We start from the raw sequence: 55061 nt of genomic DNA, 5'->3' as shown, positions 1-55061 counted from the left end.
ACTCCGCCGACCTCGAACGCGCGCAGCCCCGCGCCGATCTCGGTGACGACGGCGCGCGCGTTTCCGCGGGTGATCTCGAACTGCTGACCGGTCGGGTTGCCCATGCGACGACCTTACCGAGACTCGAACTCACTAGACCGGTCGTCATAGTTTGAGCTACAGTCGGCGCCATGGTCCGTCGCACCGACACGCGGCAGCGGATGCTCGACACCGCCGCCGACCTGTTCCACTCGCAGGGCTACCACGCCACCGGCCTCACCCAGCTGACCACGGCCGGGGGCGCGCCGAAGGGGTCGCTCTACTTCCACTTCCCCGGCGGCAAGGAGCAGCTCGCCGCCGAAGCCGTCCGGCTTTCGAGCGAGCGCACGGGTGCGCTCCTCGAAGCGATCCTGCGGGACGCGCCGGACGCCGTCACCGCGATCGACCGCGCCGTCGACGCGCTCGCGAGCTTCCTGACCGAATCGGACTTCCAGCGCGGGTGTCCACTCGCGACGGTCGCGCTCGACGCGGCCGCGGACAGCGAGCCGATCCGCGAAGCCTGCGCCGACGGCTATGCGTCGTGGCACGACATCATCAAAAACCACCTTGCGGGACAACGGCTTTCCGCCGAACGCGCCGACGAGCTGGCCACCGTCGTGCTCGCCGCGATCGAAGGCGGGCTGCTGCTGGCCCGCACCCGGCGCGACATCGCCCCGCTGCGCGCCGTCGCCACCCACCTGCACGCCACCCTCGACCGGGAGTTCTCCTGATGCGCGTCCACCACCTGAACTGCGGCACCCTGCGACCACTCGGCGGCGGGCTGGTCGACGGCCGGCCGGGCCTGTTCCGGCGCGCCACCATGGTCTGCCACTGCCTGCTCCTCGAGACGGACACCGGACTCGTGCTCGTCGAGACCGGCATGGGCACGCCGGCCGCCGTCGACCGGACCGCCTGGCTGGGCGCGGGTTTCGTCCGCCAGTCCAACCCGATCGAGGATCCCGCGCAGACCGCGGTCGCCCAGATCCGCGCGCTCGGCTTCGACCCGGCGGACGTCCGCGACATCGTGCTGACCCACCTGGACCTCGACCACGCCGGCGGGCTCATCGACTTCCCGTGGGCACGCGTGCACGTCTACGCCGAAGAGCTGCGGGCGTTCCAGGAGCCGCGCGACGCCGCCGAACGCGGCCGCTACCGCCGGATCCAGTTCGCTCACGGTCCACAATGGACGTCCTATGCGGACAGCGGCGAACCGTGGTTCGGCTTCGACGCGGTGCGGCAGCTCGACGGCCTGCCGCCGGAGATCCTGCTGGTCCCGCTCTCCGGGCACACGCGCGGCCACGCCGGGGTCGCCGTCGACACGGGCGACGGCTGGCTGCTCAACGCCGGTGACTCGTACTTCTTCCACGGCCAGGTCGACGCCACCCCGCGCTGCCCGCCCGGCCTCAAGTGGTTCGAGGGCCGCATGGAGACGGTGAAGGGCGCCCGGCTGGACAATCACCGCCGCCTGCGCCAGCTTGTTCAGGAGCACGGCGACGAGGTGACCGTCTTCGCCGCGCACGACGAGACCGAGTTCCGCCGGCTGAGCTCCGGTGACAACCGGGGCTTCGCCCCGGGCCGGGGGCTTCGCCACCCGGACCCCCGAAAAACGAGCAGGAGCAGGGTATGAAGGTGCACCACCTGAACTGCGGATCGATGCGCCCGCCGGGCGGCAAGCTGCTCGACGGCGAGCCCGGCCTGCTGCGGCGGGCGGAGCTGGTCGCGCACTGCCTGCTGATCGAGACCGGCGACAGCCTGGTGCTGGTCGACACCGGGTTCGGCAGCCAGGCGGTGGCCCGCCCCGGCGAGTGGCTGGGCCGGCCGTTCATGGCGATGGTCGGCGCCCGGCTCGAAGCCGCCGAGACGGCCGTCGCGCAGATCAAGGCGTTGGACCTCGACCCGGCCGACGTCCGGCACATCGTCGCGACGCACCTCGACGTCGACCACGCGGGCGGGCTGGCCGACTTCCCGAACGCCGTCGTGCACGTCCGGGCGGAGGAGCACCGAGCCGCGACGTCGCCGTCGAACGCGGCCGAGAAGAACCGCTATCGGGCCGTGCAATTTGCGCACCGCCCGCTGTGGAGCACGTACGACGAGCCGGGCGAGCCGTGGTTCGGCTTCGAGGCGGTCCGGTCGCTCAAGGGGCTGCCGGAGGAGATCCTGCTGGTCCCGCTCACGGGCCACACGCGCGGCCACACGGGTGTCGCGGTCGACACGGGCGACGGCTGGCTCCTGCACGCGGGCGACGCGTACTTCTTCCACGGCCAGCTGGACCCGGTCGCGCAGCACTGCCCGCCGGGCCTCACGGCGTTCCAGAACATCGTCCAGACACTGCGCAAGCCGAGGCTGGAGAACCTGGCTCGGCTACACGAACTGGCGCGTGCGCACCAGGACGACGTCAAGGTGTTCTCGGCGCACAGCCCGGTCGAGCTGGCGGCCCTGCGCCGCTAGCGGTCAGCTCGCGTCGAGGGCGGCTTTGACCAGCGGGGCCATCTGCTCGGCGGTCATCTTCGCCGGCCCGGTGTAGTTGACCAGCACCGGCGTGCCCGACACCAGCTCGGCCGACGCGAGCGTGGCCGTCTTCTGCTCGTCGACGTAGAACACCGCGCCGTCCGGGAAGCCGGCGACGTCCTGCGCGCCCACCTTCGCCTTCTTGATCGACGCCACCATGTCGGCCGGCTTCGCCTGGCGGCCTTCGTAGCGCGTCACCGCGAGCGCGCCCGCGGCCTTGCCGTTCAGCTGGTACTCGCAGCTGCGGGCCTTGCCGCCGTTGGCCGCGTTGTCCTGGACCGGGCCCGCCACCGCCTGGAGGTTGTCCAGGAACAGCGCCTTCGACACGGCGGCCGCGGGCAGCAGCTTGCACGGGTCCAGCGACGCCGCCGCGGCGTTCGAACTCGGCTTCGGGGCGGACGAAGGCTTCGACGACTCGGGTGTCTTCGACGGCTGGTCGCCCGACGAGCAGGCAGTCAATGCGGCAAAAGCGACCAAAACGACGGCGAGGGTACGCATATCCGGCACCGTACTCCGAACGGACTAGGACGTGGGCGCGCGGTACCGCCAGAACGCCGGGAGCAGGAACATCGACGCGCACACCGACACGATCACGAGCAGGCCGCCGACGGTCGCCGCGGCCGCCGTGCCGAACGCGGCCGCGCCCCAGCCGTGGACGAGGTCGGCGATCCGCGGGCCGCCGGCGACCACCACCGTGAACACGCCTTGGAGCCGGCCGCGCATCTCGTCGGTGGTCGCGGTCTGCAGGATCGCCATCCGGTAGACGGCGCTGACCATGTCCGCCGCGCCGGCCGCCGCCATGAAGAGGACAGCGAGCCACAGCGAGTGCGCGAGCCCGAACGCCGCCACCGCCGCGCCCCACGCGCAGATCGAAATGACGACCGCGACGCCCTGGCGCTCGATGCGCGTCAGCCAGCCGGAGAAGAGGCCGATCAGCATCGCGCCCAAGGGCAGCGCGGCGTAGAGCCAGCCGAGCGCGGGGCCGCCGCCGGGTGGATCGCCGAACGTTCGTTCGGCCATTTCCGGGATCAAGGCCCGTGGCATGCCGAAGACCATCGCGATGATGTCGGCGACGAACGAGGCCAGCAGCACCTTCTTCGTCGCGAGGTACCGGAAGCCTTCGATGACGTCGCTGACGCCCGCGCGCCGCGACGGGCCGTTGAGCGGCGGGAGCGCCGGCAGCCGCCAGACCGCGAGCAGCGTGATCGTGAGGGCGACGACGTCGATCAGGTAGAGCGTCGAAAGGCCGAGGACCGGGATGAGCGCGCCGGCGAGCAGCGGGCCGAAGACGGCGCCGAACGTGGACATCGTCGAGCTCAGGGCGTTCGCCGAGGGCAGCAGCTCGCCGGGCACGAGCCGCGCGACGACGGCGCCGCGCGTGGGCATGTTGATCGCGAAGAGGGCCTGGTTGACGGCCAGCAGGGCGAGGACGAGCCACACCGAGCCGAAGTTCAGGAACGCCTGCAGCCACAGCAGCGCGGAGGTGATCGCGACGAGGACGTTGGTGACGACGAGCAGCTTCCGCCGGTCGACGGCATCGGCGACGGCGCCGCCCCAGAGCCCGAAGACCAGCAGCGGAACGAGGGCGACGAGCCCGGTGAGGCCGACGTAGGCGGAGGACCCGGTGAGGTCGAAGACCTGCTTGGGCACGGCGACGGCGGTCAGCTGGGTGCCGACGGCGGTGACCACAGTGGACAGCCAGAGCCGTCGGAAGGCCGGGATCTTCAGCGGCCGGGTGTCGACGATGATGCGGCCGAGGAGCTTGCGAATGCCCCCTGGACGGGGCGGCAAGGTCTCGGGCTCGGAAGTCACAACCGACGAGTTTAGCTGGGCTAACTATCTCGGGTCGCGTGATTTCCGTCGCCCGGCGAGCGCCCCAATGTGGCCTTGGTTGCGTTCAACGCACCCAAGGCGGCCTTCGGTGCGTCAGACGCAACCAAGGCCGCCTTGGGGCGCTCGGAACTCAGGGGGCGACGCGCTCGATGTTCCAGCCGTCGTCGTTGCGGACGAACCGCAGCCGGTCGTGCATGCGGTCCTCGCGGCCCTGCCAGAACTCGACCAAGTCCGGCCGGATCCGCCAGCCGCCCCAGTGGGGCGGGGCCGGGATGCGCTCGACATCGGCGAAGCGGCGCTCGATGCCGTTCAGTGCGTTGTCCAGCGCGCGGCGGCCGTCGACCACCCGGGACTGCGGGGACGCCCACGCCCCGAGCTGCGAGCCGCGCGGGCGCTGGGCCCAGTACTCCGCCGTCTCCTTGACGCCGACCTTCTCGACCTCGCCGCGGACGTGGACCTGGCGGTGCAGCGCGTACCAGGGGAACGTCACCGACGCGTAGCGCGTCGCGGTCAGGTCGTGGCTCTTCTCCGACGTGTAGTTCGTGTAGAACACGACGCCGCGGTCGTCGAGGCCCTTGCACAGCACCGTGCGGGAGGACGGCCGGCCTTCGTTGTCCGCCGTCGCCAGCACCATCGCGTTCGGTTCGGCGATCCCGGCGGCGACGGCCTGGTTCAGCCAGCCCTGCAGCTGATCGGTCCAGGTGGCCGCCAGTGCGGATTCGTCGAACGCGGCGCCGTCGTAGGCCACGCGCATTCCGGGCAGGCGAACCACGGCGTCTTCCACCTGATCCTTGATCTCCGGCATCATCGCCAACCCTCCACGCCCGGTCGGGGCATCAGTCGACTTCGGCCTAAGGCACGTTAGGGCCTTCCGAGCTGCGGCGGAACCCACTGAACGGTGACACCCGCCACGACGTCGGCGCCAGCAGCCCGTAACCGCTGGACAACAAGCCGTAACCCCTGCGTTACCCGCCGGACCAGGATCGATACAGGACAGCCCTACCTTCGGCCCGTTCCCCACCACCCCGGAGGCAGGCATGACCGAGACCCTGTCGGACACCGAAGAAAGCGCTCTGCCGAAACGCCGTTACGCCCCGCTCGCGGCCAACGAAAACCGCGAGGACTACTCACTGCGCTTCGCCGCTCATTCGTTCCGGAAATGGTCACCGTTCGTGGTCGCGACGACGGCGCTGGGCGGCATCGCCTACCTCGCCGACTTCGCGATCGGGGCCAGCATCGTCCTCTCCTACGGCTTCACGTCCGGGATCCTCGCGATCCTCGCCGCGGCCGTCGTCATCTTCACGACCGGCGTGCCCATCGCGGCCGCCTGCGCGAAGTCCGGAGTGGACATGGATCTCCTGACCCGCGGAGCCGGCTTCGGCTACTTCGGGTCGACGCTGACGTCGCTCGTGTACGCGAGCTTCACCGTCATCTTCTTCTCGCTCGAAGGCTCGATCATGGGCCAGGCGTTCGAGCTGGCCCTCGGCATCCCGCTGCCGATCGGCTACCTGCTGGCGACGCTGATCGTGCTGCCCTTCGCGCTCTACGGCATGGGCGCGGTCGCGAAGATGCAGACCTGGACGCAGCCGCTGTGGATCGCCGGCCTGGTGCTGCCGTTCGTCGTCGTCCTGGTCCGCGAGCCGGGCAAGTTCGCCGAGTTCGCGCACTTCGGCGGTACGGAAGGCGCCGGGTCCGGGTTCTCGGCGATCGGGTTCGGCCTCGGCATGGGCGTCGCGCTGTCGCTGATCGGGCAGATCGGCGAGCAGGCCGACTACCTGCGGTTCATGCCCGAGAAGACGGCGGAGAACAAGCGGTCGTGGTGGGCCGCGGTGCTCGCGGCCGGCCCCGGTTGGGTCATCCTCGGGGCCGCGAAGCAGATCGGCGGCGCGCTGCTGGCGTTCCTCGCGCTCGGCGTCGTCGGCAAGACGGCCGCGCTCGAGCCGATCGCGCCGTACCTCGAAGCGGTCAGGCCGGCCCTCGGGCCGGTCGCGCTGACGTTCGCCGCGCTGTTCGTGGTCGTCTCGCAGATCAAGATCAACACGACGAACGCGTACTCGGGCTCGCTGTCGTTCGCGAACTTCTTCTCCCGCGTGCTGCACAAGCACCCGGGCCGCGTCTGGTACGTGCTCGTGAACTGCGGGATCGCGCTGGCGCTGATGGAGTTCGGCGCGTTCGGCTTCCTCAACAAGATCCTGGGCTTCTACTCGAACGTCGCGATCGCCTGGATCGGCGCGGTGTGCGCGGACCTGGTGATCGCGAAGCCGCTGGGGCTCTCGCCGAAGTACATCGAGTTCAAGCGGGCCTACCTGCACAAGATCAACCCGGTCGGCTTCGGCTCGATGCTCGTCGCCTCGGCGGTGTCGATCGCGGCGTACTTCGGGGCCTTCGGACAGTTCCTGGCCGCGTTCAGCCCGCTGCTGGCGCTGGTCATCGCGATCGTGCTGGTGCCGACGCTCGCGGTCGCGACCCGCGGGAAGTACTACCTGGCCCGGCCGAACACGGTGGCCGGGCTCGATCAGGACGTCGATTTGAGGGCGACGTACCCCTGCTCGGTCTGCGGTGATCCGTACGAACTGCCGGACGTCGCCGACTGCGCCAAGCAGAGCGGGCCGATCTGCTCGCTGTGCTGCACGCTCGACAACAGCTGTCACGACCTGTGCCAGGAGACGGGCCCGGTTTCGCTGGGGATGCCCGCACCGCGCCAGGCGTAAAGTCCGAGAAGGCCCGCTCACCCGCGTCCGCGGCAGGTGAGCGGGCCTTCACGTTGGCCGGTGTCCCCCCGGATCCCCCTCCCGGCTCGACTCTTCCACGCGGGCGGAGGCGCCGCGGTTGCCCTCGATGTCCAAGATCTTTTCCGGCCGCATGATGGCCGACAGCATCATCGCGCGGAACTCCGCGCCGATCTCTTCGACCGGCAGCGGCGGGTCGTGCGCCTGCCATTCGCGCAGCAGCCCGGTTCCCGCCCCGACCAGCGCGATCGCCGTCAGCCGGTAGTCCCGCACGGGCGCGACGCCGTGTTCCGCGGCGCGACTCGCCTCGGCGGCGATGAAGTTCGCCCAGCGGTCGACCCACACCTGGTGCTGCGCCTCCAGCTCGGGGCTGACGCCGACCGCTTCGACGTAGTTGAGGCGCGGCATCCGGGGATCCACGGTGACCGTCGCGATGAAGACGTCCAGCAGGGTCGAGATGCGGGTCAGCGCGTCGGCGTCGGCGACCTTGTCGAGCTCCGCGGTGACGTGTGCGAGCGCCAGGCTGTTGATCTGGTCGTGGAGGGTGCGAAGCACGTCCTCCTTGCTCGTGAACTCCTCGTAGAAGTTCCGCGTCGACACGCCGGCCCGCGCGCACACCTCGGTGATCTTGGTGTGCCGGAACCCGGTGGAGGTGAACAGCTCCAAGCCGGCCACGAGCAGCCGCTGACGGCGGTCGGCGCGGCGTTGCTCGGGTGCGACGCCGCCGTACGTGCGAGCCACCGGTTGTCTCCTCCTTTTGAGGGATTGCCAGATCCTACCCGTCTGACTATTTTGTGAAAATCGTGATTACCAGTGACCCGGAGGCCTCACTTTCGCAGCCGACAGGGACCGGCGGACCTTAACGTGGTGTTCCGCTGCGGCGACGGAGGCGCACCGGCCGGCCCGGCCGCCCCGGAACCGCCCGGGAGCGGGGGCGCGGGATCGCGGGACCGGTGGCGCGGTGACGTGGCTGGGCACGAAGTTCTGCCGCCCGAAACTGTCGGTGGCCCCCGGTAGCGTGGAAAACGGGGGCTGCTCACAACGCCGTTCGTCGGAGAAGCCGCAGGGGGTCTTCTCCGACGAACGGTGATCTTCACGGACTTGCGAAGGGGCGCAGCGCGGTGACCGCGTCCGGCGCCAGGGACGTCGTCAACGTGCCACCCGCAGCGAGCGGGCTTCGGGACCACCACTCGCCCGAAGCCGCCGGGAGCTCCGGGCCGCCCACCACCACGTCCGTCGCCAAGACCCGGCGGCCGGCCAGTACCGCCAAGCTCTCGTCCAAAGTGGAATCACCGATCGACAACGTCTGACGCAGCACCGGCACCGAACCCCGCGTGATGTGCGACGAAGTGGTCAGCGAACCCGGGCACTCCCCGGCCCGCCCCAGCACCAGAACCTCTCGCGTGTGCAGGTAAGCGTCGGAAGCCAAAGAAGCACGTAACACCGCCGTGTGCCGAGCCCGTGCCGTGATCACCGTCGGCTCCGGCAAGTACTCCAGCGAGCCACCCTCCTCGACGACCATCGAAACCGTCGACAACGAACCCTCGCCGTGAAGACCGGGCAGGGCAAGGGTCGCCGCCACGCCGGAAAGACGCAGCGAAGCTCCCGGGCCGACATGAACGGACAACAGCAAGTCGTCGCCACCCAAGGGGGTGGTCGCCGAATTGACCAGGTGCACCACCGCCGTCGGACCGCTGCCCCGGCGGGGGAACAACGTCAACGGCGCCATCGAACGCAGCTCGCGCAGCACCGTGCGCGTTCCGTCGAAGCACGCCGTCAGCCGGGCGTGAGCCTTCACAGCAGCGAACGGACCCAGGCAGCCACCGCCGGCGCGTCCGGGGTGTCCACAAGGGACTGGGTGATGACCGGCAGCTCGCCCCGCATCCGGTGCGCGTCCGACGTCATCACCGCCATGTCCGCGCCCACCAGGTGCGCGAGGTCGATCTTGTTGATCACCAGCAGGTCCGCCGTCGTGACGCCGGGGCCGCCCTTGCGCGGCACCTTGTCGCCGCCCGCCACGTCCACCACGAAGATCTGGCTGTCGGCCAGCCCGCGGCTGAACACCGCCGTCAGGTTGTCGCCGCCGCTCTCGATGATCACCAGGTCCAGCCCCGGGAACTTCTCCTCCAGCCGCTCGACCGCGTCCAGGTTCGCGGTGATGTCGTCGCGGATCGCGGTGTGCGGGCACGCGCCCGTCTGCACCGCCTCGATCCGCGCCGGGTCCAGAACTCCGGCCCGCCGCAGGAAGTCCGCGTCCTCGGTCGTGTAGATGTCGTTCGTCACGACGGCGAGGTCGACCTCGTCGCCCAACGCGCGGCACAGGGCCGCGGTCAGCGCCGTCTTGCCCGACCCGACCGGGCCGCCGATGCCGATCCGGTACGCGCGCCCGGCCGTCGGCGCCGCGTCGTAGTGGTCGGGCTCGGCGGCCGTCGGGTCGAAGCTGACCTCGTGGACGTGTCCATGACCCTTAGCTGGCAAAGAGACGCACCTCTTCCTGGTGGTGCCGGGCGTGCGCCTCGGCGAACAGATCCAACGCGGGCGACCCCGGCGACGGCAGCGACGCCGGGTCGTCCCCCGCCACGGCCGCCGCTTCCGAACAAACAGAACCGAGATCCAGCCGGGCCACGACGGCGTTGACCGCGAAGGGATCCAGCCCCAGCAGCCGCACCACCGCGCTCGCCGGCCCGCTCACCGAAAGGTAGGCGACCGCCATCGCGGCGTCGTACGGCGAACCGCCCGCGACGCCGACCAGCGCGCCCAGCACCACGGGGTGGTGCGGTCGCGGCGTCTCGGCCAGCAACGCCTCCAGAACGGGAGACGGCCAAGCGATCCGCCCGGCCCGGGCGCTCCCCCGCCCCTGCGCCCGTGACGCCTCTCGTTGCGCGAGCGACGGCGTCCGAGCGTCCAATTCGGAGTCGAGTACCGCCCAGTGTCCACTAGCGACAGACCGCGCCGCCGCATGTGCCGAAGCGGCGGCGAAGACCGCGGCCAGGAAACCCGCCGTCCGCAACCGTCCGGAAAGGAATCCCGGCAGATCGCGCACCGAAGTCACCAACCGCCGGGAGACGACCTCCTCCAGCCCGCCACTGTGGACGTGCCCGCCACCGGGGAAGCGGGAGTCCGCGAGGATCAGCGCCGAGAGGTCCATCAGAACAGGAAGTATCGCTGGGCCATCGGCAGCTCGGCCACCGGCTGGGGTTCGATCAGCTCACCGTCGACGTGCACCGCGAAGCTGTCCGGCTCGACGCGGACGTCCGGCGTGGCGTCGTTGAGCACCATGTCCGCCTTGGCCCGCGCGCGCGTGTTCGCCACGGCGACGAGTGGACGCGTGATCCCGAACTTCTCGCGCAGACCACCGTCCAAAGCGGACGGCGCGACGAAGTGCAGGCTCAGCGCCGCACCGATCGACGCACCGAACATCGGCCGGGCCATGACCGGCTGCGGTGTCGGGATGGACGCGTTCGCGTCCCCCATCGCCGCCCACGCCGGGAAGCCGCCCTTGAGGACCACGTGCGGCCGGACGCCGAAGAACTTCGGCTCCCACAGCACCAGGTCGGCGAGCTTGCCGACCTCGACCGAGCCGATCTCGGTCTCCATGCCGTGCGCGATGGCCGGGTTGATCGTGTACTTGGCGACATAGCGACGCGCGCGCAGGTTGTCGGCCACGCCGTCGCCGGGCAGCGCGCCGCGGCGGCGCTTCATCACGTGCGCGGTCTGCCAGGTCCGGATGATCACCTCGCCGATCCGGCCCATCGCCTGCGAGTCCGAGCTCATCATCGAAATGGCGCCCAGGTCGTGCAGCACGTCCTCGGCGGCGATCGTCGACGGCCGGATCCGGCTCTCGGCGAAGGCGAGGTCCTCGGGCACCGACGGGTTGAGGTGGTGGCACACCACCAGCATGTCGAGGTGCTCGTCGAGCGTGTTGACCGTGTGCGGCCGGGTCGGGTTGGTCGACGACGGCAGGATGTTCGGCAGCGAGACGACCTCGATGATGTCCGGCGCGTGCCCGCCACCGGCACCTTCGGTGTGGTACGCGTTGATCGAGCGGCCACCGATGGCGTCCACAGTGGACTCCAGGAACCCGGCCTCGTTCAGCGTGTCCGTGTGGATCGCGACCTGGACGCCGGACTCGTCGGCCACGGTCAGGCACGCGTCGATGGCGGCCGGGGTCGTGCCCCAGTCCTCGTGCAGCTTGAACCCGCCCGCGCCCGCCGCCAGCTGCTCGCGCAGAGCTTCGTGCCGGACGGTGTTCCCCTTGCCCAGCAACAGGACGTTCACCGGGTAACCGTCCATCGCGGACAGCATCCGCCCGAGGTTCCACGCGCCGGGAGTGACGGTCGTGGCCTTCGTGCCCTCGTTGGGCCCGGTGCCGCCACCGACCAGGGTGGTCAGCCCGGCGGCCAGCGCCGTGTCGACGAGCTGCGGGCAGATGAAGTGGACGTGGCAGTCGATGCCGCCGGCGGTGAGGATCTTGCCGTTGCCGGCCAGGACCTCCGTCGACGGCCCGATGACCAGGGCCGGGTCGACGCCGTCCATCGTGTCCGGGTTGCCCGCCTTGCCGATGCCCACGATCCGGCCGTCACGCACGCCGACGTCGGCCTTGACGACACCCCAGTGGTCGAGGATGACGGCGCCGGTGATGATCAGGTCGGGCGCGCCCTCGGCCCGGGTCGCCATGCCCTGGCCCATCGACTCGCGGATGACCTTGCCGCCGCCGAAGAGCACTTCGTCACCGCTGCCGCCGGGCCCCATCGAACGGTCCTCGGTGACTTCGATGAGGAGGTCCGTGTCGGCGAGCTGGATCCGGTCGCCGGTGGTCGGCCCGAACAGCTCGGCGTAACGCTCGCGATCGATCTGCGGCATTTCAGAACTCTCCAGAGAATTCGGACCGCAGGCCGGGAACACGACGAGCCCCGGCGAGCGGAACAAGATCGACTTCCCGTTCGACCCCGGGTTCGAACCGCACCGACGTGCCGGCCGGGACGTCGAGCCGGTGGCCGCGGGCGGCGTCGCGGTCGAATTCGAGGCCGGGGTTCACCGCGGCGAAGTGGTAGTGCGAGCCGACCTGGACCGGCCGGTCCGCGAGGTTGCGCACGAGCAGCCGGACGCGGACGCGGCCCGGGTTCAGCTCCACCGGCTCGTCGCCGGGAATGATCTCGCCTGGCCGCATCGAGGTCCTCTCAGACGATCGGGTCGTGCACGGTGACGAGCTTCGTGCCGTCCGGGAAAGTGGCCTCGACCTGCACGGAGTCCACCATTTCAGTGACACCGTCGAGCACCTGCGCCCGCGCGAGCACGGTCCGGCCGCTCGCGACGAGCTCGCTGACCGTGCGCCCGTCGCGGGCCCCTTCGAGGACGTGGTCGGTGATCAGCGCGACCGCTTCCGGGTAGTTCAGCCGGACGCCGCGGTCCAGCCGCTTCCGCGCGACGTCCGCCGCCACGTGGATCAGCAGCTTGTCGCGCTCCTGCGGGCTGAGGTGCATCGCTCAGGTTTATCACCCGGGCCGGGGCGCCGCCTGGTTCGGAAACATACCTTTAACCTGGACTTCGTCACACTGCGTGGTGAAAATTCTCCTGTCGGACGGCCTCGGTGACTGAATCGTTCTCGTAATCGTGACCGAAACCACCGCATCTTTCGATTGCCCCTCGGCGATCGAGGGAGCAAGGTCTATCCATCCGTGCGATGGTGCGCGCTTTCCGTGCGCTATTCCGTCCGCGCGTGCACCACCACCAAGACGGGGAAAAAAGCGCACCGAAAGGTCCCGCGAAACAGTGACTACCTCCACGATCACCAAGCCACAGCCGTCCGGCGAACCCGACGACGGCTTCCGACCGGGTCTGGAGGGCGTCGTCGCCTTCCACACCGAGATCGCCGAACCCGACCGGGACGGCGGTGCGCTGCGCTACCGCGGCGTCGACATCGAGGACCTCGCCGGCAAGGTGACCTTCGGCGACGTATGGGGCCTCCTCGTGGACGGCCGGTTCGGCCACGGCCTCCCGCCCGCCGAGCCGTTCCCGCTGCCGGTGCACACCGGCGACGTCCGGGTCGACGTCCAGGCCGCGCTGGCCATGCTCGCACCGATCTGGGGCTACCAGCCGCTGCTCGACATCACCGACGAAGAGGCCCGTGCACAGCTGGCCCGCGCCTCGGTGATGGCGCTGTCCTACGTCGCGCAGTCGGCGCGCGGCATCGGCCAGCCCGCCGTGCCGCAGACCCGCGTCGACGAGGCCCACTCGATCACCGAGCGGTTCCTCATCCGCTGGCGCGGCGAGCCCGACCCGGCCCACGTCCGGGCGCTGGACGCCTACTGGGTGTCGGCCGCCGAGCACGGCCTGAACGCGTCGACCTTCACCGCCCGCGTCATCGCGTCCACCGGCGCCGACGTCGCGGCGGCCATGTCCGGCGCCATCGGCGCGATGTCGGGCCCGCTGCACGGCGGCGCCCCGGCGCGCGTGCTGCCGATGATCGAAGAGGTCGAGCGCACCGGTGACCCGGCGGGCCTGGTCAAGGGCATCCTCGACCGCAAGGAACGCCTGATGGGCTTCGGCCACCGCGTCTACCGGGCCGAGGACCCGCGGGCGCGCGTGCTGCGCCGCACCTGCCAGGAACTCGGCTCGGCCCGCTACGAGGCAGCCGCCGCGCTGGAGCAGGCGGCGCTGAAGGAGCTGCGCGAGCGCCGTCCGGACCACCCGATCGAGACGAACGTCGAGTTCTGGGCCGCGGTCATCCTGGACTTCGCGCAGGTCCCGCCGCACATGATGCCGTCGATGTTCAGCTCGGCGCGCACCGCCGGCTGGGCCGCGCACATCCTGGAGCAGAAGCGCACCGGACGCCTGGTGCGGCCGTCGGCGAAGTACGTCGGCCCGGCGCCGCGTACGCCGGAGGACGTCGAGGGCTGGGAGCTCGTCACCAAGCACTGACGCTGTTGTGCCGTGAAGGGCACCTTCAGGGCTTATATGTCCCTGAAGGTGCCCTTCACGGCTTTGCGGCGGTCTCGTGGGCGGCGGTGGCGCCGAGCATGGCCGTGAGCTGGTCGACCAGCCAGGTGTCCAGCAGGTCGCGTGGCAGCGTGCGTTCCTGCAGCCAGCTGAGCAGGGCGCCTTCGACGACCGCCGTCCAGCAGCGCAGGGTCAGCGACAGCAGCGGTGACGGATCTTCGACGCCGAGGGCGTCCAGGATCAGGGCCACCGCGCGGTTGCGGACCTCGTCGATCGCCGCGTCCGTTTCGGACGTCGCGATCACCGACCCGCTGCGCAGCAGGGCGATGTAGCCCGCGCGGTAGTGGTCGGCGACGTCGACCAGGCCGCGGACAGCGGCGCGCAGGCGGGTTTCGGGTGGTCCCTCCTCGAGGCCGGCCAGGCCGTCGATGAGCCCGTCGGTGACCGTGCGCAGCGCCTCCACCTGCAGCTCGCGCAGGCTGGAGAAGTACCGGTAGAACAGCGGCCGCGACACCTCGGCGCGCGCGACGATGTCGTCCACGGTGACCAGCTCCGGCGCCCGCGATCCGAACAGGTCGAGCGCGGCGCGAATCAGGTCGTCGCGGCGGGCCTGCGGCGACATCCGCCGCGGCCGGCTCACGGCGTCAGGTCCAGTTTCGCCGCCTGACGCAGCAGCCCCGGCGTCAGTCGCGAAAGGACCAGCGCGACCTTGGCTTCCGGAGTGGACGGTGCGATCGCGGTGTCCTTCTCCACCGCTCGCAGGATGTCCTTGGCGACGCCTTCCGGACCGAAACCCCGTCGCGCGTACAGCTTCGAGCTCTGCTGCTGACGCCGTCGCTGCTCCTCATCGGACACTCCGACGAAACGCGTTGTGTTCGTGATGTTCGTCTTCACGATGCCCGGGCACACCGCCGTGACGCCGATGTGGTGCTCGGCCAGCTCGGCCCGCAGGCAGACGCTCAACGTCAGCACCGCGGACTTCGTCGTGGCGTAGGCGGTGAGGATCTTCGACGGCAGGTAGGCGGCGGCCGAAGCGAGGTTGACGATCTGGCCGCCTTCGGCGCGTTCGGCGAGCATCGGCGCGAAGGCGCGGCAGCCGTGGATCACGCCCCAGAGGTTGACGTCGATGACGCGTTCCCAGTCTTCGACGGACGTGTCGAGGAACGGGCCGGACATCCCGATCCCGGCGTTGTTGACCACGATGTCCGGGACGCCGTGGTGCTCGCGGACGTCTTCGGCGAAGCGGTGCACGGCGGCACCGTCGCTGGAGTCCACTGTGTACTCAGCGACCCCGTGGTCCTCCAGGAGCTTCAGGGTTTCCGCGGCAGCCGCCGGGTCGATGTCGGTGATGACGACGTCCGCGCCTTCGGCGGCGAAGGCGAGCGCGGTGGCCCGGCCGATCCCGCTGCCGGCGCCGGTGACGACGACCAGCTGGTGCTCGAACCGTCCGGTTCCCACCCGCGACTTCTTCAGCGCTCGGCTCTCGGCGCCGGTCTCGACGTACTCGATCAGCTCGGCGGCGGCGCCCGCGACCACCTTCGGCCTGGCGCGGGTCACCCAGTGCGTCCCGACGACCGGGCGGACCCGCAGGTCCGGCACCCAGCGCGCGACCTCGGTCTGCAGCGGCGTGGTGACGTAGGCGTCGCCGGTCGGGGCCAGGACCTGCACCGGGACGTCGGCGGCGCGCGGTGTCGGCCGGGACAGGCGGGTGAACATGTTGGCGCGGTAAAGCTCGAGGCCGTGGATACCGTCGCTCTTGTCCGGTTTCGCGGCGTCGGGCTCCATGCGCTGGATCTGCGCACCCAGCAGGCCGGTGCGCCAGAGCAGCTGCGGGACGAGCGGGATCTGGAACGCGAGGATGTACCACGAGTGCAGGAACTGGCTCAGGGCGTTCTTGAGCCGCTTCGGCGTCGGGCGGGTGAGCTGCGCGCGGAACCAGGCGCCGGCGTGGTCGAGGCTCGGGCCGGAGATCGACGTGTAGGAGGCGATCCGGCCGCGCAGGCCGTCACCGGTCACGGCGTACCAGGCCTGGATCGAGCCCCAGTCGTGGGCGACGAGGTGGACCTTGCCGTGTGGCTTCACCTCGTCGACGACCGCCCGGAGGTCGTCGGCCAGCTGGTCCAGCCGGTAGGACGCGCGTCCCGCCGGCTTGTCCGACTGTCCGGCCCCGCGGACGTCGTAGGTGACGACGCGGTGGCGCGGCTTCAGCTCGGCGGCCACCCCGCCCCACATCGAGCTGTTGTCGGGGTAGCCGTGCACGAGCACGACCGTCGGCCCGTCTTCGCGGCCTTCGATGGTGACCGAGAGGCGGACACCGTCACTGGCGGTCACCCACTTGTGAGACATTCTGTCATGTTAGACAACTTGTCAACAGTGCGGTTCACCCGCGCGGCGGCTGGCGGCCCGAAGTTGTTCATGCATCGGGCGGGTTTTTGCTTGTATGACAGCGTTTTTGTGGTTCCACGGGAAACCGAGCGCGGCGGCGGCTGACGACTCTGTCCACCGAACGATGGACAGCCGGATTCAGCTGAGCGTCGCTCCCGTTCGCCGTCTCGAGCGAGCAAGCTTCTCCCATGACCACAGCAGTGAGCGTGCGCGGCCTGCGCAAGCAGTACCCCGGTCACCTCGCGGTGGCCGGGCTCGACCTGGACATCGCCCGGGGCGAGGTCTTCTCCCTGCTCGGCCCGAACGGCGCCGGGAAGACGACGACCGTCGAGATCCTCGAAGGCCACCGGCAGCGGACCGCCGGCGAGGTCACCGTCCTCGGCGAGGACCCCGGCAAGGCCGGGCGCGCCTGGCGCTCGCGCATCGGCATCGTCCTGCAGACCGCCAACGACGCCGCCGAGCTGAGCGTCGCCGAAACCGTGCGGCACTTCGCCAAGTACTACCCGGACCCACGCGATCCGGACGAGGTGATCGAGAAGGTCGGGCTCGCCGAGAAGGCCAAGGCGCGGGTCAAGTCGCTCTCCGGCGGGCAGCGGCGGCGCGTCGACGTGGCGCTGGGGATCATCGGCCGGCCCGAGCTGCTCTTCCTCGACGAGCCGACCACCGGCTTCGACCCCGAAGCGCGGCGGCACTTCTGGACGCTGATCAGCGAGCTCGCCGCCGAGGGCACGACCATCCTGCTCACCACCCACTACCTCGACGAGGCCGAAGCGCTCGCCGACCGCGTCGCGGTGATCGCGCGCGGTGAGATCGTCGCGCAGGACACCCCGCAGAACCTGGGTGGCCGCGCCGCCGCCGAGGCCACCGTGCGGTGGACCGACGAGCGTGGTGCGCACGTCGAGCGCACCGCGTACCCGACCAAGCTCGTCACCGAGCTCTCCGCTGGGGGTAGAGAGCTCGCCGGACTGACCGTGACCCGGCCGAGCCTGGAGGACATCTACCTGGACCTGATCGGAGACAAGGCATGACCACGCTCGCCCTCCCCGGCCCGCTGACGCTGGGGCTCGCCCGCGGCGGCACCGAGCTGCGGCAGTTCTTCCGGCACCGGGAACAGGTGGTCTTCACCTTCTCCCTGCCCGCCGTCCTGATGATCCTGCTCGGGTCCATCCTGGACGGTCCGACGGCGCTGGCGGGCGTCACGTCCGGGCAGCTGCTGGCGGCCGGGATGATCGGCTCCGGCATCGTGTCGACGTCGTTCAACAGCATCGCGACCGGTGTCTCGGCCGACCGGGAAACCGGGGCGCTCAAACGCCTTCGCGGCACGCCGATGCCGTCGTCGTCCTACTTCATCGGCAAGATGGTGCTGGTCGCGGTGTCCAGCCTGGCCCAGACCGTGCTGATGGCCGCGGTCGCCGTGCTGCTGTTCGGGCTGAAGCTGCCCACCGCGCCGGAGAAGTGGCTGACGCTGCTGTGGGTGTTCGCGCTCGGCATCGTCTCGTGCACGCTGCTCGGCATCGCGCTCAGCTCGCTCGCGAAGTCGACCACCGGCGCGGTCGCCGTGGTGCAGATGTTGTACCTGGTGCTGCAGTTCATCTCCGGCGTGTTCGTCACGCCGATCACGAACCTGCCGAAGATCATGGTGGACATCGCGTCGTTCTTCCCGCTCAAATGGATCTGCCAGGGTTTCCGGTCGGTGTTCCTGCCGGACGGCGCGGTCGGAATGGAGATGGCTGGTTCATGGGAACTCCCGCGGGTGGCGCTGGTGCTGGGGATCTGGTGCGTGGTGGGCGCGGTGCTGGCGCGGCTGAGCTTCCGGTGGACCGACACGAAGTGAAGGACGCCTGGGACCGGTTCAACTGGCTCTGGGAGATCCTCTTCGCGGTGGCGTACGTGGCCACGATGACGCTGGTGCTGCTGGACGAAACGGATCCGGTTCGCAGCGTCGTCGCGGTCGGGGCACTGACGGCCCTCTCGCTGACCTACCTGCTATGGGGACGGCGGGTGGTGCGCGACGACGGGCACCTGAAGCAGCGGTGGACGCTCGCCCTGGTGGTCGTCGCACTGGTCGCGGTCGCGATGTTCGCCAACACGACGGCCAGCTTCATCCTGTTCATGGTGTGCCCGCTGCTGTTCTCGACGCTCGAGTTCCGCCCGGCCGCGGTGCTCACCACGCTGGCGATCCTGCTGAGCCCGCTGTCCGCGATCGCCGTGGACGGGCTGCGGGGCCCGGCGCTGCACATCCTGCTGCCGATGACCGCGATCCTCGTGGTGTTCGGGATCCTGTCCGGCAAGTTCATCCTGCACGTAATCGAGGAGAGCCGGGCGCGGGCGGACCTCATCGACCGGCTCGAGGCGAGCCAGGCCGAGGTCGCCCGCCTCTCCCGGGAGGCGGGCACGGCGACCGAGCGCGAGCGGCTCGCCCGGGAGATCCACGACACGCTGGCCCAGGGGTTCACCAGCATCGTCACGCTCGCCGAAGCCATCAAGTCCGAATTGGACACCGACCCGGCGGCGGCGCGCCGGCACGTCGAGCTGGCCGCCCGCACGGCGCGGGAGAACCTCGCCGAGGCCCGGACGATGGTCGCCGCGCTGGCCCCGGACGACCTCTCGGCCGGGTCCCTCGTGGACGCCGTCCGCCGCCAGGCCGGCCGGCTCGCCGACGAGACAGGCGTGTCGGTCAAGTACGAAGTGGACGATGCGCTCCCGGCGATCGGCATGGCGGGCGAAGTGGTTCTGCTGCGCGGTGCGCAAGAAGCGTTGAACAACGTCCGGCGGCACGCGGCGGCGTCGTCGGTGTCGGTGCGGCTGTCCGTTGTGGACGATGCGGTGCGGCTGTCCGTCCGGGACGACGGCGCCGGCTTCGACCCGGACGGCGTCAGCGGCTTCGGCCTGCGCGGCATGCGGTCCCGCGCCGAGCAGGTGGGTGGCACACTGAGCGTCCGGAGTGGCCCGAGCGGCACCGAACTCACCCTGGAGGTGCCGGCTTGATCCGCATCATGCTCGTCGACGACCACCCGGTCGTCCGCGAAGGCCTCCGGGGCATGCTCGAAGCCGAACCCGACCTGACGGTGGTCGGCGAAGCGGGCTCGGGCGACGAAGCCGTCGCGCTCGACCGCGTCGCGCTGCCGGACGTCGTGCTGATGGACCTGCGGATGCCCGGGCTGGACGGCGTCGGCGCGACCAAGCGGATCCTGCGCGAGCAGCCGGGGCGGCGGATCGTGGTGCTGACGACGTACGAGACGGACGCCGACATCCTGCGCGCGGTCGAGGCGGGGGCGTCGGGCTACCTGCTGAAGGACGCGTCGCGCACGGAGCTGGCGAACGCGATCCGCGCGGCGTCGCGCGGGGAGACGGTGCTGGCGCCGTCGGTGGCCGGGAAGCTGGTCAACCGGGTGCGCAACCCGGAGCCGCAGCCGCTGTCGGCCCGGGAGGTGGAGGTGCTGCGCCTGGTCGCGACGGGCGGGACGAACGCCGACATCGGCCGGGCCCTGCACATCAGCGAGGCCACGGTGAAGACGCACCTGCTGCGGGTGTTCGGCAAGCTCGGCGTGTCGGACCGCACGGCCGCGGTGACGACGGCGATGTCGAGAAACCTGCTCGGCTGACCCGGGTTCTCCGTGTCCGGGAGGTCGACTCGCGTGATCAGGAAGCCGACACGCGTGATCGAGGAGTCGACACGGCGGCGGACCGGCCCAGCGCCGTGTCGACCCTTCAATCACGCGAGTCGACCCTTCAATCACGCGTGTCGACCCTTTGCGCACGCCGGGCGAGTGTGAGGTCTGGCGAAGAGTCCTGCTCCGCCGGCCGAAGCGCGGCAGAATGCCCCCATGCTTGAGTCGACCGAACACGCCCTGCTCCGCCGGATCGCCCACGAGCAGGCCGCCTGCCGCGCGCCCTCGCTCGTCGCCGCCGTCGTGCGGGACGGCGAGATCGTCTGGTCCGGGAGCCGCGGGCGCGTCGGGGACCGGCCGCCCGGCACCGACACCCAGTACCGGCTGGGCTCGATCACCAAGACGCTCGTCGCCACCGCCGTCATGCGGCTGCGCGACGAAGGCCTGCTCGACCTCAACGACCCGCTCGAGCAGCACGTCCCGGGCACGCCCTTCGGCACCGCCACCGTCGCGCAGCTGCTGTCGCACACCTCCGGCCTGACCTCCGAGTCGCCCGGCCTCTGGTGGGAACGCACCCCCGGCGCCGACTGGGACGCGCTCGCCGGGAGCCTCGCCGAGGGCGCGACCAAGCACCGGCCGGGCGCGAAGTTCCACTACTCGAACGTCGGCTACGGCGTGCTCGGCGAGCTCGTCTCGCGCCACCGCGGCAAGGGCTGGCTCTCCGTGCTCGACGAGGAGATCCTCGGCCCGCTCGGGATGACCCGCACGACCCCGCACCCGGTCGGCGCGCACGCCGACGGCTTCGCCGTGCACCCCTTCGCCGACGTCCTCCTGCCGGAGCCGAGCCCGGACGCCGGCGCGATGGCCCCCGCCGGGCAGCTGTGGTCCACCGCCACCGACCTCGCCCGCTGGACGGCGTTCCTCGGCGGCCACGGCGGCGGCGTGCTCGCGCCGGAGACCATCGAGCTGATGCGGACGATGGTCACCGTCGACGACACCGACGTCTGGACGACCGGGTTCGGCCTCGGCCTGATGCTCGTGCGCTACCAGGGCCGGCGCCTCGCCGGGCACACCGGCTCGATGCCCGGCTTCCTCGCCGTCACGCTGGTCGACCCGGTCGCGCAGACCGGCGCGCTCGTGCTCACCAACTCGACGTCCGGGGTCGGCATCACCCAGCTCTGCCTGGACCTGATCACGATGACCGACGAGCTGGAGCCGCGCCTGCCCGCCGAGTGGCAGCCGTCGGCCGCCGACCCCGCGCTGCTCGCCCTCACCGGGCTCTGGCACTGGGGTCCGACGCCGTACCACCTGCGTGTCCAGGGTGACGGGCTGCTCCTGCTGGCCCCGGCCGAAGGTGCCGGGCGCAGCTCGCGGTTCCGCCCCACCGGCCGGGACACCTACCTCGGCCTCGACGGCTACTACGCCGGCGAGACGCTCGAAGTGGGCCGGGACGCCGACGGCGTCGCCACGCACCTCGACCTCGCGACGTTCATCTTCACCCGCACGCCGTACGACCCGGCCGCGCCGGTCCCGGGCGGTGTCGAGGGCTGGCGCTGATCCGCCGGGCCCCGCTCACACCCCCAGGGTGGTGGTGAGCGGGGCCCTAAGCCAGCGCGGCGGTACCGGCCGAGAAGGCGACGGCGGACGCGAACCGGGTGGCGATGCGCTTGCCCTCGCCCCAGTCGAAGACTCCGAACTTGAGGTTCGTCATGATCGTGAGCGTCGAGCCTCCGGAGGCCGGCGCCACGGTGGCGGTGATCTCCTGGCCCCAGCTCAGCAGGCTCATCCCGGTCCGGAACGACACGAACCCGCGTTGCGAGTCGTAGAACGGGCCCTGCCCGCCGATCGCCGCGACCCCGGCGGGGAGCGCGTTCCACAACGCCTCGGCCGGCGCCGGGAAACTCTGCTGCACAGTCTTCATGACCGGCAGCAAACCAGCGGCCGGCACCGGCCGGGAACCGTGTTTTTACCCCCACGGCCCGCCACGAGAAGCCGCCGGTCGGACCAGCCGCCTAGAGTCGAGCGGGGGCGTCCCGGTGCCCGGAACAGCCGTCGTTCCACATACCGGACGTTCCAGAACCACCTTCACCAGCCGCATCCCGACCTGAGAGACTGGCCCACATGACCGACGCTGAGTTGACCATCCCCGCAGACCTCAAGCCGGCCGACGGCCGCTTCGGCTGCGGACCGTCGAAGGTCCGCGCCGAGCAGCTGAGCGCCCTGGCGGAGTCCGGCTCCACCTACCTCGGCACGTCGCACCGGCAGAAGCCGGTCAAGTCCCTCGTCGGGCGCGTGCGGGCAGGCCTGTCCGAGCTGTTCTCCCTGCCCGAGGGCTACGAGGTGATCCTCGGCAACGGCGGCACCACGGCGTTCTGGGACGCGGCCGCGTTCGGCCTGGTCCGCGAGCGCTCGCAGCACTTCACCTACGGCGAGTTCTCCTCGAAGTTCGCCTCCGTCACGAAGGGCGCGCCGTTCCTGGCCGACCCGATCGTCGTCAAGGCCGACGCGGGCAGCGCGCCCGACATCGCCTACGAAGCCGGCGCGGACCTGGTCGGCTGGGCGCACAACGAGACGTCCACCGGCGTGGCCGTGCCGGTCCGCCGCCCCGAAGGATCCGAGGGCGCGCTCGTCGCGATCGACGCCACCTCGGGCGCCGGTGGTCTCCCGGTCAAGGCCGAGGACTTCGACGTCTACTACTTCGCGCCGCAGAAGTCGTTCGCCGCGGACGGCGGCCTGTGGATCGCGCTGGCGTCGCCGGCCGCGGTCGAGCGCATCGGCGAGATCGGCGGCGGCGACCGCTGGATCCCGGAGTTCCTGTCGCTGACCACCGCGCTGGACAACTCCCGCAAGGACCAGACGTACAACACCCCGGCCGTGGCCACGCTGTTCCTGCTCGCCGAGCAGATCGAGTGGATGAACGGCCAGGGCGGCCTCGAGTGGACGACCGCGCGCACGAAGGACTCGTCGTCGCGGCTGTACGAGTGGGCCGAGAAGACGAGCTACACCACGCCGTTCGTGAAGGACCCGGAGCTGCGCTCGCAGGTCGTCGGCACGGTGGACTTCGCCGACGAGGTCGACGCCGCCGCGGTGGCGAAGGTGCTGCGCGCCAACGGGATCGTCGACACCGAGCCGTACCGCAAGCTGGGCCGCAACCAGCTGCGCGTCGGCCTGTTCCCGGCCATCGACCCGGACGACATCACGAAGCTCACGCAGAGCATCGAGTACGTCGTCGAGCGCCTGGGCTGAGTCGGACGTCAGACGTCCGTGAAGGCCTCCTTACCGGCTCTTATGGCCGGTAAGGAGGCCTTCACGGCTTTCAGGCGGGGTGCGGCGAAGGCGGCCAGGACCAGCAGCGCGAGGCCGAAGAGCTCGTAGGACTCGGTGGCGAGCCACCAGCCCGCGGACGGCGCCGGGCGCGGGGCGAACCACATCGGCCCCCAGATGAAGAGCGTCAGGCCCGCGGCGACGACCGCGCCGGACCACCACGTCACGACGCGGTCGGTCCGCCAGGCGAGGACGCCGTAGTAGCCGGCCAGGACCAGGATCGGCACGCACCACGTCCAGTGGTGGGTCCACGAGATCGGCGACACGAGCAGGCCGCCGAGCGCGCACGCGGTCAGCGCGAGCACCGGTTCGCCCGCCCGCACGATGATGACCGCGACCAGGGCCATCACGGCGAGCGCGGCCAGCAGCCACACGATGTTCCCGGCGGTCTCCGGCAGGCCGATCCGCGTCACCAGCCCGCGCAGCGACTGGTTGCCGACGTAGTCGACGCCGCCGATCCGGCCCGCGTCGAAGACGAGCTTCGTCCAGTACGTGAAGGACGCCGACGGGCGGATCAGCCACAGCAGCGCCCCGGCCGCCACGAACCCGCCCACCACGCGCGCGGCCGACTTGAAGTCGCGGCGGAACAGGAAGTAGACGACGAAGACGGCCGGCGTCAGCTTGATCGCCGCGGCGACGCCGATGAGCAGGCCCTTCGTCCGCCGGCGGTCGCCGGGGAGCAGGACGTCGAGCACGACCAGCACCATGAGCAGGGCGTTGATCTGGCCGAAGCCGAGCGTCGAGCGCACCGGTTCGAGCAGAGCCCCGGCGAGCTGCGCGCCGATCGCGACCAGGGCGGCGGCGGCCCGGCCGTGGACCTTGGCCGGGTCGGTCAGCGAGCCGTTCAGCGTCGCGACGTAGAGGTAGGCGACGACGCCGGTCGCGACGATCGAGGCGATGCTGACCAGCTTCATCGTCACGGCGAACGGCAGCAGCGTGCCGGGCCAGAACGCGGCCGCGGCGAACGGTGTGTAGGTGAACGGCAGCAGGATCTGGTGGGTGGTCGGCACCCAGGCGTCGTACGGCGTGCCCTGTTCGGCGAGCGCCTTGGCGCCGCCGAGGTAGACCTCCAGGTCGAGGCCGTCGAACCGCTTCAGCAGGAGGACGAGCACGACGGCGGCGACCTCGAGCACCGCGAGCGACCACGCGAGTTTCCGCCCCGACCACCCAGCGACCGACACGTCTATCCCCCTCGGCAAGGCCAGGACCACCCTGGCCGGCCGAGATTACCGGGCGCGCAGCGGCAGCCGCGCACCGGCAACCGCCTTGACCTGGCGTTCACCGCCGCCCGGCCGGTGATGTTGCCCGGCCCGCCGCGCGAATGCCGGCGAGCGCAGCATCAGGTCGGCGATGCGAGGGGGAATGCCGGGTGAGGCCGACACCCGGCATTCCCCTGTCACCTCAGGCCAGCGCCTGTGTGGGCGCCAGCCGCGCCGCCCGGACCGCGGGGTATGCCCCCGCGATCGCCCCCACCAGGGCCGCCACGCCGACGCCGCCGGCCAGCGTCGCCCACGGCAGCACCGCCGGCCAGCCCTGGCTCAGCGCGTAGCCCGCGGTCACGAGCACCCCGGCCAGCACCCCCGCCAGCCCGCCGAGTCCGGACAGCAGCACCGACTCCGCCAGGAACTGCCCGCGGATCTGCCTCTTCGTCGCCCCGAGCGCGCGACGCAGGCCGATCTCGCGCCGCCGTTCCAGCACCGAGATGACCATCGTGTTGGCCACCCCGACCCCGCCCACCAGCAGCGCGACGCCGCCGAGGCCCAGGAACAGCGCGCTGTACGTCGTGTCCGTCAGCTTCTGCGCGGCCAGCGCGTCCGACGGGCGGCGCACCTCGACCTCGTTCGGCGCCTGCGGGTTCAGCGTCGCGCCCAGCACCGACCGCACACTGTCCACTTGGGACTCTTCCGCGCGCACGTACACAGTGGACGGATGGCCGTCGAACCCGAGGAGCCGCTTCGCGACGTCCCAGCCGACCAGCGCCGACCGCTCGACCTCCGGGGCCAGCGGCATCGGCGCGAGGATCCCGATCACGGTGAACCACTGCGCCCCGATCAGCACCTGCGGCGGCCGGGCCGGGTCGACGTGGTCGATCCCGAGCCGGGCCGCGGCCTGCGCGCCGAGCACCGTCACCGGGTAGTCCTGGTTCCCCGCGGCGAGAAAGGCACCGACGCGCACCTTGCCGCCGAGTACCCCCAACAGGTCCGGCTTGGCGGCGAACACCGCGAGCCCGGACGTGTCGTCCGCCGCGATCTTGTCGCTGCGCCGCACGCTCGCCGACGTGTTGCCGGTGCCGCTGGCCGCCTGCACCGGCCCGATCCGCTTGGCCATCGGGACCGCGTCGTCGGGCAGCGTCGCGTCGTCCCCGAACAGCGTCTGCCCCGGCCCGGCGGTGAGCAGGTTCGTGCCGAGCGCGGCCAGCCGGTCGTGCAGGGCCTGCGCGCCCGACGCCGGGATCGCCAGCACCGCGACCATCGCCGCGACGCCGATCGCGATGCCCAGCGCGGAAAGCACCGCGCGCACCGGCCGCGTGCGCATGCCGTGGGCGCCGAGCGCGACGACGTCCGGCGGCTTGAGCCGGGCCGGCTCCGGCAACGTCACCAAGGTCATCGCGCACCCACCAGGCCGGTGTCCAGCCGCAGGCGGCCGTCGAGCAGCTCGATCCGGCGCGGCATGCCCGCGGCGATCTCCCGGTCGTGGGTGATCACGACGATCGTGGTGCCGTCCGCGGACAGTTCGCCGAGCAGCGCGAGCACGGACGCGCCGGTGCCGGTGTCGAGGTTGCCGGTCGGCTCGTCGGCCAGCAGGATCGACGGCTCGTTGACCACCGCCCGCGCGATCGCGACGCGCTGGCGTTCCCCGCCGGACAGCTCACCGGGCCGGTGCCACGCCCGGTGCCCCAGCTTGACGCGGTCGAGCGCGGCCAGGGCCCGCTCGCGCCGCCGTCGGCGCGGCACCCCCGCGTAGAGCAGCCCGGTGCACACGTTGTCCACCGCACTCATCCCTTCGTCGAGGAAGAACTGCTGGAACACGAACCCGATCCAGCGCGACCGCAACGCGGAGACCTTGCGGTCGGGCAGCACGGCGATGTCGTGGCCGTGCAGCTCGACGCGGCCCGACGACGGCCGGTCGAGCGTGCCCATCAGGTGCAGCAGGGTCGACTTGCCGGACCCCGACGGCCCGACGATCGCCACCATCTCGCCGTCCTCGAGGGCCAGCGAGACGCCGTCGAGCGCGGCGACCCCACCGGGGTAGGAGCGCGTGACCTCGTGGACGCGCAGCACGGGCGTCACGACGTCGTCACCACCCGCATGCCCGCGGTCAGGCCGGTACCGGTGATCTCGACCTTGCCACCGCTGAAGAGTCCGGTTTGGACACCGATGAGCCGACGCTGCCCGTTCTCGTCGACCTCGACGGCGTAACCGCCCTCGGCGAGCGCGAGCAGCGCACCGACCGGGACCGCGAGCACACCGGCGTGGACGTCCTTGGTGAACCGGACGGTCGCCGGCGCCGAGTCGAGCGAGCCGGCGACGGCGGGGTCGTCGAGCCGGACGCTGACGGTGATCTTGGGCTTGCCGTCGTCCTGGCCCATGGCGTCCTTGCCCTCGACCGCGGACTTCCCGACGTCGGTGATCGTGCCCGGCGTCGTCTTCCCGTTGATCGTCACGGACGCCTTCGCGCCCTGCTGCGCGAGATCCTGCTTCGCCGCGTCGAGCTTCACCTGCACCGAGCGGACGGTGCCGGTCGTCTTGAGCACCTCGCCCTGCGCCGGCGCGCCGGGCTTGGCCGACAGCGCCGACACCCGGACTTCGCCCGCCGCGAGCACGACATCGCCCTGGCCGAACGCGCCGGTCTGCTCCAGCCCCAGCGCCTTCTGCCACTTCTTCAGCGCGGCCGCCGTCGCCGACGTGAACTTCTTGTCCGGCGTGCCGAAGCCGCCGTACCCGCACGCCTTGAGGTTCTCCTCCAGCTGCTTGACGTCGGCGCCGTCGTCCGCGCCGGCGGCGAGGTCGCGGTAGAACGGCAGCGTGCCGTAGAACAGCGGCACCGGCTTCGCGTCCACTCCGTACACCGGCTTGCAGCGGGTGATCGTGGCGCCGGCCGCCGGCAACGACGTGATCGTGCCGGGCTTGCGGCCCTGGACGGTCTCCTCGTCGCCGTAGCCGAGGGTGCCGTCGGCTTCTTCCTCCTCGCTGAGGTCGGTCTTGACGACCTCGGCGGTCTCGACCGACGGCGGCGCGGCCTCCTTGATGGGCGTCGCGCTCGACACGCGGGTCAGGATCACGACCGAGCTGGTGCCCAGCACCACGACGAGGACCGCGCCGGCGACGAACCAGCGCGTCCGGCCGCGGCGGCGCGCTTTCAGGTGGGTCACTTCGTTCACTTGCCCCCCTCGGAACTGACGCTCATGCCGAGCCCGCAGGCCTTCGCGGCGGCTTCGAACTTCTTCGGGTCGTCGCCCGGCCCGCCCATCCGCGTCGCGCCCTTGCCGGTGGGGTCGGGGTCCGGCATGTCGATGCCGTGCTCGCGCATGCACTGGGCGTCCTTGCGCATCTTGTCGAGCTCCTCGGCGCTCGGCGGCTTCATCTCGCCGCCGTTGGGCATGAGGTGCTTGCACGCGTTCTGCGCGGTGTCGAGCTTCGAGCGGTCCTTCTCGTCGCCGCCCAGCGTGATCGCCATGCCGCCGCCGTCGCCCGCGGGCTTGGGGTCGGGCATGTCGACGCCGTGCTCGCGCATGCACTTGGCGAAGTCGCGCATCTTGTCTTCGTCGCTCTTGCCGCTGGTGTCGGCGGCCGTGGGCCCGCCCGACTGCGGCGGGGTCGAGATCGAGGCGACCTTGCCGCCGTCGTCCGCCTTCGCGCCGCAGCCCCCGAGCAGCAGCGCCGCCCCGAGCGCCGCGACGACGATCCGTGTCCGCATGGCTCGCTCCTTTCGTCCGGATGGGTGCCAGGTCTACGGATCGGGGCATTCGGGCGCGCTAAGCGACGTCGCTTATGCGGTCCTTATGGCCTCCCTGCGCAGACTGGGCGGGTGCGCGTGCTGGTGGTGGAGGACGAACGGCTGCTGGCCGACTCCGTGGCGGAGGGGCTGCGGCGGTTTTCGATGGCCGTCGATGTCTGCTACGACGGTGAGCAGGCCCTGGAACGGGTCGGCGTGCACGGCTACGACGTCGTGGTCCTCGACCGCGACCTGCCGAAGGTGCACGGCGACGTCGTGTGCGCCGCGGTGGTCCGCGCGGGCGGCGAGGCGCGCGTGCTGATGCTGACGGCGGCCGCCGACGTCACCGACCGCGTCGCGGGCCTGGGCATCGGTGCCGACGACTACTTGACGAAGCCGTTCGCCTTCGCCGAGCTGGTCGCCCGGGTGCAAGCGCTTTCGCGGCGCGCCCGGCCCGCGTTGCCGCCGGTGCTGGAGCGCGACGGCGTCGTGCTCGACCTGCCGCGGCACCAGGCCGCCCGCGACGGCCGGTTCCTGCTGCTCTCGCCGAAGGAGTTCGCCGTGCTGGAAGTGCTCATGCGGGCGGAGGGCAGGGTGGTCAGCGCCGAGGACCTGCTGGACAAGGCGTGGGACGAGCACGCCGACCCGTTCACGAACGCGGTCCGCGTCGCGGTGATGACACTGCGCCGGAAGCTCGGCGACCCGCCGGTGATCGGGACCGTGCCCGGCGCCGGCTACCGGTTCGGCACCCCGTGAACGGCATTTCGGTCCGGACGAAGCTGACGGCCTGGTACGGCGCGCTCTTCCTGCTCGCCGGCCTGGTGCTCGTGGTGATCAACTACCTGCTGGTGCAGAGCACGCTGCCGGACCCGGCCCGGGTCGCCTTGACGACGATCGGTTCGGCCGACCTGACGTACGGCGTCCCGGCCGACACGGTGGGGGGCTCCCAGGGCGTGGCGGTGCGGCTGCTCAGCGGCTCGCTCGACGAGTACCGCTCCTCGACGCTGTCCACGCTGGTCGTCGGCTCGGCGATCGCGCTGGTGGCGACGGCGGCGCTGGCCGTGCTGTTCGGCTGGCTGATGGCGGGGCGCGCGCTGCGACCGCTGCACGACATCACGTCGGCGGCGCGGCGGCTGGAAGCGGGCAAGCTCGACCGGCGGATCAACCTGGAGGGCCCGCCCGACGAGCTGAAGGAGCTGGCGGACACCTTCGACGGCATGCTCGACCGGCTCGCGGAGTCGTTCGACAGCCAGAAGCGGTTCGTCGCGAACGCGTCCCACGAGCTGCGGACGCCGCTCGCGGTGCAGCGGACGCTGATCGAGGTGGCGATGGCCGACCCCGAAGTGGCGCCGGAGCTGCGGAAGCTCGGCACGCACCTGCTGCACACGAACGAGCGCAGCGAACGGATGATCGAGGGCCTGCTGATCCTGGCCCGCAGCGACCGCGGGCTCACCGCGCGCGCCCCGGTCCGGCTGGACGAGGTGGTGGCGTCGGTGATCCGGGCCACGGCTTCGTCGGCGTCTTCGGCGGGGGTGACGGTGGAGACGCGCCTGCGGCCGCGCACGGTGGCGGGCGACCCGGTGCTGCTCGAGCGGCTGGTGACGAACCTGGTGGTCAACGCGATCACGTACAACGCTTCGGGGGGCTGGGTCTACGTCGAGGTGCGCGGGGATCCGGCGATCGAGATCCGCAACTCCGGGCCGGTGGTGCCGCCCGAAGCCGTGCCGACGTTGTTCGAGCCGTTCCGCCGGGTCAACGGGGCGGAGCGGACCGGGGACACGCGCAACGCGGGGCTGGGGTTGTCGATCGTGCGGTCCGTGGCCCAGGCCCACGGCGGGTACGCGGAGGCCCAGCCTGGCCGGCGCGGCGGTCTGACCGTGACGGTCCGGTTGCCGCCTTCATGATCCACTCGATCGTGACTGACTGTGTCCGGCGTGTCACCCGGCGGCCGCCGACCTGGGTGATCCATGATGCGGACGTCGCGAATTGAACAGTGGGCAGTTCTGCATGGACTCGGCGCGCCTCGCACGTCAAGCCGACGCGCCGTTCTAACGTGGGCACCCACAACGGTGAAGCATCGGGGAAGGCGAACAATGCGCACGCTTCGGGTAGTCGGGTTGCACGAGGACGGTAAGTCCATCGTGTGCGAAGACACCGCGAGCCAGACGCGTTTCCTCCTCCCGGCCGATGAGAGACTGCGCGCGGCGGCGCGGGGAGACATCACCCGCCTCGGCCAGATCGAAATCGAGTTGGAGAGCCAGATGCGGCCACGCGAGATCCAGGCGCGAATCCGCGCCGGCGAATCAGTCGAGCAGGTGGCGAGCGGCGCCGGCATCTCGGAGCAGCGCGTCGAGCGTTACGCCTACCCCGTCCTCCTCGAGCGGTCCCGGACCGCCGAGCTCGCGCAGAGCGCCCACCCGGTCCGTGAAGACGGCCCCGACGTGCAGACGCTCGGCGAGGTCGTCGCGTACGGCTTCGGCGTCCGTGGGCACGACTACTCGCAGGCCACCTGGGACTCCTGGAAGGGTGACGACGGCCGCTGGGTCGTCGTGCTGCGGTGGAAGGCCGGCCGGTCGGACAACCGCGCGCACTGGGCGTTCTCGCCCGGGGCGCACGGCGGCACGGTCATGGCGCTCGACGAGAACGCCGAGGTCCTGCTCGACCCGAACGCCTACCGGGCGCCCCGCACGGTCCGCGCCCTCGACCCGGCCCGCGACGCGGAGTTCCAGCCGACGCTGGACTCGGTGCCGCCGGACCACGCCGAGCTGCCGGCCGCCGAGCCGGACCCGGACGACGACACCCGCGAGATCCCCCGCGTCCCGGCGGATCCCGAGGACGACACCGCCGACCAGCCGCGGCCGAAGGCCAAGAAGAATCACCCGATCGTGCCGTCCTGGGAGGACGTGCTGCTCGGGGTCCGCTCACAGCGCGGCTAGTCCAGGAGCGCCGCGAGCGTCTTCGGGGCCACCTGGCGGTAGGCCTCCCGCACGATCCGGTCGATCTCACCCCAGTCGACGTCGACGTCCAGCCGCACGCCCAGCCAGCCGCGGTGCCCGACGTACGCCGGCCGGAAGAAGCGCTCGGGCTCGGTGCGCACCAGCTCCTCCTGCGCACCGGGTGGGGCCGGGCACCAGAACGCGAGCCTGCCGTCGCCGTGGTGGTCGTCGGCGAACATGACGAACGTCTTCTTGCCGCGCACGAACCACGCGGGCGACCCGTGGCTGAGCCGCTCGGTCGCTTCGGGCAGGGCCAGGCACAACTTCCGCAACGCGTCGAGCTGCCGCATCACGCCAGGTTACGATGTCACGCTGAGGGAGGTATCGGTCATGCAGCGTGACATCCGATGACGACGATGGCGCCGCCCGCCGAGCAGGCGTGGCTCCTGCGGCTGGGCGAACTGCGGTTCCGCGTCTTCTCCGGCGCCCCGGTCGTCGAGGTTTCGCCGGCGCAGTGGGGGCTCGACGCCCACGCCGTCCGGCAGGCCGCGGCCGGCCGCCGGTACCGCGAAACCCCGCCCGGCCAGGCCGGTTTCCTGCGGTTCGAGTTCGCGCCCGGCTCCTTCCCGCCGCACTTCGACCGCGGTCCCGGCACGGACACCGACCGGCAGCGGCTCGGGAGCCTGCTCGGCCAGGAGGAACAGTTCTGGGCGAGCACGCGCCGGCTGCGGCTGAGCCGGGCGGACGTCGGCGCGGTCGCGGCGGCCGCCGGGATGATCGTGGTGGCCGAGGTCGCCGACCCGACCGACCGGCTCCTGCTGCTGCGCCGATCCGGGCTGCCGGACGAGGAACTGCGCCCGCACACCCGGCAGCGGATCACCCGGGCGCAGGTCTGGGCCGGGGTCGGCGGCCTGTTCGCCGCCTGCGTGGTGGCCGCGGTCGTCTGGGTGCGGCTCGCGCACCGGGCGCTCGGCCCGATGCTGCTCATCTCCGGCGCCACCGCGGTCCTGCTCGTCACCGGAGTGGTGATGCGGGTCGTCGCCGGCCGGTCGCCGCGCCTGCCGTGGCTGGACGCGCCGTTCCACGGCGGCCCGCAGGTCGCCGTCCCGTTCCCGGCGTCGCTGTCCACCGAACTCCTCGGCGAGGTCGCCTCGCTGTACGGCTACTTCTACGGCGGGCCATTCGACACCGGCCGCAACGGCGAGTCGTTCCTCTTCGCGAAGTGCCGTCCCGGGCTGGTGTTCGGCACGCCATCGGAAACCCGTCCCGCGCGACCCGTCTTCGAACCCCCAGCCGGTTCGCCGGACCGGGAGCAGTGGCTGCGCAACCACCTCGACGGCCGTGACGAGCTGTGGGTCAGCGTCCGGCACGCGAAGCTCCCGCCGGCCCGGATCGCCGAGATCGCCGGTGCCGAGGGCCTGTCCGCCGTCGCGCACTTCGCCGATCCCACCGACCTGATCCTGCTGCTGCGCCGCCCGTCGGCACCTCCGGCCGCGTTCAGGAAGTTCCGGATGTCGTTCGTCGGCTTCCTCGCCCCCGCGGCGTGGGTCCTGCTGTGCTTCGGCGGCAGCGCCGTGACGGCCGCCGTCACCGGAAACGAACGCCTCTTCGCGATCGGCTTTTACCTCACCCTGCTCGGCGTGCCGCCGCTGCTGTGGGTGCTGCGGATCTTCCCGCGCTCGGCCCGCGTCGGCTGGCTGGCGAAGGAGTTCACCGGGAAGCACAGCGTCAGCTTCTTCACCGGCCAGTTCGACGTCTCCCCCGAGCTCGCCGGGCGGATCGCCGGCTACCACGGTTACGTCTTCCGCTCCCAGACCCGGACGCGCGCCCAGGGCACGCTCGCCACGTTCGTCCGGTACCGCTAGAAGGCGATCACCAGCACACCGATCCACGCGATCACGACACCGCCCGCCGCGCCGTACGCGGCCCAGCGCAGGATCGGGGTGCGGCGGATCAGCCACAGCGACGGCGCGATCCCGGCCGTCACGACGACCGATGCCACAAGCGCCAGCCAGCCGCTGGTCTCGCGGGCCAGCGTCGAAGCCAGCGCCAGCATGGCCACCACGACCACGGCCGCGATGAACGCCGAGACGGTCAGCCCGGTCAGCCACGGCGTCGGCTCGCCGGGCGGGCCGGCCGGGCCGAGCACCGACCGGACGAACCGGTGGCCGGGCGATTCGGGCCGCGGGGCCGGTTCGACGACTGTGTCGGCGCCGGTCACCGGGTCCACGAACCGCACGGTCGTGCCCATCACCGAGGCGAGCCGGCCGGCCAGCTGACGGCCGCGCTGCGAGACGACAGCACCCGCTTCGGCACCGGAGTCGGCGGAGACCGCGGACGCGACGCGCGCCCACTCGTGCAGGGCTTGCGCGAGGTCCGCGCCGATGGCGAGCTTGTGCGGGTCGACCTCGCGCGCCTGCTCCCCACCGGGTCCGGCGAGCACCGCGCGCTCACCGCGGATCCGCAGCTCCATGGTGTCCCTTCGCGCCGGTTTCGCCTCGAAACCGAAACCTTAGTGGGCTCGCGCCAGTTCGTAGAAGGCCACGGCGGCGGCCGTCGCGATGTTGAGGGAGTCGACTCCGGCCGGCATGGGTATCCGGACCGCGTGATCAGCCGCCGAGAGCGCCGTTTCGGTCAGACCGGGACCTTCCGCGCCGAACAGCAGCGCCACCCGGCCGGGTGCGTGCGCCCGCAGCTCGCGCAGCGGGACCGAGTCCGGCCGCGGCGTGAACGCGGCGACCGCGAACCCGCGCGCCCGCAGGTCGTCGAGCCCGCCCGGCCAGTCCGTGAGGTGCCCGAACGGCACGCACAGGACGTGGCCCATCGACACGCGCACGCTGCGCCGGTACAGCGGGTCGGAGCAGCCGGGCCCGAGCAGCACGCCGCCGACGCCGAGCGCGGCCGCGTTGCGGAAGAGCGCGCCGAGGTTTTCGTGGTCCCCCACGCCTTCCAGCACGGCGATCGTGCCGGCCTCCGCGACGACTTCGGAAACCGTCAGCGGCGCCGGCCGGTCCGCGACCGCGAGGATCCCGCGGTTGAGGTGGAAGCCGACGACGTCGGCCATCGTCTCGGCGGAAGTGGCGTACTGGGGCGCGTCGACCCCGGCGAGGTCGTCCGCCAGCTCGGCGAACCGCCGTTCGACGCCCAGCAGGGCCCGTACCGGGTACCGGGACGCCAGCAGCCGGGACACCACGACGGTGCCTTCGGCGATGACGAGTCCCTTGCCGCCCGGGCGGTCCGGGCGGCGGTCCGCTGTGGACAGGCCGCGGAAATCATCGACCCGGGGGTCGTCGCGGCCGGCGATGTGGATCAGGCCCATCCCACCAGTCTGTCATCCGCTTGCCGGGCGGCTCACTGGTCCGAACGTCCCGCGAGCGGTGGTACGAACGGCGGTATTTTGCTTTCGGTTAACCCCCCGTGACGGAGAGCACCAGTTTGGCCGCTAGCCCGGTTGCATCGGCTGTGTAACGGTTGTCCGCCGGGACCTGGAACACGTCCTAGTTCGACGTCGACGAAAAGCAGGGATGGTCATGGGGATGGACCTCGCGGCTCAACCGTTCAACACGCTCGACCGGGGACGGTACCGCCGCAAGGTGCAGCGTTGCCTGGACACGTTGGCCCGCATGCTCACCGACGGCAGTTTTTCTTTCCCCCGCAAGAACATCGGCCTCGAGGTCGAGCTGAACCTGGTCGACCGCGAGCTGCGCCCGTCGATGACGAACACCGCGGTGCTGGAGGCGCTCGACGACCCGTCGTTCACCACCGAGCTGGGCCAGCACAACATCGAGCTGAACGTGCCGCCGCGGCCGCTGGCCGGCGATTCGGCCCTCCAGCTCGAGGACGACCTCCGCGCGTACCTCGCCACCGCGGCGTCGAAGGCCCGCGACACCGGGTCGTCGCTGGCCATGATCGGCATCCTGCCGACGTTGAAGCACGAGCACTTCGACCAGAAGTGGCTGACCAACAAGGCCCGCTACGCGACGCTGAACGACCAGATCTTCGCCGCGCGCGGCGAACGCACGGTACTCGCGATGGAAGGCGCGCCGCTGCCGGGCCAGCAGCCCGAACGCCTGCGCAGCTACGCGGAGTCGATCCTGCCGGAGGCCGCCTGCACCAGCGTGCAGCTGCACCTCCAGGTCGCGCCCGAGGAGTTCGCGGCGCACTGGAACGCGGCGCAGTGCCTGGCCGGGCTGCAGATCGCGCTCGCGTCGAACTCGCCGTTCCTGCTGGGGAAGGCACTCTGGCACGAGACGCGGATCCCGCTGTTCCTGCAGGCGACCGACACCCGCCCGGAAGAGCTGAAGAACCAGGGCGTGCGGCCGCGCGTGTGGTTCGGCGAGCGCTGGATCACGTCGATCTTCGACCTGTTCGAGGAGAACGTCCGCTACTTCCCCGGCCTGCTCCCGGAAACCGACGCCGAAGACCCGATCGAGGCGCTCGACGCGGGCCAGGCGCCCAAGCTCACCGAGCTGCGCATGCACAACGGCACCATCTGGCGCTGGAACCGTCCGGTGTACGACGTCGTCGACGGCCTGCCGCACCTGCGGATCGAGAACCGGGTGCTGCCGGCCGGGCCGACGGTCGTCGACACCGTGGCGAACGCGGCGTTCTTCTACGGCGCCCAGCGCGCGCTCGCCGAGGCGGAACGCCCGGTGTGGAGCCAGATGTCCTTCCAGGCGGCGGAGGAAAACCTCTACGCCGGCGCGCGCCGCGGCTTCGAAGCGCAGCTGTACTGGCCGGGCATCGGCTGGATCCCGCCGGACGAGCTGGCGCTGCGCGTGCTGCTCCCGCTCGCCCACGAGGGCCTGCGCCGCTCCGACGTCTCCGACGAGGCCCGCGAGCGCTACCTCGGGATCATCGAGCGCCGCTGCCTCGCACGGCGGACCGGGGCGACCTGGCAGCGCGACTACGTCCTGCGCGCGCAGGACCGCGGGCTGGACCGCGAAGCGGCGCTGACCCGGATGCTGGGGCGCTACCTGGAGCTCTCGGAGTCGGGCGAGCCGGTGCACACCTGGACGTTGGGTGATTGACCGCTAACCTGGGTCGATGCCGAAGATTCTCGGTGAGTCGCTCGAGGCGCACCGGCGTGAGGTGCGGACGCGGGTCTTCGATGTCCTGCGCGCCCAGCTCTACGAACGCGGCTTCGACGCGATCACGCTCGCCGGCGTCGCCGCGGCGGCGGGGGTGGGCCGGACCGCGCTCTACAACCACTTCCCCGACAAGGAAAGCCTGCTCGTCGCGTTCGTCGAGGACGAAGCGGCCCGGTACGTCACGCGGCTGACCGAAGCCGTCGAGGCGCACGCCGACCCGGTCGACCAGCTCGCGACGTTCGTCCGGCTGCAGCTGCGCGTGCTGGCCGAGTACCACATGCCGCCGGGTACGGCGCTCGCGTCGGCGCTGGCGCCCGCGGCGTACCGGCGGATCAGCGCGCACGCCGACCCGATCACCGACCGGCTGCGCGCGATCCTGGCCGGCGGCGTCGATCTGGGGCGCTGGCCAGCCGAGGACCCGGACGTCCTGATCCCGATGATCACGGCCGCGCTGGGCAACCGGACGCTGGTCGACGGGCCCCCCGAGCAGCTGGAAGACGTCGTCGAGGCCGCGGTGCGGTTCGTGCTCCGAGCGGTCGGAGCCACGATTTAGGGTAGCCTTACCCGAAGAAATGGCCTACGCTCTTTCTGACAGCGTGTCAGATCGATCGCCGGGAGGCTGCCCCATGTCGGTGACCACGGACGCCCGCCCCTTCTCGGCGACGCTGCGCGCGTCCACCCTCCAGGTGCACGAGAAGGCGAACTACTCGACCTACATGCGCGCCCTGCTCGGCGGCGAGCTGACGCAGGAGGGCTACACCCAGCTGGCGGTCCAGTACTACTTCATCTACAGCGCGATCGAGGCCGCGAGCGACACGATGGCCGGCCACCCGGTCGGGGGCGAGTTCGTCTTCGACGAGCTGCGGCGGCTGCCCAACCTGGAGCGTGACCTCGCGCACCTCGTCGGCCCCGACTGGCGCTCGACGATCTCGCCGCTCGCCTCGACGCAGGCGTACGTCTCGCGCGTCGGCGAAGCGTCTTCGTGGGCGGGCGGGTACGTGGCGCACCACTACACGCGCTACCTGGGCGACATCGCCGGTGGCCAGGCCATCCGGCGGCTGCTGGAGAAGACCTACGACGTCGCCGAGGTGGGCACGCTCTTCTACCACTTCGAGGGCATCGGCAGCGCGCCTCGCTTCCGTGACCGGTACCGCGCGAAGCTGGACAACGCGCCGTGGGACGAGGCCGAGCGGGCGCGCGTGATCGACGAGACGCTGGTGGCGTTCGAGTGCAACGTCGCGGTGTTCGAGGAGCTGGCTTCGCGCCTCGACGAGTACCGCGCCTGAATGATCGTTCTCACAGCTCGTTGACCTCCAGTTAGGTCCAGGTAGCAGGCTCGGTTTCGGGTGGTACGCCCTCGGGTACGCCACTATCGAGCCCGTCGTCCCACGCAGTGACGACCACGCGCCCCCGCTCGCCGCGGCAGGTCGTGTGCTACTAGGTTCGGTACAGGAAACTTGTGTCGAAGACAGAAGGAGGGCCAATGGCCCGCTACGAGCTCCCCGATCTCGACTACGACTACAGCGCCCTCGCGCCGCACATCTCGGGCGAGATCAACGAGCTGCACCACAGCAAGCACCACGCGACCTACGTCAAGGGCGCGAACGACACGCTCGACAAGATCGCGGAAGCCCGCGACGCCGGCGACTTCGGCAACATCGTCGGTCTCGAGACCACGCTGGCCTTCAACCTGGCCGGCCACGCCAACCACGTCGTGTGGTGGAAGATCCTGTCGCCGGAAGGCGGCGACAAGCCGACCGGCGAGCTGGCCGCGGCGATCGACGAGGCGTTCGGCTCCTTCGACAAGTTCAAGGCGCAGTTCACCGCCGTGTCGACCACGATCCAGGGCAACGGCTGGGGCGCGCTCTCCTGGGACCCGATCGGCAAGACGCTGATCACCCAGCAGCTGCGCGACCACCACAACAACCTGATCCTGCCGACCGTGCCGATCCTGCTGGTCGACGTCTGGGAGCACGCGTTCTACCTGGACTACAAGAACGTGAAGCCGAAGTACGTCGAGGCCCTGTGGAACATCTTCAACTGGGCTGAGATCTCCAAGCGGTTCGACAACGCCGTCGCCGGCGGCAACGGCCTGCTGCTCGGCTGAGCACGCGGTTCGCGAACGGGGTCCCCCTTCGGGAGGGCCCCGTTTTCGTCGTCGGGTGAATTCGCTTGACCTCGAGTGTGGTCGAGGTGTGAGAGTTGACCCATGGACGTTGACGCATATCTGGCCCGGCTCGGTGTCGCGTGGCCCGCGGCGGCCGACCTGGCGACGGTGCGCCACCTGCAGGAACGCCACCTGGCCGTGGTCCCGTTCGAGAACCTGAGCATCCACCTCGGCGAGCCGGTCGAGCTGGACGAAGCAGCGCTGGCCGCCAAGATCGTGGGTCGCCGCCGGGGCGGCTTCTGCTACGAGCTCAACGGCCTCTTCGCGGGCCTGCTGCGCGAACTCGGATTCGAGGCTTCGCTGCACGCGGCCCAGGTCTACCGCCCGGACGGCACCCTCGGCCCACCCCTGGACCACGCGGCGATCGTCGTCGAGCTCGACGAGCCGTGGCTGGTCGACGTCGGCTTCGGCCGGTTCTCCCGGTACCCGCTGCGACTGTCCGGCGTGGACGCCCAGTCCGATCCGGACGGTGAGTTCCTGGTCCTGGACGCCCCTCACGGCGACGTCGACGTACTGCAGGACGGCAAGCCGCAATACCGCCTGGAACGCCGGCCACGGCCCCTCTCGGACTTCATCCCGATGGCCTGGTGGCAGTCGACGTCCCCGAAGTCCCACTTCACGAAGTCGCTGACGTGCTCCCGCCCGACGTCCCAGGGCCGCGTGACACTCTCGGGCGACAAGCTGATCGAGACGGTCGACGGCGTCCGGCACGAGGTCGTGCTGCCGACCGAAGCCGCGATCCGCATGGCGTACCGGGTCTACTTCGGCCTCCCGCTGACGCGGCTGCCCACGTCACCGGGTGAGAGTCCCTTGACGAGCGGAGCGCTCAGCCCGACACTGCCGTAAATGAACGAAGCCCCGGCCTGGGGTTCCCAGGGCCGGGGCTCCGTCCGTTCCCGAACTGACTGCCGCTCCCACCACGAAGCGGACGTGTATGAGGTTAGCCTAACCTCATCTCTTGAGGCAAGAGTCCCTTTGGGGAGACCCCGATCTCACCCGTCCGAGTGACGCTGCGTCGCGACTACGGAACGGGGTCTCTCAATCACGGTTCGTCGCACCCGGCGGCACAATGCCGGGGTGACCGCTCATTGTTCGTCGACGAGAGCAAGCGCGGCGGCTATCTCGTCACCGCCGCGGCGGTACTGCCCGGACAGCGGCGATTGCACTTCACTCACGAGAGCGACAACCGGCGCAAGCAAATCCTCGATGTCATCGCGGAACTGCACCCGGCGGTCACGATCTACGACGGCTAGACCTTCGCCCGCTTGAGCACCCGAAGCCCGAACCCCCGCTGAACCGGCCACGAAACCCCGCCCCGCCGGATCAGCACGATCGCACAGACCACGGCAGCCAAAGCCGAAACCGCCCCACCGATGTAGAAGGGAGACCGGCCACCGAACGCCTGCGCCATCCACCCGACCATCGGGCCGCCGATCGGGTTGCCGCCGATGAGCACCAGCACGTACAGCCCCATTACGCGGCCGCGCATCTCCGGGCTGACCGACGTCTGCACCAGCGCGTTCGCCGTGTTGAGGAACGTCATCGTGGCGAAGCCGAGCGGGATCAGGCCCAGGCCGAACGTCAGGTAGTTCGGCATGAACGCCGTGATCAGCTCGAACACGCCCAGGAAGAACGCCGAGATCAGCATCAGCCGCACCCGCGGCCGGCCCTTCGTCCCGCGGCGGGCCGACATGATCGCGCCGGTGAACGTGCCCACCGCGACCAGCGTCGACAGCAGGCCGTAGCCGTCGGCCGCGGTGTGGAAGACGTTCGCCGCGACGATCGGCAGCGAGCTGAAGTACGTGATGCCGAACGTGCTGACGAACAGCACCAGCACCATCACCGTCATCAGGTCCGAGCGCCGCCGGACGTAGCGCAGGCCTTCGGCCAGCTGTCCCTTCTCGCGCGGCACCGCCGCGACGCGGAACAGCTTGTCCGGGTTCATCATGACCAGGCCGGCGATCACCGCGAGCGTGCTGACCGCGTTCGCGATGAACAGCCAGCCCGTGCCGATCCACGTGATCGCGAACCCGGCGATCGCCGGGCCGACGATCCGGGCCATGTTGAAGATCGACGAGTTCAGCGCGACCGCGTTCGCGATCTGGTCTCGGCCGACCATTTCGGCGACGAACGACTGCCGCGTCGGCACTTCGAGCGACGCCGTGATGCCGAGCGTGAAGCAGAGGAGGTAGACCTGCCACAGCGCCACGAGCCCGGTGATGTCGAGGACGCCGAGCACCACGGCCTGCGAGCACGCCGCGGCCTGGATCCAGGTCAGCAGCCGCCGCTTGTCGACGCGGTCGGCGAGGACGCCGGCCCACAGCGAGAGGAACAGGGTCGGCGCGAACTGCAGCGCCACCGCGACGCCGAGGGCGATCGGGTTGTTGCCGCTGAGGGTGAACACCAGCCAGTCCTGGGCGATGCGCTGCATCCAGGTGCCGATGTTCGAGATGACCTGGCCGGTGAAGAAGAGCCGGTAGTTGCGGACCCGCAGCGACGCGAACATGCTGCCGCGGCGCGGGGTTTCCGCGGATGGTGGCGAAGAGGACGGCGGTGGCGCCGTGTCCCGGGTAGCAGTGGTATCGATGGAACGCTTCGTTTCGCTACCCGTGGCCGTCACCGTGGTTAGTTCCCCGCCATCCTGTCTATGATTTCGGCGGCTTTCGAGAGCACTTCGCGCTCTTCGTCGCCGAGTTCCGCCAACTGCCTGTCCAGCCACGCCTCCCGCACGGAGATGGCCTTCTGCACGTAGGCCAGCCCGCTCTCGGACAACTCGACGATGGCCTGCCGGCCATCGGTCGGGTGCGGGCGCCGCTCGACGAACCCCATCTCCTCGAGCGCGGCGATCACCCTCGTCATCGAGGGCGGCTGGACGCCTTCCTTCGCGGCGAGCTGACCCGGGGTCAGCGCACCGCACTTGTGCAGGGTGGACAGCGCGGCGACCTGCGTCAGCGTCAGATCGTCCCCGACGCGCTGTGCCCGCAGCCGGCGGTTGAGCCGGACCACCGCGAGACGCAGACGGCTCGCCAAGGAGCGTTCGTGCGTGTCGCCGGACATATAGTTAGCATACCTTACGAAACTTCGGCCGCACGGGTGATCTCCGTCAACCCGCAACCTGGAATAGGGCCGCGCGTCCTCTCCGAGGGACGAGACCTGGGGGTCGGATGAACAAGAAGCTGGTGGGATCGGCCGTGATCGGCGTGGCGGTCCTGGCGATCGTGGTGGCGCAGTTCTGGCGCGGCGAAGAGGCTCCGGCCGCCGCACCACCACCGGCGCCGGTGATCGCCCAAGGCGCGCTGGAGGTCTACCGGCTCGCGGACGCGGACGGTCCCGGCTCGGCGATCGAGATCCCGGTGCCGTCGTCCTGGGCCGTGACCCGCGACCAGGAGCACGCGAGCTTCCGCCACGGCGATCTCCTGCTCGAGACCGACCGGGTGCCGATCACGCAGGAGGACGCCCTCAGCGGGCTCCAGGCGGTGGCCGGCCGGCAGGGCGGCACGGTCGTCGAGCACGCCCCGATCGCCGAACGCGACGCCGCGGAATGGGACTTCACCTACGAACGAGACGGCGTAACCCGGCGGGTGACCGTGGTCGGTCTCGGCGCCGGCGACGCCCTGGTGACGATCCGGTTCGAGGCCCCGGCCGCGGAGTTCGAGCGCGACCGGAGCGTCCTCGACGAAGCCCTGAAGATCAAGGGCTGATCAGCGGAACGCCGCCTGGAGCGGGCCGACCGCGAAGTACGCGACGAACGCCACCGCGATCACCCACATCAGCGGGTGCACCTGGCGGGCCTTGCCGGTGGCCGCGCGGATCACGACGTAGCTGACGAAGCCGGCGCCGATGCCGTTGGCGATCGAGTACGTGAACGGCATGACGACGATGGTCAGGAACGCGGGCAGCGCGATCGCGTAGTCGGTGAAGTCGATGTCGCGGACTTGCGACATCAGCATCGCGCCGACCACGACCAGCGCCGGCGCGGCCGCCTCGACCGGCACGACCTGGTAGAGCGGCGTCAGGAACATGGCGGCGATGAACAGCACGCCGGTGACGACGTTCGCCAGACCGGTCCGCGCACCCTCGGCGATACCCGACGCCGACTCGACGAACACCGTGTTCGAGCTGGCCGAGCCGAACCCGCCGGCCGCGCCCGCGAGGCCCTCGACGAACAGCGCCTTGCCGGCGTTGGGGAGCTGGCCGTCCTTCGGCAGCAGGTCGGCCTCTTTCGCGAGGCCGGTCATGGTGCCCATGGCGTCGAAGAAGTCGGCGAGGACCAGGGTGAACACCAGCAGGCAGACGGTGATGATCGGCAGCCGCGTCCAGGCGCCGAACGAGACGTCGCCGACGAGCGAGAGGTTCGGCAGGCCGACCACCTGGTCCGGCAGCGCCGGGTAGCCGAGGTTCCAGCCCTTCGGGTTCGTGCCCTGCGACGGCCCGGCCTTGACGATCGCCTCGACGACGATGGCCAGCACGGTCGACGCCAGCACGCCGATCAGGATCGCGCCCTTGACCTTGCGCACGACCAGGATGCCGGTCAGCAGCAGGCCGACGACGAACACCGCGGTCGGCCAAGAGGCGATCGAGCCGTTGATGCCGAGGCCGACCGGGACGGTGGTGTGCGCGTCGTCCGGCAGCCGGCGGACGAACCCGGCGTCGACCAGGCCGATCAGGCAGATGAACACGCCGATGCCGACGGCGATCGCGGACTTCAGCGCGGCCGGCACCGCCCGGAACACCGCGGTGCGGAACCCGGTGAGCACGAGCGCCACGATGATGACGCCCTCGATGACGACCAGGCCCATCGCCTCGGGCCAGGTCATCTGCGGGGCGATGGTGACCGCGACCAGGCTGTTGATGCCCAGGCCGGTCGCGATGGCGAACGGGTAGTTCGCGACCAGCCCCATGAGGATGGTCATGACGCCGGCGACCAGCGCCGTCACCGCGGCGACCTGCGACACCGGCAGGATGCCGCCGAGGAGGTCCTTGTGCGCGCCCGCGTCGGCGGCCGAGAAGCTGCCGATGATCAGCGGGTTCAGCACCACGATGTAGGCCATCGTGACGAAGGTGACCAGGCCGCCGCGCAGCTCGCGCGGGACGGTCGAACCCCGTTCGGTGATCTTGAAGAACCGGTCCAGTGTGGACGTCCCGGTGCGGGTCGTCTCCTGCTCCGCCATTGGCCTGCCCATTCTGTCGCTGCTGCGGAGTACCCTGCACCTCGTGAGTGATCCGAGCAATCCACCGGAGGTTACGGGCTCGTTGCGGCACACGCCGGAACTGCCCAAGAAGCTGACCGACCTGACGCCGGTGGTGATCGTAGGCACCTCGATCTGGGCTGTCGCGCTGGTGGTGCTCTTCTTCACGACTTCGGGGCTGTGGGTGCAGACAGCGCTGTCCGGCTTCGCGCTCGGGTTCATCGGCATGGCGATCATCACCTGGCAGCGGGCCGCCGCCCGGCGGGGCTCGAAGTCGGCTCAGCGCCTCTGAGCCCCTTGCCGCTTACGCCAGCAGCGTCCGCGGCGACGGGTCGTCGAGCAGCGCGGTGATGAGGTGCCGGTCGGGCCAGCGCTCCGCCGCCCAGGCGAACGCGCGGGCCAGGCCTTCGGATGTGTCCGCCGCGTGCAGCCGGTCGTCCGACCACCACTGGACGTCGTGCTCGGCGCCCTGGATCGACACGGTCAGGGGGTCGTGCACCAGGACGCCGCCGTCGGGCAGCGGAATGCCGAGCTGGTCCGCGACGAGCTTCAGCGCGGGCAGGTCGGCCCAGGGCGCGTACTCGCCTTCGCTGGTGACCGTGGCTTCTTCAGTGCTGGCGAGCGGGAGGTCGAGCAGGTCCGCGAGGCGTTCGGGATCCTCGGGCGCGACGATGTACTGGTCGGCTTCCAGAGCCCCGGCCACCCACGGCACGTCGAGGACCAGCGCACCGTCCACTACGGACCCGTCGGCGGCGCGGACGGCGGCCGGCGGCCGCGGCTCGAACCCGGACTCGGCGGCGGCGTCATAGGCGCGAGTGGTGAGTCCACTCGAGATCGTCCGATCCGGATCCCCGAGCCGCTTCAGGACATCTTCGACTTCATCCACATTGGACAGTCGCAGGTCCGTTCGCACTCCGGCGGTCTTGAGCAGGTCTTCGCCGAGCCCGAGCTCGGGCACCTCGTCGTAGAGGCCGGCCAGGTCGGCGCCGGGCAGGCGCCACTCGCTCGGGGCGAGCCCGCCGAGCACGGCGTACTGCGCGATCCACCAGGCCGCGTGCCCGCGGGGCGCGCGCAGGGCCTGCAACGTCTCCGGGCGCGCGGCGAGCAGCTTGAGCGCGGCGGGCCAGGCGTCGTCGGCGACGAGGTCGAGGTCCCGGATCGCGACGAGCGTCGACGGCGGCTCCGGCAGTGAGTCCCACCAGGCTTCCTCGTCCGGCAGGTCGTGGTCGGGTTCGTGCGGCTCGTCGTCGACGACCAGCGCGAACGAGTCGAGCACGCCGGCGGCCTGGAGCGTGCCGTCCGGCCAGTCTTCGGCGAAGTCCTCGTCGAGGACGTCGAGCGCGCCGTCCTCTTCGAAGACCTCTTCGTCGAAGATGTCGACGAGCGGCGACGCCGGAAGCACGAGCTCGTCGGCGCGTCGCCAGGTGTCGGTGGCGGGCAGGGCGAGCGCGCCGACCCACCGGGGAGCGTCGTCCCCGCAGTCGGCGATCAGCCGGAGGACGGCACCCGCGAGCGTCGTACCGTCCAAACCGGACTTGATGTCTTCGACGCTGCGCTCGACGGCGTCCCGCAGCTGGTCGGCGTTGAGCAGCTCACGCGCGTCGGCTTGCTTGGCGCCCAAGCGTTCCAGCAATGGGTGCGATGCGGCGGGGTGCACCAGCCGCAGCCCGGGAATATCCACGTCGGACAGGAGTTCGAGCAGCTCGGCCGAACCCTCGACCAGCAGGCTGCCCCGGGCTCCGGGCAGCGTCCGGCCGTCGGAGAGGGGAACGGGCAGGCCGTCCAGCCGCTCACTGGCGAGCGCGTGGGACTCGACCGCTTTGGCCAGCGCCGCGTAGACGTCGTGCCACCAGGTCGGCTCGCGGGAGACGCCGGTAAGCGTTTCCAGCACTTCTTCGATGCTGATGACCTGCGCCGCAACGGCTTTCAGCACGCTGGCGGGAGCCGCGCCTTTGAGCAGCCCAGGAACGACGTCAGCGATCAGTTCGGGCAGCTCGGGAACGTCGACGTCGAGCACCTTCGCCTGCCGCCCGGCGACTTCACGACCGTCCTGAGTGGACAGCCACGGCTCGGCGCTGAGGTTCGCCAGCACTTCGTCGCGCAGCTTTGCGTCCACAGTGGACTTCGGGAACCCTGGCACGGGCACGAGCGCGAACCGCTGTTCCGGCAGCAGCAGCCTCACGAGCCGAACGTACTCGCCGGCGGCGTTCCCGAGTGCTTCGTTCAGCTCGGGCCCAGGCAATGCCCGGCGGCGCGAAGGTTCGACGGGAACGGGCGCGAGAAGCCTGGCGGGCAACGAGAGTCCGTCGTCGGTCGGGGTGGGGGCGTGCAGAACGTCTTCACCGAGCGGCTTCGGAATGCCCTCGTTGTCGACCGGCACCGCCCAGACGACGTCACCACGATGGGTCAGCCACCGGGTTTCCTTTTCCGGGCCCCGGATTTCGACGATGTCGCCGTCGGCTCGTCGTGTCCAAACGCGACCGTCCACATCGGCCTCGGCCAGCCACGGAAGGGCGAGCAGCAGGTCCCCGATGTCCTCGCCGAGCTGATCGAGAAGAGCGCGCCCGTCGACGTCGTCCCTGAGCGGCAGCCGGACTTCGGTGTCGAAGCCCGCCGGGACGTCGGCGTCCACCGGCCACGGCAGCCGCAGGACGGGAACGTCCCCTTGAATGGTGGCGGCAGCGCGTGTTTTCTCAGCGGAGAAGACGACGCCACCGGTGGTGGAGACGACGCTGGGAGCGTCGGAAACGGTGCGCACAGCGGCAAACCCGACGCCAAAGCGCCCGACGGTGTCCCCGGTCTTACCGGACGCCCGCAGGGAGGCGAGGGAAGCGACCCCGCGCGGGTCGAGCGGGGCACCGGTGTTGGCGAACCTGAGTTCCCGGTCCACAAGGGACACTTTGACCCGGCCAGGCTGCCCCGAGGCCATGGCGGCATCGGCGGCGTTCTGGGCGAGCTCGACGAAGAGCCGGTCCCGATAGGCGCCGACGCGCAGGTCGCGCTCGACGTTGGTGTCCTCGATGAGCCGGGTGGGCGAGTCCTGCCAGGCGCGCAGGGTGGCGTCCCGGAGCCGCGCGGTGCCGAAGGGATCGGCGCCGTGCGGCTCAGAGGGTGCGGTGGTCACCGGTGGCTTCGGCGGCCGTGCCGGTCACCACGTTGTCGGTGAGGGCGGCTTCGGGGACCTCGACTTCCTGCTCGGTCACCTCGACGAGCGCCGGTTCCGCCTCAGCGGCATCCGACTCCCCGGCCTCATCAGCCTGAACCGGCTCCGCAACCCCGGCGGCGGACAGCCGGCCAACCTCGCCCAGTGCCTCCGCGGAGTTCACGTCAGCCGCATCCGACTCTGCGGCGGCCGGAGTCTCAGCCTGTTCGAGCGATTCGGAAGCCGCCTGCGGCTCGACGACCGCATCGGTCACCTCAACCTGAGTCGGCTCCGCAGGCTCCGGCACCTCAGTAGCAGCCAGCTCAGCCACCTGCGGCTCGGCAACCGCATCGGTCACCTCGACCTGGGTTGACTCCGCCTCCGCGGGGGTGTCAGCAACCGCCTCGGCCTGAGTCGGCTCCGCCGCCGCACGCTCCGGCACCTCGGCCGGAACCGCCTCAGCCTGCACCGCATCGACAACCGCTGGTTCCTGCACCTCAGCGGCAACCGGCTCGGCGACAACCGCATCGGTCACCTCGGCCTGGGTCGGCTCAGCTTCTGCGGGCTCCGGCACCCCGGCAGCAGCCGGCTCGGCAACCTCAGCCTGGGCGGGCTCCGCATCCACCGACTCCGTTGCATCAGCCGCGACCGGCTCGGCAACCGCATCGGTCACCTCTGCCTGGGTCGGCTCCGCACCCGCGGGCTCCAGCACCTCGGCGGCAACCGGCTCAGCGACCACATCGGCGACCTCAGCCTGCGCCGACTCCGCCATAACCGGCTCGGCAACCGCATCGGTCACTTCAGCGTGGGCCGGCTCCGCACCCGCGGGCTCCGGCACCTCAGCTGCAACCGGCTCAGCGACCACATCGGTCACCTCAGCCTGGGTCGGCTCCGCATCCGCAGGCTCCGCCACCTCCGCCGCAACCGGCTCGGCAACCGCATCGGCCACCTCAGCCGACTCCGACTCCGCCGCAACCGGCTCACCAACCGCGGCCGGCGACTCCTCAAGCTGAGCAGCCACCTCCGGCTCGACCTCCGCCGGCGACACGTCCGACTCCTCGATCGCCGTCTCCGGCTCGGCCGCCGGCGTGTCCGCCACCTCCGAAGGGGTGAAGTCCAGCAGTGAGTCGTCGTAGACCAGCTCGGCCACCGGGACCGAGGATGTCACCTCGACCTCTACCTCCGAGTGCGCTCCGCACCCGTACTCCACGTCCACCACGTGGCCGTCCGCCGGGGCGATGTCGTTGCTGCACACTCCGAACACGCCGCGCAGGGACCCCGCCAGCGGGACGAAGAACCCGCACGTCCCGCACACGTCCGGCGCACTGCGGGCCATGTCCGAGCGGGGCCCGAACTCGCCGCCGTGCCAGCGCGACGCCGCCTCGGTGCGGCCGTAGCGGGACAGCACGTGGATGCGGCCCAGGCCCGCGTCGCGGGAGACCTCCTCCACCGCCGGGTCGTCCGACTGCAGGTACGCCGGGGCCAGGCGGGGGTCGTTCTCGTCCGTCGGGAAGATGTCGCCGACGCCGAGGTCGCCCGCGCGCACCCGGCGCTCCCACGGCACCCACGCCGGGGCGATCAGCGCCTCGGGGCCGGGCACCAGCACGACCTCGCTGACCGTCACCGGCTCGTCGTCGCCCGCCAGTGCGACCGTCACGCACCAGCGCCAGCCGCGATGGCCGGGCACCTGGGCCTCGAACAAGTGACTCGCCGTGACCGCGTCTTCACGCGAAACACCGACGTGAGTGCCGATCTGCTCCCCCGGCGTTTCGTCGAGCACTGCCGCGCGCGCGAACTCCACCGCATCGGCGAGCTTGCGCTGCACGGAACCGTCATCGAGGGTCAGCAGCAGCGTCATGCGGCCAATTGTGCCGCACGCTTCCCAGGCGCCCGTGCCAGGCTGTTCATCGTGCGCACGCCGATCATCACCACGCTGCTGGTGGCCGCCGCGCTGGGCGGCTGCGCCAGTGCCCCCGGCCAGGAGACGAGCCCGGAACAGCTCACCGTCCAGGTCGTCTCGACCCTGCCGCACGACCCCGCCGCCTTCACCGAAGGCCTCGAGTTCGCCGGCGACACCCTCTACGAGAGCACCGGTCTCGCCGGGCAGTCGACGCTCACCGCGGGCCCGGCCGGCGGACCGCCGAAAACCACGGCCACGCTCCCCTCACCTCTCTTCGGCGAGGGCGTCACCGTCCTCGGCCCGACGCTGTGGCAGCTCACCTGGCAGGACGGCTTCGCCATCGAACGCGACGCCAAGACCCTCGCCGAGCTGCGCCGAACCAAGTACGAAGGCGAAGGCTGGGGACTCTGTCACCAGGCCGACGGGCGGCTCGTCATGAGCAACGGCTCGTCCCGGCTGACCTTCCGCGACCCGAAGACCTTCGCCGTCACCGGCAGCGTCGACGTCGGGCGCGACCAGCTCAACGAACTCGAGTGCGTGGGCGGCGACGTCTACGCAAACGTTTGGCACACCGACACCATCCTGCGGGTCGATGCCGCCACCGGACACGTCACCGGGATGATCGACGCAGGTCAGCTGCGCGCGCGGCTGAACAGAACCGGCACCGAGGACGTGCTCAACGGCATCGCCGCCGTGCCCGGGACGGACGAGTTCCTCCTCGCCGGGAAGCAGTGGCAGGTCACGTTCCGGGTGAGGTTCGTCCCGAAGAACGCGTAAAGCACGGATGAGCAGGCGGAACCGACCCCCGGTAAGGCAGGATTGAGACGTGGCACTCTTCGGCTCCCGCTCCGACGGCTCCGGCTCGCAGCCGCGCGGCCGCAAGTCGAAGCGGCGCTGGACGCCGGAGCCGGGCGCGGCCCAGGCCAAGCCGTGGCGGGAGGCCGGCGCCCCCACCCGGGCGGAGCCCACCCGCGTCGAGCGCCGGAGCGCGCCGCCGCCCACCCGCGTCGAACGGCCCGTCCCGCCGCCACCCCCACCGTCTCCTCCGCGTGGCGGCTACTACGGCGACCCGGTGCCGAACGCGAACGAAGCCCCGACCGCCGCCGCGCCGATGGGGCACCGGCCACCGCCGCCCCCGCGGGGCGCCCGGCCCTACGACCCGAACCGCACCGAGCCGGTCCGCCGCGAGCAGCCCGGGTTCTACCAGGGCGAACAGCGTCCTGGCAGCGGTGAGTACGAGCACTACGACACCGGCGGCTACGCGGGCGAACCGCGGCCGCCCGAGCCGGAGCCCCTGCCGCCGCGGGAGGAACCGCGCACCCCGGGCGGCACGCCGAAGCTGCCGAAGAAGATCACCGTCACGCGGGTCGCGGCGATGCGCAGCCGGCAGCTGACCGGCCAGGCCGTCGGCGCCTTCCAGCGCGCGACGAAGGCCGACGGCGCCGAAAAGTCCGGCCTCACCTCGCTGACCTACGCCGTGATGCTGAACTACGCCAGCGACGCGGCGATGGCGATCGCGCTGGCCAACACCCTGTTCTTCGCCGCGACCAGCGGCGAGAGCAAGGGCAAGGTGGCGCTCTACCTGCTCATCACGATCGCGCCGTTCGCGCTGGTCGCGCCGGTGATCGGGCCCGCGCTCGACAAGGTCCAGCGCGGCCGGCGGCTGGCGATGTGCGCGTCGTCGGTCGGCCAGGGGCTGATGGCCGTCGTGATGGCGCTGCACTTCGACGACTGGCTGCTCTACCCGGCCGCGCTCGGGATGATGGTGCTCTCGAAGTCGTTCACCGTGCTCAAGGCCGCGGTGACGCCCCGGGTGCTGCCGTCGGAGATCACGCTCTCCAAGACCAACGCCCGGCTGACGACGTTCGGGCTGGTCGCCGCCGGCACGTTCGGCGCGCTGGCCAGCGGCATCAACGCGATCTCCGGCGCGGCGGGCGCGCTCTGGTTCACCGCGCTGATCTGCGTCGCCGCCGCCGTGCAGTCGATGCGGATCCCGGCCTGGGTCGAGGCGACCGAGGGCGAGGTGCCGACGTCGCTCTGGGCGCACCCGACCGAGAAGAAGCGCCGCCAGCCGATGGGGCGCCACATCGTCGTCGCGCTCTGGGGCAACGGCTCGGTGCGCATCCTCACCGGCTTCCTCATGATGTTCGCCGCGTTCGCGGTGAAGGCCCAGACCGAAGGCACCGGCCAGACGCCGTTCATGCAGCTCCTGCTGCTGGGCGTGATCGGCGCCGCAGCCGGGGCCGGCGGGTTCCTCGGCAACGCGCTGGGCTCGCGGCTCAGCTTCGGCAGCCCGGACCAGGTGATCGTCGGGTGCGTGGCGGGCTGCGTGCTGGCCGCGCTGGTCGCGACGATCCTGCCCGGCCTGGCCACGGCCGCGATCGTCGGCCTGGTCGGCGCGACGGCCAGCGCGCTGGCCAAGATCAGCCTCGACGCCGTCATCCAGGAAGACCTGCCCGAGGAGTCGCGCGCGTCGGCGTTCGGCCGGTCCGAGACCGTGCTGCAGCTGGCCTGGTGCTTCGGCGGCGCGGTCGGCCTGCTGCTGCCGCCGACCTACTGGATCGGCTTCATGGTCATCACGATCCTGCTGGCGATCGGGACGACCCAGACGTACCTGGTGCGCCGCGGCGGCTCGCTCGTGCCGGGCCTCGGCGGCGACCGGCCGCTGCGCCCCGAGCCGACCGGCAGCTTCCCGGCCCAGGGCCTGCCCAGGGACCCGGCGCCCCGCCGGTAGGCTCTGCGCACATGCGACGTTCCCGGGTGGTGGCCCTGCTTGCGGCCGGTGGGTTCGCGGTGGCCGGCTGCTCGGCGCCCGGCCCGGCCGAGGTCACCTTCTACGCCGACGGCCACACGATCAACACCGCGCCGGTGCTCACTTGTGATTACTCCCAGCAGCTCGCGCAGCCGTGCAGCGCCAAGGGCGACACGAAAACGCTGAAGGTCCGCCCGGGCAAGCCCGTGCAGATCTCGGTGCCCGGCGAGGTCGCGGACGCGCCGTGGCAGATCGTCTACGAGTACGTGACCCCGCAGGGCGAGTACAAGCAGAGCGACCCGATCCCGTTCACGTCGCTGGACCGGTACGCCTACACCGTCAGCCCGCCGACACCCGCCGACCGCATCTCGGCGGTCGACGTGCAGCGGTACACGGCCGTGCTGAACGCGGGCACCGGCGAGTCGGGCCTGCTGCCCAGCGACGTGTGGGGTCTCCGGCTGGAGGCCTAGGGATCGATGTCCCGGGCCACCGCACGCATGATCTCGCCGATCTGCTTGGTGTGCTTGCGATCCGGGTAGCGGTTGCGCCGCAGGTCCGGCTGCACCTTGAGCTCGAGGAGCTTGATCATGTCCTCGATCAGGCCGTGCAGCTCCTCCGCCGGGCGACGACGCGCTTCGGCGACGGACGGCGGCGGGTCGAGCAGCCGGACGGAAAGCGCCTGGGGCCCGCGGCGGCCGTCGGCGACGCCGAACTCGAGCCGCTGCCCAGCCTTGAGCCCCTCGACGCCCTGCGGCAGCGCGGCCTTGCGGATGTAGACGTCGGCGCCACCGTCGTCCTGCGTGACGAAGCCGAAGCCCTTCTCCGCGTCGTACCACTTGACCTTGCCGGTCGGCACTTCCCTCACCAGTCCTTCTGCTGTCCCGCTCACGACGAACGCGCCCGGTGGGCGTACCCAGGGCGCGCTCCGCAAAGCGTATCTCGCCACAGGCCCTGGGGAGAAGTCGATACCGGCGGATACCCTCTGCTTCATGACGACCGCGACGAAGGAGGCCACCGTGGCCGCCCCCGGCAAACCGTTCCTGATGCGCCTCGGCATCGGGCTCTTCGGCATCGGCATGCTGGCCGTGCTCGCCGTGTTCATCATGTTCGCCGCCGGTCTGGAGAACCTGCCGATCTGGCTGTCGGTCGCCGCCGGCGTCGTCACCCCGCTCGGCTTGCTGCTGGGCCTGATCGCGCTGGTCCGCGAGGCGCGCGCCAAGAGTTAAGAGACGGCCGCGAAGGTCCGCTCGAACCAGTCCGGGAACTCCGTCAGCGAGTCGAACACCACTTCGGCACCTTCGCTGAGCAGGAGCATGCGGTCGCACGGACCCGTCGTGACGCCCACCGGGATCGCGCCCGCGGCGAGTGCTCCCCGGACGTCGCCAGCGTGATCTCCGACATACACCCGGGCGTCATGCGCCAGGAGCGCCTCCGCCTTCTGCGTCGACCACAGCTCGCCGACGAGCTCGTCGACCTCCAGGCCGAGCGCGTCCACGTGCAGCTGCGCGTTGGGCGCGTACTTCCCCGTGACGACCAGGGTGCGCCCGCCGGCCGCGCGCACCGCCCGCAGCGCCTCGGCCGCGCCCGGCAGCGCGACGGTGATGGGCACGACCAGCTCCGGGTACAGCGCGCGGAACCGGTCGACCAGGCCCGGGATGCGCTCTTCGGGCGCTTCGAAGCCGCGCAGCGCGTCGTCGAGGGGCGGCCCGAGGTTGGCGGCGAAGTGCTCTCCGTCCAGTGCCAGCCCCGATTCGACGCCGAGCGCGTTCATCGCCGCGACCATGCCCGGCCGCGGGTCGATCAGTGTCATGTCGAGGTCGAACCCCACCGTGATTCCATCCATGCCCACACCTGCACCGTAGCTGGCACCACCGACAGATTTACACACGAACCGATCATGTACAGCGCCTTGACAGTCGGGTGATCTGTGTCAAGGTGGAGGTGTGACCAGCTTCACTGACCGGACGAAGGCGTCCCTCCGGGAAGCCTTGCTCGACGCCGCCGCGGACCTGCTGCCCGAGGGCGGCTACGCGGGGCTGCGGATGGCCGACGTCGCGGCCCGGGCCGGCGTGAGCAGGCAGACCGTCTACAACGAGTTCGGCAACAAGGCGGCGCTGACCCAGGCGGTGGCACTGCGCACCGCGTCGGAGTTCCTCGACGGGATCCGGCAGCGGTTCGAAACGGCGGACGGGCTCCTGGCGGGCATCCACCACGCCGTCGTCTACACGATCGAGCACGCGCGGGAGAACCGCCTGGTCGCGGCGGCGCTCGGCACCGAAGCCGGCGAGGACCTGCTGCCGCTGCTCACGACCAGGGGCGAGCCGATCCTCAGCGCGGCCGCCGAGCTCGCCGCCGAGCAGTACCGGGAGCTCGAACCGGGCCTTTCGGCCGAAGCGGCCGCCCTGCTCGCGGAGACCGTGGTGCGGCTTTCCCTGTCGCACCTGGTGCTCCCCACGCATTCGGCGACCGAAGCCGCCGACGCCGTCACCGCCGTGCTGGAACCCGCCATCCGCCAATTCGTCCACAATGGAGTGACACGATGACCGACACGCTCGCCGAACTGCGGACCGGCTTCTCCTCGCTGCGCAAGGGCGGGCTGAACTGGGACTCGTTCCCGCTGCGGCTGTTCGTCAAGGGCAACAAGAAGTTCTGGAACCCGGCCGACATCGACTTCAGCCGCGAACGCGAAGGCTGGGACACGCTCAACGACGAGCAAAAACGCAGCACGACGTACCTGGTCGCCCAGTTCATCGCCGGCGAAGAAGCGGTCACCGAGGACATCCAGCCGTTCATGCGGGCGATGTCGGCGACCGGCCGCTTCGGCGACGAGATGTACCTGACCCAGTTCTGCTTCGAGGAAGCCAAGCACACGGAAGTGTTCCGGCGGTGGATGGACGCGGTCGGGCTGACCGACGACCTCCACCCGTACGTCGCGGAGAACCCGCACTACCGCAAGCTGTTCTACGAGGAGCTACCGCAGTCGCTGCGGGCGCTGGAGGACGATCCCAGCCCGCTCAACCAGATCCGCGCGAGCGTGACGTACAACCACGTGATCGAGGGCAGCCTCGCGCTGACGGGCTACTACTCGTGGCAGCTGATCTGCACCCAGCACGACATCCTGCCGGGCATGCAGGAGCTGGTCCGCCGCATCGGCGACGACGAGCGCCGCCACATGGCGTGGGGCACCTTCACCTGCCGCCGCCACGTCGCCGCGGACGACTCCCTGTGGGACGCGGTCCAGCAGCGGATGGGCGAGCTGCTGCCGCACGCGCTCAGCATGATCCAGTGGGTGCAGGACCAGTTCGAGGAGGTCCCCTTCGACACCGACCCGGAGGAGATCATCCAGTACGCGGCGGACCGGGCCCAGCGCCGCCTGGGCGCGATCGAGTCGGCGCGCGGGATGCCGGTGGAGCAGATCGACGTCGACTACTCGCCGGAGCAGCTGGAGGACACGTTCGGCGAGGAGGACGCGAAGGCGATCGCGGAAGCGGCCGCGGCGGTTTCCTGACCAGCGTGCCGTGAGGGGCACCTTCAGGGCTTACGCGGTTGTTCTTGTACCAGTCGACGGTGTCGCGCAGGCCGGTGTCGATGTCGACCTGCGGG

General features: G+C 71.0%; 58 protein-coding genes (1 of these 58 running past the window's edge). 29 read left to right on the top strand and 29 right to left on the bottom strand.

Features of this window, described 5'->3' with window-relative positions; genetic code table 11:
* Positions 1 to 104, bottom strand: the 5' portion of a protein-coding gene (locus tag AB0C38_RS39085) for an aldose 1-epimerase family protein (RefSeq protein WP_360682934.1). 802 nt of this gene lie to the left of the window's left edge; the window shows 104 of its 906 coding nt (coding positions 1-104); its start codon is at positions 102 to 104; its stop codon lies off the left edge, out of view.
* A 66-nt stretch (positions 105 to 170) separates the two neighbouring features.
* Between AB0C38_RS39085 and AB0C38_RS39080 the strand changes: the two genes are divergently transcribed.
* Genes AB0C38_RS39080 through AB0C38_RS39070 form a run of 3 tightly spaced genes read left to right on the top strand, consistent with a single transcriptional unit; the run spans position 171 to position 2466 of the window.
* Entirely contained in the window at positions 171 to 749 is a 579-nt protein-coding gene (locus AB0C38_RS39080) for a TetR/AcrR family transcriptional regulator (protein ID WP_360682932.1), read from the top strand.
* Positions 749 to 1645: an MBL fold metallo-hydrolase gene (locus tag AB0C38_RS39075; protein ID WP_360682930.1), complete on the top strand. Its 897-nt coding sequence runs from the start codon at positions 749 to 751 to the stop codon at positions 1643 to 1645. The genes AB0C38_RS39080 and AB0C38_RS39075 overlap by 1 nt, the downstream gene beginning before the upstream one ends.
* Positions 1642 to 2466, top strand: a complete 825-nt coding sequence (locus tag AB0C38_RS39070; protein WP_360682928.1) for an MBL fold metallo-hydrolase — start codon at positions 1642 to 1644, stop codon at positions 2464 to 2466. The genes AB0C38_RS39075 and AB0C38_RS39070 overlap by 4 nt, the downstream gene beginning before the upstream one ends.
* 3 nt (positions 2467 to 2469) lie before the next feature.
* Here the strand turns inward: AB0C38_RS39070 and AB0C38_RS39065 are convergent, their stop codons facing one another.
* The 3 genes from AB0C38_RS39065 to pdxH form a co-directional block, all read right to left on the bottom strand.
* Complete coding sequence (locus tag AB0C38_RS39065) at positions 2470 to 3024, bottom strand: DUF3558 family protein (RefSeq protein WP_360682926.1); 555 nt, start codon at positions 3022 to 3024, stop codon at positions 2470 to 2472.
* A gap of 24 nt (positions 3025 to 3048) precedes the next feature.
* The gene (locus AB0C38_RS39060) at positions 3049 to 4317 is read right to left on the bottom strand and encodes an MFS transporter (RefSeq protein ID WP_360683046.1); all 1269 of its coding nucleotides are present in this window, start codon (positions 4315 to 4317) and stop codon (positions 3049 to 3051) included.
* A gap of 172 nt (positions 4318 to 4489) precedes the next feature.
* A complete protein-coding gene (pdxH, locus tag AB0C38_RS39055; protein WP_360682924.1) occupies positions 4490 to 5167 on the bottom strand; it encodes a pyridoxamine 5'-phosphate oxidase in 678 nt (225 codons plus the stop codon).
* A gap of 229 nt (positions 5168 to 5396) precedes the next feature.
* On the opposite strand from pdxH, the gene AB0C38_RS39050 reads away from it, so the two are divergent.
* The gene (locus tag AB0C38_RS39050) at positions 5397 to 7070 is read left to right on the top strand and encodes a hypothetical protein (RefSeq protein ID WP_360682922.1); all 1674 of its coding nucleotides are present in this window, start codon (positions 5397 to 5399) and stop codon (positions 7068 to 7070) included.
* Positions 7071 to 7118: 48 nt separating this feature from the next.
* Here AB0C38_RS39050 and AB0C38_RS39045 read toward each other — a convergent pair whose 3' ends face one another.
* The 7 genes from AB0C38_RS39045 to AB0C38_RS39015 all read right to left on the bottom strand — a co-directional run bounded on the left by AB0C38_RS39045 (position 7119) and on the right by AB0C38_RS39015 (position 12571).
* The gene (locus AB0C38_RS39045) at positions 7119 to 7829 is read right to left on the bottom strand and encodes a TetR/AcrR family transcriptional regulator (protein ID WP_360682920.1); all 711 of its coding nucleotides are present in this window, start codon (positions 7827 to 7829) and stop codon (positions 7119 to 7121) included.
* A 352-nt stretch (positions 7830 to 8181) separates the two neighbouring features.
* Positions 8182 to 8886, bottom strand: coding sequence for an urease accessory protein UreD (locus tag AB0C38_RS39040; RefSeq protein ID WP_360682918.1), 705 nt, complete (start codon positions 8884 to 8886; stop codon positions 8182 to 8184).
* Positions 8883 to 9566 (bottom strand): urease accessory protein UreG, encoded by a 684-nt coding sequence (gene ureG / locus AB0C38_RS39035; protein ID WP_360682916.1) that lies wholly within the window; start codon positions 9564 to 9566, stop codon positions 8883 to 8885. The genes AB0C38_RS39040 and ureG overlap by 4 nt, the downstream gene beginning before the upstream one ends.
* Positions 9556 to 10236, bottom strand: a complete 681-nt coding sequence (locus AB0C38_RS39030) for an urease accessory UreF family protein (protein ID WP_360682914.1) — start codon at positions 10234 to 10236, stop codon at positions 9556 to 9558. Before AB0C38_RS39030 ends, ureG begins: the two co-directional genes overlap by 11 nt.
* Positions 10236 to 11951: an urease subunit alpha gene (locus tag AB0C38_RS39025; RefSeq protein ID WP_360682912.1), complete on the bottom strand. Its 1716-nt coding sequence runs from the start codon at positions 11949 to 11951 to the stop codon at positions 10236 to 10238. Before AB0C38_RS39025 ends, AB0C38_RS39030 begins: the two co-directional genes overlap by 1 nt.
* A gap of 1 nt (position 11952) precedes the next feature.
* Positions 11953 to 12258 (bottom strand): urease subunit beta, encoded by a 306-nt coding sequence (locus AB0C38_RS39020; protein WP_360682910.1) that lies wholly within the window; start codon positions 12256 to 12258, stop codon positions 11953 to 11955.
* 10 nt (positions 12259 to 12268) lie between these two features.
* Complete coding sequence (locus AB0C38_RS39015; RefSeq protein ID WP_360682908.1) at positions 12269 to 12571, bottom strand: urease subunit gamma; 303 nt, start codon at positions 12569 to 12571, stop codon at positions 12269 to 12271.
* Between the two features lie 289 nt (positions 12572 to 12860).
* Here AB0C38_RS39015 and AB0C38_RS39010 point away from each other — a divergent pair, with 289 nt between their 5' ends.
* Positions 12861 to 14009 carry a citrate synthase 2 gene (locus AB0C38_RS39010; RefSeq protein WP_360682906.1) on the top strand — a complete coding sequence of 383 codons (1149 nt, stop codon included), beginning with the start codon at positions 12861 to 12863 and terminating at the stop codon, positions 14007 to 14009.
* Positions 14010 to 14064: 55 nt separating this feature from the next.
* On the opposite strand, the gene AB0C38_RS39005 is transcribed toward AB0C38_RS39010, so the two are convergent.
* Positions 14065 to 14649, bottom strand: a complete 585-nt coding sequence (locus AB0C38_RS39005; protein ID WP_360683044.1) for a TetR/AcrR family transcriptional regulator — start codon at positions 14647 to 14649, stop codon at positions 14065 to 14067.
* A 14-nt stretch (positions 14650 to 14663) separates the two neighbouring features.
* Positions 14664 to 16358 carry an SDR family oxidoreductase gene (locus tag AB0C38_RS39000; RefSeq protein ID WP_360683042.1) on the bottom strand — a complete coding sequence of 565 codons (1695 nt, stop codon included), beginning with the start codon at positions 16356 to 16358 and terminating at the stop codon, positions 14664 to 14666.
* Positions 16359 to 16600: 242 nt separating this feature from the next.
* Here AB0C38_RS39000 and AB0C38_RS38995 point away from each other — a divergent pair, with 242 nt between their 5' ends.
* From AB0C38_RS38995 to AB0C38_RS38975, 5 genes are all read left to right on the top strand, one after another.
* Entirely contained in the window at positions 16601 to 17440 is an 840-nt protein-coding gene (locus AB0C38_RS38995) for an ABC transporter ATP-binding protein (RefSeq protein WP_360682904.1), read from the top strand.
* A complete protein-coding gene (locus AB0C38_RS38990; protein WP_360682902.1) occupies positions 17437 to 18246 on the top strand; it encodes an ABC transporter permease in 810 nt (269 codons plus the stop codon). Before AB0C38_RS38995 ends, AB0C38_RS38990 begins: the two co-directional genes overlap by 4 nt.
* Positions 18243 to 19400: a sensor histidine kinase gene (locus tag AB0C38_RS38985; RefSeq protein WP_360683040.1), complete on the top strand. Its 1158-nt coding sequence runs from the start codon at positions 18243 to 18245 to the stop codon at positions 19398 to 19400. Before AB0C38_RS38990 ends, AB0C38_RS38985 begins: the two co-directional genes overlap by 4 nt.
* Entirely contained in the window at positions 19397 to 20017 is a 621-nt protein-coding gene (locus AB0C38_RS38980; protein ID WP_360682900.1) for a response regulator transcription factor, read from the top strand. Before AB0C38_RS38985 ends, AB0C38_RS38980 begins: the two co-directional genes overlap by 4 nt.
* A gap of 222 nt (positions 20018 to 20239) precedes the next feature.
* Entirely contained in the window at positions 20240 to 21580 is a 1341-nt protein-coding gene (locus tag AB0C38_RS38975) for a serine hydrolase domain-containing protein (RefSeq protein ID WP_360682898.1), read from the top strand.
* A 46-nt stretch (positions 21581 to 21626) separates the two neighbouring features.
* Here the strand turns inward: AB0C38_RS38975 and AB0C38_RS38970 are convergent, their stop codons facing one another.
* Complete coding sequence (locus AB0C38_RS38970; RefSeq protein WP_360682896.1) at positions 21627 to 21944, bottom strand: hypothetical protein; 318 nt, start codon at positions 21942 to 21944, stop codon at positions 21627 to 21629.
* A 200-nt stretch (positions 21945 to 22144) separates the two neighbouring features.
* Here AB0C38_RS38970 and serC point away from each other — a divergent pair, with 200 nt between their 5' ends.
* A complete protein-coding gene (gene serC / locus AB0C38_RS38965; RefSeq protein ID WP_360682894.1) occupies positions 22145 to 23269 on the top strand; it encodes a phosphoserine transaminase in 1125 nt (374 codons plus the stop codon).
* A gap of 8 nt (positions 23270 to 23277) precedes the next feature.
* Here the strand turns inward: serC and AB0C38_RS38960 are convergent, their stop codons facing one another.
* From AB0C38_RS38960 to AB0C38_RS38940, 5 genes are all read right to left on the bottom strand, one after another.
* Positions 23278 to 24528: a glycosyltransferase 87 family protein gene (locus AB0C38_RS38960; RefSeq protein ID WP_360682892.1), complete on the bottom strand. Its 1251-nt coding sequence runs from the start codon at positions 24526 to 24528 to the stop codon at positions 23278 to 23280.
* A 220-nt stretch (positions 24529 to 24748) separates the two neighbouring features.
* A complete protein-coding gene (locus AB0C38_RS38955) occupies positions 24749 to 25954 on the bottom strand; it encodes an ABC transporter permease (RefSeq protein ID WP_360682890.1) in 1206 nt (401 codons plus the stop codon).
* Positions 25951 to 26637, bottom strand: a complete 687-nt coding sequence (locus AB0C38_RS38950) for an ABC transporter ATP-binding protein (protein WP_360682888.1) — start codon at positions 26635 to 26637, stop codon at positions 25951 to 25953. The genes AB0C38_RS38955 and AB0C38_RS38950 overlap by 4 nt, the downstream gene beginning before the upstream one ends.
* On the bottom strand, positions 26634 to 27728 hold the full coding sequence (locus AB0C38_RS38945) for a peptidoglycan-binding protein (protein ID WP_360682886.1): 1095 nt from the start codon (positions 27726 to 27728) through the stop codon (positions 26634 to 26636). The genes AB0C38_RS38950 and AB0C38_RS38945 overlap by 4 nt, the downstream gene beginning before the upstream one ends.
* The gene (locus AB0C38_RS38940; RefSeq protein WP_360682884.1) at positions 27725 to 28264 is read right to left on the bottom strand and encodes a hypothetical protein; all 540 of its coding nucleotides are present in this window, start codon (positions 28262 to 28264) and stop codon (positions 27725 to 27727) included. Before AB0C38_RS38940 ends, AB0C38_RS38945 begins: the two co-directional genes overlap by 4 nt.
* 111 nt (positions 28265 to 28375) lie before the next feature.
* Between AB0C38_RS38940 and AB0C38_RS38935 the strand changes: the two genes are divergently transcribed.
* The 3 genes from AB0C38_RS38935 to sepH all read left to right on the top strand — a co-directional run bounded on the left by AB0C38_RS38935 (position 28376) and on the right by sepH (position 31218).
* On the top strand, positions 28376 to 29038 hold the full coding sequence (locus tag AB0C38_RS38935) for a response regulator transcription factor (RefSeq protein ID WP_360682882.1): 663 nt from the start codon (positions 28376 to 28378) through the stop codon (positions 29036 to 29038).
* Entirely contained in the window at positions 29035 to 30186 is a 1152-nt protein-coding gene (locus tag AB0C38_RS38930; RefSeq protein WP_360682880.1) for an ATP-binding protein, read from the top strand. Before AB0C38_RS38935 ends, AB0C38_RS38930 begins: the two co-directional genes overlap by 4 nt.
* Before the next feature lie 189 nt (positions 30187 to 30375).
* A complete protein-coding gene (gene sepH / locus AB0C38_RS38925; protein WP_360682878.1) occupies positions 30376 to 31218 on the top strand; it encodes a septation protein SepH in 843 nt (280 codons plus the stop codon).
* On the opposite strand, the gene AB0C38_RS38920 is transcribed toward sepH, so the two are convergent.
* Positions 31215 to 31568, bottom strand: a complete 354-nt coding sequence (locus AB0C38_RS38920; protein ID WP_360682876.1) for an MmcQ/YjbR family DNA-binding protein — start codon at positions 31566 to 31568, stop codon at positions 31215 to 31217. The two genes, sepH and AB0C38_RS38920, sit on opposite strands and share 4 nt — an antisense overlap.
* Positions 31569 to 31625: 57 nt before the next feature.
* Between AB0C38_RS38920 and AB0C38_RS38915 the strand changes: the two genes are divergently transcribed.
* Positions 31626 to 33083 carry a hypothetical protein gene (locus tag AB0C38_RS38915; RefSeq protein ID WP_360682874.1) on the top strand — a complete coding sequence of 486 codons (1458 nt, stop codon included), beginning with the start codon at positions 31626 to 31628 and terminating at the stop codon, positions 33081 to 33083.
* Here the strand turns inward: AB0C38_RS38915 and AB0C38_RS38910 are convergent.
* Together AB0C38_RS38910 and AB0C38_RS38905 are read right to left on the bottom strand one after the other, a co-directional pair.
* Entirely contained in the window at positions 33080 to 33691 is a 612-nt protein-coding gene (locus AB0C38_RS38910) for a DUF2537 domain-containing protein (protein WP_360682872.1), read from the bottom strand. The two genes, AB0C38_RS38915 and AB0C38_RS38910, sit on opposite strands and share 4 nt — an antisense overlap.
* A 39-nt stretch (positions 33692 to 33730) precedes the next feature.
* The gene (locus AB0C38_RS38905) at positions 33731 to 34537 is read right to left on the bottom strand and encodes an RNA methyltransferase (protein ID WP_360682869.1); all 807 of its coding nucleotides are present in this window, start codon (positions 34535 to 34537) and stop codon (positions 33731 to 33733) included.
* 211 nt (positions 34538 to 34748) lie between these two features.
* Here AB0C38_RS38905 and AB0C38_RS38900 point away from each other — a divergent pair, with 211 nt between their 5' ends.
* The 6 genes from AB0C38_RS38900 (at position 34749) to AB0C38_RS38875 (ending at position 39728) form a co-directional block, all read left to right on the top strand.
* Complete coding sequence (locus AB0C38_RS38900) at positions 34749 to 36248, top strand: glutamate-cysteine ligase family protein (RefSeq protein ID WP_360682867.1); 1500 nt, start codon at positions 34749 to 34751, stop codon at positions 36246 to 36248.
* 16 nt (positions 36249 to 36264) lie between these two features.
* Positions 36265 to 36861, top strand: a complete 597-nt coding sequence (locus AB0C38_RS38895; RefSeq protein WP_360682865.1) for a TetR/AcrR family transcriptional regulator — start codon at positions 36265 to 36267, stop codon at positions 36859 to 36861.
* Between the two features lie 73 nt (positions 36862 to 36934).
* Positions 36935 to 37594: a biliverdin-producing heme oxygenase gene (locus AB0C38_RS38890; RefSeq protein WP_360682863.1), complete on the top strand. Its 660-nt coding sequence runs from the start codon at positions 36935 to 36937 to the stop codon at positions 37592 to 37594.
* Between the two features lie 197 nt (positions 37595 to 37791).
* Positions 37792 to 38415, top strand: a complete 624-nt coding sequence (locus AB0C38_RS38885) for a superoxide dismutase (protein ID WP_155540693.1) — start codon at positions 37792 to 37794, stop codon at positions 38413 to 38415.
* 102 nt (positions 38416 to 38517) lie between these two features.
* Entirely contained in the window at positions 38518 to 39321 is an 804-nt protein-coding gene (locus AB0C38_RS38880; protein WP_360682861.1) for an arylamine N-acetyltransferase, read from the top strand.
* A gap of 242 nt (positions 39322 to 39563) precedes the next feature.
* Positions 39564 to 39728 carry a hypothetical protein gene (locus AB0C38_RS38875; RefSeq protein ID WP_360682859.1) on the top strand — a complete coding sequence of 55 codons (165 nt, stop codon included), beginning with the start codon at positions 39564 to 39566 and terminating at the stop codon, positions 39726 to 39728.
* On the opposite strand, the gene AB0C38_RS38870 is transcribed toward AB0C38_RS38875, so the two are convergent.
* Positions 39725 to 40981, bottom strand: a complete 1257-nt coding sequence (locus AB0C38_RS38870; protein ID WP_360682856.1) for an MFS transporter — start codon at positions 40979 to 40981, stop codon at positions 39725 to 39727. The genes AB0C38_RS38875 and AB0C38_RS38870 overlap by 4 nt on opposite strands.
* Before the next feature lie 119 nt (positions 40982 to 41100).
* Positions 41101 to 41532 (bottom strand): MarR family transcriptional regulator, encoded by a 432-nt coding sequence (locus AB0C38_RS38865; protein WP_360682854.1) that lies wholly within the window; start codon positions 41530 to 41532, stop codon positions 41101 to 41103.
* A 107-nt stretch (positions 41533 to 41639) separates the two neighbouring features.
* On the opposite strand from AB0C38_RS38865, the gene AB0C38_RS38860 reads away from it, so the two are divergent.
* On the top strand, positions 41640 to 42176 hold the full coding sequence (locus tag AB0C38_RS38860; protein WP_360682852.1) for a hypothetical protein: 537 nt from the start codon (positions 41640 to 41642) through the stop codon (positions 42174 to 42176).
* On the opposite strand, the gene AB0C38_RS38855 is transcribed toward AB0C38_RS38860, so the two are convergent.
* Positions 42177 to 43646 carry an NCS2 family permease gene (locus AB0C38_RS38855; protein ID WP_360683038.1) on the bottom strand — a complete coding sequence of 490 codons (1470 nt, stop codon included), beginning with the start codon at positions 43644 to 43646 and terminating at the stop codon, positions 42177 to 42179.
* An 82-nt stretch (positions 43647 to 43728) separates the two neighbouring features.
* On the opposite strand from AB0C38_RS38855, the gene AB0C38_RS38850 reads away from it, so the two are divergent.
* Positions 43729 to 43956, top strand: a complete 228-nt coding sequence (locus AB0C38_RS38850; RefSeq protein ID WP_257921062.1) for a DUF2530 domain-containing protein — start codon at positions 43729 to 43731, stop codon at positions 43954 to 43956.
* Between the two features lie 12 nt (positions 43957 to 43968).
* Here AB0C38_RS38850 and AB0C38_RS38845 read toward each other — a convergent pair whose 3' ends face one another.
* Positions 43969 to 46788 (bottom strand): molecular chaperone Hsp90, encoded by a 2820-nt coding sequence (locus AB0C38_RS38845; protein ID WP_360682850.1) that lies wholly within the window; start codon positions 46786 to 46788, stop codon positions 43969 to 43971.
* On the bottom strand, positions 46769 to 48664 hold the full coding sequence (locus tag AB0C38_RS38840) for a DUF3027 domain-containing protein (RefSeq protein WP_360682848.1): 1896 nt from the start codon (positions 48662 to 48664) through the stop codon (positions 46769 to 46771). Before AB0C38_RS38840 ends, AB0C38_RS38845 begins: the two co-directional genes overlap by 20 nt.
* 51 nt (positions 48665 to 48715) lie before the next feature.
* Between AB0C38_RS38840 and AB0C38_RS38835 the strand changes: the two genes are divergently transcribed.
* The 3 genes from AB0C38_RS38835 to AB0C38_RS38825 are packed head-to-tail and all read left to right on the top strand — an operon-like array spanning position 48716 to position 51928.
* The gene (locus AB0C38_RS38835) at positions 48716 to 49483 is read left to right on the top strand and encodes a glutaminyl-peptide cyclotransferase (protein ID WP_360682846.1); all 768 of its coding nucleotides are present in this window, start codon (positions 48716 to 48718) and stop codon (positions 49481 to 49483) included.
* A 49-nt stretch (positions 49484 to 49532) separates the two neighbouring features.
* Positions 49533 to 51440, top strand: coding sequence for an MFS transporter (locus AB0C38_RS38830; protein ID WP_360682844.1), 1908 nt, complete (start codon positions 49533 to 49535; stop codon positions 51438 to 51440).
* Between the two features lie 11 nt (positions 51441 to 51451).
* Entirely contained in the window at positions 51452 to 51928 is a 477-nt protein-coding gene (locus AB0C38_RS38825) for a DUF2771 family protein (protein WP_360682842.1), read from the top strand.
* Here AB0C38_RS38825 and AB0C38_RS38820 read toward each other — a convergent pair.
* Complete coding sequence (locus AB0C38_RS38820) at positions 51925 to 52314, bottom strand: cold-shock protein (RefSeq protein ID WP_360683035.1); 390 nt, start codon at positions 52312 to 52314, stop codon at positions 51925 to 51927. The two genes, AB0C38_RS38825 and AB0C38_RS38820, sit on opposite strands and share 4 nt — an antisense overlap.
* Positions 52315 to 52447: 133 nt before the next feature.
* Here AB0C38_RS38820 and AB0C38_RS38815 point away from each other — a divergent pair, with 133 nt between their 5' ends.
* Entirely contained in the window at positions 52448 to 52684 is a 237-nt protein-coding gene (locus AB0C38_RS38815; protein ID WP_360682840.1) for a hypothetical protein, read from the top strand.
* Here AB0C38_RS38815 and AB0C38_RS38810 read toward each other — a convergent pair.
* Entirely contained in the window at positions 52681 to 53301 is a 621-nt protein-coding gene (locus AB0C38_RS38810; RefSeq protein WP_360682838.1) for an HAD hydrolase-like protein, read from the bottom strand. The two genes, AB0C38_RS38815 and AB0C38_RS38810, sit on opposite strands and share 4 nt — an antisense overlap.
* 100 nt (positions 53302 to 53401) lie before the next feature.
* Here AB0C38_RS38810 and AB0C38_RS38805 point away from each other — a divergent pair, with 100 nt between their 5' ends.
* Both AB0C38_RS38805 and AB0C38_RS38800 read left to right on the top strand, forming a co-directional pair.
* Positions 53402 to 54001: a TetR family transcriptional regulator gene (locus AB0C38_RS38805; RefSeq protein WP_360682836.1), complete on the top strand. Its 600-nt coding sequence runs from the start codon at positions 53402 to 53404 to the stop codon at positions 53999 to 54001.
* Positions 53998 to 54966: a R2-like ligand-binding oxidase gene (locus tag AB0C38_RS38800; RefSeq protein WP_360682834.1), complete on the top strand. Its 969-nt coding sequence runs from the start codon at positions 53998 to 54000 to the stop codon at positions 54964 to 54966. The genes AB0C38_RS38805 and AB0C38_RS38800 overlap by 4 nt, the downstream gene beginning before the upstream one ends.
* Positions 54967 to 55061 lie beyond the last annotated feature (95 nt).

The organism is Amycolatopsis sp. NPDC048633, assembly GCF_040650695.1.
In the GTDB taxonomy this organism is placed as follows: domain Bacteria; phylum Actinomycetota; class Actinomycetes; order Mycobacteriales; family Pseudonocardiaceae; genus Amycolatopsis.
The sequence above is the reverse complement of the archived record's forward strand: the minus strand, read 5'-3'. Positions and strand labels throughout refer to the sequence as shown.

Bases quoted from the DNA above. Each gene is read 5' to 3' on its own strand.
- AB0C38_RS38955 (WP_360682890.1), bottom strand. From the start codon at position 25,954: ATGACCTTGGTGACGTTGCCGGAGCCGGCCCGGCTCAAGCCGCCGGAC.
- AB0C38_RS38900 (WP_360682867.1), top strand. From the start codon at position 34,749: ATGGGGATGGACCTCGCGGCTCAACCGTTCAACACGCTCGACCGGGGA.
- AB0C38_RS39075 (WP_360682930.1), top strand. From the start codon at position 749: ATGCGCGTCCACCACCTGAACTGCGGCACCCTGCGACCACTCGGCGGC.
- AB0C38_RS38990 (WP_360682902.1), top strand. From the start codon at position 17,437: ATGACCACGCTCGCCCTCCCCGGCCCGCTGACGCTGGGGCTCGCCCGC.
- AB0C38_RS39080 (WP_360682932.1), top strand. From the start codon at position 171: ATGGTCCGTCGCACCGACACGCGGCAGCGGATGCTCGACACCGCCGCC.
- AB0C38_RS38975 (WP_360682898.1), top strand. From the start codon at position 20,240: ATGCTTGAGTCGACCGAACACGCCCTGCTCCGCCGGATCGCCCACGAG.
- AB0C38_RS38905 (WP_360682869.1), bottom strand. From the start codon at position 34,537: ATGGGCCTGATCCACATCGCCGGCCGCGACGACCCCCGGGTCGATGAT.
- AB0C38_RS38970 (WP_360682896.1), bottom strand. From the start codon at position 21,944: ATGAAGACTGTGCAGCAGAGTTTCCCGGCGCCGGCCGAGGCGTTGTGG.
- sepH (WP_360682878.1), top strand. From the start codon at position 30,376: ATGCGCACGCTTCGGGTAGTCGGGTTGCACGAGGACGGTAAGTCCATC.
- serC (WP_360682894.1), top strand. From the start codon at position 22,145: ATGACCGACGCTGAGTTGACCATCCCCGCAGACCTCAAGCCGGCCGAC.
- AB0C38_RS39030 (WP_360682914.1), bottom strand. From the start codon at position 10,236: ATGGACCTCTCGGCGCTGATCCTCGCGGACTCCCGCTTCCCCGGTGGC.
- AB0C38_RS38920 (WP_360682876.1), bottom strand. From the start codon at position 31,568: ATGCGGCAGCTCGACGCGTTGCGGAAGTTGTGCCTGGCCCTGCCCGAA.
- pdxH (WP_360682924.1), bottom strand. From the start codon at position 5,167: ATGATGCCGGAGATCAAGGATCAGGTGGAAGACGCCGTGGTTCGCCTG.
- AB0C38_RS39005 (WP_360683044.1), bottom strand. From the start codon at position 14,649: ATGTCGCCGCAGGCCCGCCGCGACGACCTGATTCGCGCCGCGCTCGAC.
- AB0C38_RS38860 (WP_360682852.1), top strand. From the start codon at position 41,640: ATGAACAAGAAGCTGGTGGGATCGGCCGTGATCGGCGTGGCGGTCCTG.
- AB0C38_RS38810 (WP_360682838.1), bottom strand. From the start codon at position 53,301: ATGGATGGAATCACGGTGGGGTTCGACCTCGACATGACACTGATCGAC.
- AB0C38_RS39050 (WP_360682922.1), top strand. From the start codon at position 5,397: ATGACCGAGACCCTGTCGGACACCGAAGAAAGCGCTCTGCCGAAACGC.
- AB0C38_RS38800 (WP_360682834.1), top strand. From the start codon at position 53,998: ATGACCGACACGCTCGCCGAACTGCGGACCGGCTTCTCCTCGCTGCGC.
- AB0C38_RS38855 (WP_360683038.1), bottom strand. From the start codon at position 43,646: ATGGCGGAGCAGGAGACGACCCGCACCGGGACGTCCACACTGGACCGG.
- AB0C38_RS38870 (WP_360682856.1), bottom strand. From the start codon at position 40,981: ATGTTCGCGTCGCTGCGGGTCCGCAACTACCGGCTCTTCTTCACCGGC.
- AB0C38_RS38940 (WP_360682884.1), bottom strand. From the start codon at position 28,264: ATGCGGACACGGATCGTCGTCGCGGCGCTCGGGGCGGCGCTGCTGCTC.
- AB0C38_RS38825 (WP_360682842.1), top strand. From the start codon at position 51,452: ATGCGACGTTCCCGGGTGGTGGCCCTGCTTGCGGCCGGTGGGTTCGCG.
- AB0C38_RS39015 (WP_360682908.1), bottom strand. From the start codon at position 12,571: ATGCACCTCAGCCCGCAGGAGCGCGACAAGCTGCTGATCCACGTGGCG.
- AB0C38_RS38890 (WP_360682863.1), top strand. From the start codon at position 36,935: ATGTCGGTGACCACGGACGCCCGCCCCTTCTCGGCGACGCTGCGCGCG.
- AB0C38_RS38995 (WP_360682904.1), top strand. From the start codon at position 16,601: ATGACCACAGCAGTGAGCGTGCGCGGCCTGCGCAAGCAGTACCCCGGT.
- AB0C38_RS38895 (WP_360682865.1), top strand. From the start codon at position 36,265: ATGCCGAAGATTCTCGGTGAGTCGCTCGAGGCGCACCGGCGTGAGGTG.
- AB0C38_RS38840 (WP_360682848.1), bottom strand. From the start codon at position 48,664: ATGACGCTGCTGCTGACCCTCGATGACGGTTCCGTGCAGCGCAAGCTC.
- AB0C38_RS38865 (WP_360682854.1), bottom strand. From the start codon at position 41,532: ATGTCCGGCGACACGCACGAACGCTCCTTGGCGAGCCGTCTGCGTCTC.
- AB0C38_RS39020 (WP_360682910.1), bottom strand. From the start codon at position 12,258: ATGCGGCCAGGCGAGATCATTCCCGGCGACGAGCCGGTGGAGCTGAAC.
- AB0C38_RS38880 (WP_360682861.1), top strand. From the start codon at position 38,518: ATGGACGTTGACGCATATCTGGCCCGGCTCGGTGTCGCGTGGCCCGCG.
- AB0C38_RS38915 (WP_360682874.1), top strand. From the start codon at position 31,626: ATGACGACGATGGCGCCGCCCGCCGAGCAGGCGTGGCTCCTGCGGCTG.
- AB0C38_RS39025 (WP_360682912.1), bottom strand. From the start codon at position 11,951: ATGCCGCAGATCGATCGCGAGCGTTACGCCGAGCTGTTCGGGCCGACC.
- AB0C38_RS38910 (WP_360682872.1), bottom strand. From the start codon at position 33,691: ATGGAGCTGCGGATCCGCGGTGAGCGCGCGGTGCTCGCCGGACCCGGT.
- AB0C38_RS38815 (WP_360682840.1), top strand. From the start codon at position 52,448: ATGACGACCGCGACGAAGGAGGCCACCGTGGCCGCCCCCGGCAAACCG.
- AB0C38_RS39070 (WP_360682928.1), top strand. From the start codon at position 1,642: ATGAAGGTGCACCACCTGAACTGCGGATCGATGCGCCCGCCGGGCGGC.
- AB0C38_RS38885 (WP_155540693.1), top strand. From the start codon at position 37,792: ATGGCCCGCTACGAGCTCCCCGATCTCGACTACGACTACAGCGCCCTC.
- AB0C38_RS39065 (WP_360682926.1), bottom strand. From the start codon at position 3,024: ATGCGTACCCTCGCCGTCGTTTTGGTCGCTTTTGCCGCATTGACTGCC.